This is a genomic window from Pseudomonas sp. LBUM1648 (assembly GCF_059716145.1).
The window spans coordinates 6,106,100-6,162,382 of sequence record NZ_CP166808.1 but is presented as its reverse complement, the minus strand read 5'-3'; the positions used below and the strand labels follow the sequence as shown (position 1 = coordinate 6,162,382).

The following is a 56,283-nucleotide window of genomic DNA, read 5'->3' as shown; positions in this document are numbered from 1 at the left end:
CCAGTTCGCCGCGTGCAAGTCGACGCATGGCTTCCATCTGGAACAGGCGATCCTGGGCATGCACATAGCCGAGGGCGCGATAGAGGTCGGTTTCGTTCTCTGCGCGGATGTGCGGCACGCCGCGCTCGTCATAGCTCACAGTCACCGAACCTTGCAGGTTGCGCAGTTCAATCTGGCCCTGACGCGTCGGTTGCTTGCTGTAGACGTACCAGCCCGTGCCAGCGAGCAGGACAACGATGAGCAGGGCGAGAACGGTGAACACGCGCTTCATGGTGACTCCTTGTGCAGGCGGGATTGCCGCCCCGTCGGGCTGCAAACAATTAGCACAGACCTTCTGTGCCGTGCATCGCTGTCCTCGAAAAGTCCGGAATGCCTTACTGCGGCTCCACCGGCCATGGGCAATAGCAGCCGACCGCCAAGGTGTGTGTGGCGTTGACCGGGCGATCATCCGTCAGCGCATTCAGGATCGGTTCGATAAAACTGTTGCTGGAGTTGCAGGTCAGGCCTTCGCTGTAGGGGCCGAAGTACGCCAGTTTGCCGTTGCGATCCCAGATCGCCACCGCCGGGCTGGCGGGGATCTGCTCGGAGCCGGGCAATACCGTGATGGTTTTCAGCGTGCTTAACGTGGTGGGCAACTGGCCGTGGCTACCGACCTTTTGTACGGCAAAAAACTCCACGCCTTTGGCGCTGAACTGCTCGACCATTTCGGTCAGGTGCTGTTGATTGCCGACATTGCAGGGGCATGCCGGGTCCCAGAAATGCACCAGACGGATATTGCCGGGGCCGGCGAGATCATCGGGCAGGCGCAGCGGGTCGCCGGAGAACACCGCGGTGTGTTCACTGAACGCCCGCAAATAGCGGCCCTGAAACCAGTCGTACGCCGCCCACAGCACCCCTGCACACACGAGCGCGAGCAGGCTGGCAAACAGTGCGGTGCGGTAGGGCGAGCGCATGGATTTGTGTCCTCAGAGGCCGGCTAGCTTGCCATGCTTGTCGCGACAGATGAATATCGCAGGCCGATAAAGTCTGTTCACCGTTCTGGAATTGCCCCATGCCTGCCATTTTCGATCCCGATCATTTACGCGCCAGCCTCAAGCCTTTGGCCGAGTGGCAGCCGTTGTCGGAGGAGGCCAAGGCCTATCAGCAGTTCTACAAAACCGACTTTTCCGAGCGCGATGTCTGGCGCGGCATGGGACGGTTTTCAGTGGACGGTTACGAACTGGTCAGCCATTGCTGGTGGCCGGAGAAGGTCAAGGGCACGCTGTTTCTGTTGCACGGTTTCTACGATCACACCGGGCTGTATCGGCATGTGATCGAGTGGGCGCTGGATCAGGATTTTGCCGTGATCGCCTGTGATTTGCCGGGGCATGGTCTGTCCAGCGGCGAGCGGGCGAGTATTCGTGATTTCTCCGAATATCAGGACGCTCTGCAAGCCTTGTTCGCCGAGGCCCATTCGATTGCGCTGCCGCAGCCGTGGCACCTGTGCGGGCAAAGTACCGGCGGGGCGATCGTGGTCGATCATGTGCTCAATCATGGCGAGAACAGTCCGGCGCAGGGTCAGTTGATTCTGCTGTCGCCGCTGGTACGGCCGCGAGCGTGGGGCTGGTCGCAACTCAGTTATTACCTGCTGCGGCCTTTCGTGCGGGGCATTGCGCGGCGCTTCAGCGAGAACTCCAATGATCCGGATTTCCTGCCGTTTCTGCTGGCCGATCCGCTGCAGCCCAAGCGCCTGCCCACCGCATGGGTCGGCGCCTTGTCACGTTGGATCAACCGAGTGGAATACGCGAAGAAAAGCCCGCGGCGACCGCTGATCATTCAGGGGCAGGCGGACATGACCGTGGACTGGCAGCACAATCTGCAGGTGTTGAAGTGGAAGTTTGATCGGCCGCAGATCTTGCTGCTGCCCCAGGCGCGGCATCATCTGGCCAATGAGACGGCTGACATGCGCGAGGAGTATTTCGAGTTCTTGAGCAAGCGGATCAGGGGCCGGAACCTCTAGCGTCTGTCAGGGCCTCTTCGCGAGCAGGCTCGCTCCCACAGGGGCACGCGTTCCCAAATGTGGGAGCGAGCCTGCTCGCGAAGACGGCGGTCAGACAGCGCAGATCATTGGTTGAGGTTCGAAGTATTCTGCCCCACCGCCAACCCGGCCCGAATGGCCGCCAACGCCGCTTGATAGTAAGCCTTGCCCTCGGTCGACTCGGCAAACGTCGCAAACTCTTCCAGCTCTTCATCCGACAAGTCGCGATACACGTAGAGCAGCGTGTTGTTCATGTCCGCGCCGATCTGATCCATCAGGCGTTGGCGCTGACCGTTCAACATGCCTTGCGCTTGTCCACCACCGAGCAGTCCCGGAATCATCGAACTCAAACTGTCCGCCGCCACGCCGGCAATCGCCAGACTGACTTCTGCGCCGGCTTCACGGGCGGGCAGGGCTTGAGCCAGATGGCCGATGATCAGCAAGCGGCTGTCACTGGCCGGCATCTTCGGCAGGCCTTTGGCATTCTTTGCCAGTTGATCGCGGCGGGTCGCGAGCAATTCGGCGGCGACGATTTTCTTGCCCAGCGGCGACTGGAAAAAGGACAGGGCCGGTTTGGGATCGGCGAGGTTCTGCCGCAGTTGGGCTTCGGCGCGTTGATCCATGGCCTGTGGGGCGAAGCGCTGATTGCTGTTGTTGACCAGCGCTTGAAAGACGGCGGGTGGCAGGCTGTTTTGATAGCGCTGCTGCGCGGCACTCAAGGCGTCATTGAAATGCGCACGTTGATCTGGCCAGCCGGCGACCTTGTACAACTGATCGTAGCCGTCCGCCCAGGCGGGCAAAACGCAGAACATCAACAGTGAAAAAAGCAAACGGCGCATAGGGACTCCTGTCAGCAGCGCACTATTCTCCGTGCGGTGCCGGTACTTGTCGAGAATTCGTATCAAGCCGCCGCGTGGCTCTGTCGGATTTTTTGCCGCCGACATACTATGCGCGCCATGCAAATATCCTCTGAACACCCGCTGCTTTTACGTATCGTCGACGACTTGGCCGAGCACGGCTGGTCGCAGCAGAACATTTTCCTGCCCGCGGGTTTGACCCGCGAGCTGGCGGACGAGTGCCGTAAACGTGAGGCCGAGGGTGAACTGGCGCCGGCGGCGGTCGGCCGTGGGCCGTTTTCAGAGATTCGCGAGGGGATTCGCGGCGATCATATTCAGTGGATCGATCCCGGTCAGGCCGAGGCCAGCGACCGATACCTGAGCCTGATGGACAGTCTGCGCGAGTCGCTCAACCGGGGTTTGTTCCTCGGTCTTGAAGACTTCGAATGCCATTTCGCGCTGTATCCGCCGGGGGCTTTTTATCGCAAACACGTCGACCGCTTCCGTGACGACGACCGGCGCATGGTTTCGGTGGTGGTTTACCTCAACGAAGCATGGTTGCCGGAGGATGGCGGTCAGTTGCGCATGTACCTGGGTGATGATCGCGTTCACGACGTGCAGCCTACTGGCGGCTGCCTCGTGGTGTTTCTTTCCGGCGAAGTCCCCCATGAAGTGCTGCCGGCCAATCGCGAGCGCTTGTCGCTGACGGGGTGGTTCCGTCGCCGTGGCAACGAGCCGTTCTGATCATGGAAAAGATTCTGGTCAGCCGCTGCCTGTTGGGCCACCGCGTGCGTTATGACGGTGGGGCCAGCGGGCCGTTTGATGTGCTGGAACAGTGGATTGCTGAAGGTCGGGTGGTGCCGTTGTGTCCGGAGGTGGCCGGTGGTTTGCCGACCCCGCGTGCGGCGGCGGAGATTCCGGGCGGGCAGGGGGCTGAAGTGCTGGATGGCACGGCTGCGGTGATCACCACCGACGGCGAGGATGTCAGTGCGCAGTTTCTCGATGGGGCGCGGCAGGCGCTGGCGTTGGTGCAAAGGCACGGCATTCGCGTCGCGGTGCTCAAGGCCAACAGTCCTTCTTGCGGGAATCTGCTGACCTATGACGGGACGTTCAGTGGGGTCAAAGTCAGTGGCGAAGGCGTGACGGCTGCACTGCTCAAGCGCCACGGCGTGCAAGTCTTCAGCGAGCTTGAATTGCCGCAAGCCGTACAGGCCTTGATCCAGCTCGATTAAAACCCAGGTTTCATTGCTGCTTGGGTTCGGTGAACCACTTCTCGGACAACGCCGCCAACCGCCCATCCGCCTTGATCCGCTGCAACGCACCTTCAAGGCTGGCGCGAAACGCCGGATTACCCTTCTGAAACGGAATCGCCAAATCCACTGGCGCACCCACTGCTGGCTTCTCCTCAGTCAACGATTGCACCAATACCATCGGCCGCGGCTGCTCATCTTTCTTCGCCAGCAACTGCGAATCGATCTGGCTGTAAGGCTCGCTGAAGTCGAAACGATCCTTGAGTTCGGCTGTCAGTGCTATGTGGTTGAGCGCGACGTCGTACTTGCCGCTTTCAACGCCCTGGAGTAGATCGCCCTCGTCGGTGACGATGAAGTCGGCGCGAACATCCAGCTCCTTGGCCAGCAGTTGCCCAAGCTCGACCTCGAACCCCGTGAGTGTGTCGCCGTCCTTGTAATTAAAGGGCGGTGTATTAGCCTCAAGAGCAATACGCAACTCGCCACGGTCGTTGACGTCATCAATCAGTTCGGCGTGAGCCAGCGGGCTCAGAAGGGGTAGCAGGCAGATCAGGCCAGGCAGAAAACGCATGGTCACTCCTTTGAAATCATTATCGCGGCCAGGTTTTCTGGCTCGCTTTGCTATGGTTGTCGAGTGCCTTCGACAACGAATGGTCATGAAGTTGTCATGACCACGCGGATTTTACGGAAAAACTGGAGAAGAAAATGAAAAGCTTTATGTCACGTGCAGCGTTGGCGGGTGTGCTGATGGGCGTTTCGGTGCTGGCCAGTGCGGCCACCCCGGCTCCAAAGGGTGCCGAAGTGTTCATCGTTTCTCCCGAAGACGGGGCGACTGTATCGCAAACCTTTACCGTCAAATTTGGCGTCAAGGACGTCTCGCTGGCACCGGCGGGCGATGTCACCAAACATTCCGGTCACCATCATCTTTTGATTGATGTCGACAAGTTGCCGGCGGCCGGTGCGCCGATTCCCAACGATGCCAACCATATGCACTTCGGCAAGGCGCAGACTCAGGCCGACATCAAGCTGGCCCCGGGCAAACACACCTTGCAACTTGAACTGGGTGACAGCGGCCACATGCCGTTCGATCCACCCATCGTGTCGAAGAAGATCACCGTCAACGTCGAGTAACTTTGCGGCGTGCATGAAAAAGGGAGCCCGAGGGCTCCCTTTTTTGTCGCTCAGCGTTCGATCAGAACAACACGCGGCTACGGATGGTGCCGTTGATGTGCTGCAGCTTCTCTTGCGCCAGATCCGAATACTCGGCGTCGACGTCGATCACCACGTAACCAACCTTCTCGTTGGTCTGCAGGAACTGACCGGAGATGTTGATGCCGTTTTCGGCGAAGACCTTGTTGATCTCGCTCATCACACCCGGGATGTTCTCGTGGATGTGCAGCAGGCGGTGCTTGCCCGGGTGAGCCGGCAGGGCCACTTCCGGGAAGTTCACCGACGAAACGGAAGTACCGTTGTCGCTGTACTTGACCAGTTTTTCCGCCACTTCCAGACCGATGTTGGCTTGCGCTTCAGCGGTCGAACCACCGATGTGCGGGGTCAGGATCACGTTGTCGAGGCCACGCAGCGGGCTTTCGAACTCTTCGTCGTTGGAGCGTGGTTCCACCGGGAACACGTCGATGGCCGCGCCGATCAGGTGCTTGTCCTTGATCGCGTCCGCCAGGGCGTCCAGCTCGACCACGGTGCCGCGTGCAGCGTTGATCAGGATGCCGCCCTTCTTGATGGCGCGGATTTCCTTCTCGCCGATCATCCACTGGGTCGCCGCGGTTTCCGGAACGTGCAGGGTGACGATGTCGGACATGCCCAGCAGTTCGTGCAGGTTGCCGACCTGAGTGGCGTTGCCCAGCGGCAGCTTGGTCACGGTGTCATAGAAGAACACCTGCATGCCCAGACCTTCAGCCAGAACCGACAACTGAGTACCGATCGAGCCGTAGCCGACGATGCCGAGTTTTTTGCCGCGGATCTCGAAGGAGTTGGCCGCGCTCTTGATCCAGCCGCCACGGTGGCAGGAAGCGTTTTTCTCCGGAATGCCGCGCAGCAGCAGGATCGCTTCGGCCAGCACCAGCTCGGCTACGGAGCGAGTGTTGGAGTACGGCGCGTTGAACACAGCAATGCCGCGCTCGCGGGCTGCACTGAGGTCAACCTGGTTGGTGCCGATGCAGAAACAGCCTACAGCGACAAGCTTCTTCGCGTGATCGAAGATCTCTTCGGTCAGTTGGGTGCGAGAACGAATGCCGATGAAGTGAGCGTCAGCGATCTTTTCCTTGAGCTGGGCTTCCGGCAGAGAACCTGTGAGGTACTCGATGCTGGTGTAGCCCGCCGCCTTGAGGACGTCGACAGCCGATTGGTGGACGCCTTCGAGAAGAAGGAACTTGATCTTGCTCTTATCGAGAGAAGTCTTGCTCATCTGCGTAAACCTGTATCCCGGAGAAAAATGGCAGGGAGGGGAGCAGCTTGGAGCTGACCCGAACGGCAGGAAAGCCGTCGCCGCAGAACTGGCCTCGGGCACTGTTCTGCGGGGTCGGTATGCTAGCATAGCCACCCCGCTAAACACTCATTCCTGCGACGTGAAGCGTTCTCAGGATGACCATGAATTGTTCGAGAGTTCTGTCGATGACCAATCCTGCCCTGATTGATGAACTGAAGACCCTGGTCGAGCCTGGCAAGGTCCTGACCGACGCCGACTCCCTGAACACGTATGGCAAGGATTGGACCAAGCACTTCGCCCCGGCGCCCAGCGCCATCGTGTTCCCCAAGACCATCGAACAAGTACAGGCCGTTGTGCGCTGGGCCAATACCCACAAAGTCGCGTTGGTGCCATCGGGCGGGCGTACCGGTCTTTCTGCCGCTGCGGTGGCCGCCAATGGCGAAGTGGTCGTGTCGTTCGACTACATGAACCAGATTCTCGACGTGAACCTCACTGATCGCACCGCCGTTTGTCAGCCGGGCGTGGTCACCGAGCATTTGCAGAACGTCGCCGAAGAAAAGGGCCTGTACTACCCGGTGGATTTCGCTTCTGCCGGATCGAGCCAGATTGGCGGCAATATCGGCACCAATGCCGGCGGGATCAAGGTGATTCGCTACGGCATGACCCGCAACTGGGTCGCTGGCATGAAAGTCGTCACCGGCAAGGGCGACGTGCTGGAGCTAAACAAAGACCTGATCAAGAACGCCACCGGTTACGACCTGCGGCAACTGTTCATCGGCGCCGAAGGCACCCTCGGTTTCGTCGTCGAAGCGACCATGCGTCTGGATCGCGCGCCGAAAAACCTTACCGCGATGGTCCTCGGTACCGCCGATTTCGACTCGATCATGCCGGTGCTGCATGCCTTCCAGGGCAAGCTCGACCTGACCGCTTTCGAATTCTTCTCCGATAAAGCCCTGGCCAAAGTGCTGGGCCGCGGTGATGTGCCGGCACCGTTCGAGACCGACTGCCCGTTCTACGCACTGCTGGAATTTGAAGCGACCACTGAAGAAGTGGCCAACAGCGCGCTGGAAACCTTCGAACACTGCGTCGAGCAGGGCTGGGTACTGGACGGCGTGATGAGCCAGAGCGAAACCCAGTTGCAGAACCTGTGGAAGCTGCGCGAGTACATCTCCGAAACCATCTCGCACTGGACGCCCTACAAGAACGACATCTCGGTCACGGTTTCGAAAGTGCCAGCGTTCTTGAAGGAAATCGACGCGATCGTCGGCGAACACTACCCGGACTTCGAAATCGTCTGGTTCGGCCACATCGGCGACGGCAACCTGCACCTGAACATCCTCAAGCCGGAAAACCTGAGCAAGGACGAGTTCTTCGCCAAGTGCGCCACCGTCAACAAGTGGGTGTTCGAAACCGTCGAGAAGTACAACGGTTCGATTTCCGCCGAGCACGGCGTGGGCATGACCAAGCGCGATTACTTGACCTACAGCCGTTCGCCGGTTGAGATCGAATACATGAAAGCGGTCAAAGCGGTGTTCGACCCGAACGGCATTATGAACCCGGGCAAGATCTTCGCGGTTTGATCTGTAATTCTTGATGAATCAATGAAGGCAGGAGTCGGTAAATGAGCTATCAGCACCAGTACGTCGACGGCACGCGTATTCACTTCCCGATCGGGAAAGTGGTATGCATCGGCCGTAATTACGCCGAACACGCCAAGGAACTGGACAACCCGGTGCCTACCGAGCCGCTGCTGTTCATCAAGCCGGGCAGTTGCGTGGTGCCGCTCGAAGGCGGCTTCAGCATTCCGACCGAGCGCGGTTCGGTGCACTACGAAGCGGAAATTGCCGTGTTGATCGGCAAGCCGTTGTCGACCAAGCCAAGCCGTGAAGAAGTGCTGGACGCGATATCCGGTTTCGCCCCGGCGCTGGACCTGACCTTGCGGGACAAGCAGGCCGAGCTCAAATCCAAGGGCCTGCCGTGGGAAATCGCGAAGTCGTTCGACGGCGCGGCAGTGCTAGCGCCTTTCGTGGTCGGTAGCACCTTCGCGGATCTGACCGACATCGGCATTCGTTTGACCATCAACGGCGAAGTCCGCCAGGACGGCAACAGCAGCGCGATGCTCAACCCGATCGTGCCGATGATCCAGCACATGGCCGGCTGTTTCTCGTTGCAGGCCGGTGACGTGATTCTCACCGGTACGCCAGTGGGCGTTGGCCCGCTGAGCGTCGGCGACGACCTCGTGCTGGAACTGGTTGGCGCCAGCAGCTTCAGCAGCAGCGTGCGCTGATTCAACGCATACCCCTGATGAAATGAGCTTTTGTGGTGAGGGGATTTATCTCCGATGGACTGCGCAGCAGTCCCCAGTTTGTTGGGGCCGCTTTGCAGCCCATCGGGGATGAATCCCCTCGCCACAAGAGCCCCATTTGTTTTGTGTCGCGCCACGCAACGCACACGACAATCGCGCCATTTGCCGTTTTTTTCACATCCCGTCCGGATAATTTCCGCAATTCTGGCGTCTTAGCCGGCCTCTTTGTGCTATTACCCATAGCCTGAATTTTCGGAACGCGTCCCTCGATGTCATCTCAAACTCAGCTCAAATCCCCTCGCCGCTCACGTTTTGCCCTGCGCTGGTATGCCTGGCTGCTGTTGGCGATTGCTGCGGCGTATGGGTTGGCGTTCGCCATGCATTGGGATGACCGGGGTGTGCTGTGGGTGCTGGAGCGCTTCGAAAGCACGGCAGAGCAAAAGGAAAGCATCTGGCTGCCGGACTACCGTGCGGTGATCGATGCCAAGCCGCTGGCAGGCATGGAGAAGGACGAAGCTTCGGACCTGGCTTACAACCCGCAAACCAAAACCCTGTTCTCGGTGATGGGCAAAAACCCGTTCCTCGCCGAGCTGACTCTGCAAGGCGACGTGCTGCGCAAGATGCCATTGGTGGGCTGGAGCAATCCGGAAGGCCTGACCGTCATGGAAAACGGCCTGATGGCGATCGTCGACGAGCGTCAGCACACGCTGTCGATTGTCAAAGTCGATGCTGACACCCGTGAGCTCAATATCGCCAATTTTCCCAAATACGACCTCGGGCCATCGAAAGACCAGAACAAGGCTTTCGAAGCCATCACCTGGGATTCGCGCAATCAGCAACTGTGGCTGGGCGAGGAGCGACCGCCGGCGCTGTTCACCTGGAAGAGTGATGGTAGCCAAGCGCTGAAGGGCGACAAGCAGAAGCTGGCCAGTGATGAACTGGATATCCGCAATCTGTCTGCTCTGGCGATTGATCCGCGCACCGGCCATATGCTGGTACTTTCCGCCGATTCGCACCTGCTGCTGGAGCTGGACGAGAAGGGCGAGCAAGTCAGCTTCATGACTTTGCTTGGCGGTTTCAACGGCTTGAAATCGACCATCCCCCGCGCTGAAGGCGTGACCATGGATGAGTCTGGCACGCTGTATATAGTCAGTGAGCCGAACCTGTTCTATCGCTTCGAAAAACAGAAGTAACTTTCCCTACGGCAATTGCAGAATTGTGCAGTTGTCGTCGCAGGCAAGTGGCCATTAAGCTTCAGTTCAGACGGGCGTGATATTTCATCCGCCTGTTTTGATTCCGAGCCCGCCCGAATGCGTCGACTTGCCCGTCCCAAGCCTCTGGTTATCCTCCTGTCGGTGATTGCCCTGATCGCGTTGATTGCGATCGGCCAGTACATGCGCCTGTTCGAGCGCGCCTGGTTCAATCTGCACTTGCTCTGGCAGCCGCTGAGCAGCGAAGCGATCGATCTGGATCAATATCGTGTGGACATCGAAGCGCGCGTCATTGATGGACTGGACGACGATGTGTCGGCGCTGACCTACGATCCGGTGCGCAAAAGTCTGTTTACCGTGACCAACAAGAATTCCGAACTGGTCGAGCTATCGCTGGAGGGCAAGATCCTGCGCCGCATCTCACTGATCGGCTTTGGCGACCCTGAAGCCGTGGAATTCATCAGCGCCGATACTTACGTGATCACCGATGAGCGCCAGCAGCGGCTGATCAAGATCCACCTGGAAACAGACACCACGTACCTCGATGCCGCCGACGCCGAGCAGATGACTCTCGGCGTGCACATGAGCAGCAACAAAGGCTTCGAAGGGCTGGCTTATGACTCGGTGGGCAAGCGCCTGTTTGTTGCGAAAGAGCGAGATCCGATGCTGATCTACGAAGTGCACGGTTTTCCGCACTTCAACCCGGAAAAGTCCTACGCGGTGCATGTGATCAACAACCCCAAGCGTGATGCCGGGATGTTCGTGCGTGACCTGTCTAGCCTGCAGTACGACGAGCGCAGCGGCCATTTGCTGGCGCTGTCGGACGAGTCGCGGCTGATTCTGGAGCTGGATGTGAACGGGCGCCCGTTGAGCACCATGTCCCTGAACAAGGGCCGGCAGGGTTTGCAGAAAACGGTGCCGCAGGCGGAAGGCATTGCGATGGATGACGACGGGACGTTGTATCTGGTGAGTGAGCCGAATCTGTTTTACGTCTTCAAAAAACCAACGCCGAACTAACCAACACCACAAAACACTGTGGGAGCTAGCAGGCTCACTCCCACAGGTTTATTCGTCTGCCCACAAATGTGTGGGTGGCGGGGCTTACTCAGCCTTCAGCGTCTTCACACCTTCACTGGTACCCAACAACAGCAAATCCGCTGGGCGCGCCGCGAACAGACCATTGGTGACGACACCGACAATCGCATTGATCTGCGCTTCCAGCTCCACCGGGTTGGTGATCTGCATATTGAATACGTCGAGGATGATGTTGCCGTTGTCGGTCAGCACGCCTTCGCGGTACACCGGGTCGCCGCCCAGTTTCACCAGTTCGCGAGCGACGTGGCTGCGAGCCATCGGGATCACTTCGACCGGCAGCGGGAACTCGCCCAGCACCGGCACCAGTTTGCTGGCATCGGCGATGCAGATGAAGGTCTTGGCCACGGCCGCGACGATCTTCTCGCGGGTCAGGGCCGCGCCGCCGCCCTTGATCAGGTTCAGATGCGCGTCGCTTTCATCGGCGCCGTCGACGTAGAACTCCAGGTCGCTGACGGTATTCAGCTCATACACCGGAATCCCGTGGCCCTTCAGGCGTGCGGCGGTGGCTTCGGAGCTTGCGACTGCGCCATCGAACGCACCCTTGTGCTGAGCCAGTGCATCGATGAAGCAGTTGGCGGTGGAGCCGGTGCCGACCCCGACGATGCTCTTGTCGTCGAGTTTCGGAAGGATGAAGTCGACGGCGGCCTGAGCCACTGCCTGTTTGAGTTGATCCTGGGTCATGCGGGCTCCGGAAGCGGGCAAGGTAAGAACGGAAAGGCCGGCATTATAGCCGCAAGCCGGGCTAAAACCTCCTGTGGCGAGGGGATTTATCCCCGATGGAGTGCGAAGCGCTCCCCCGGCATTCTTTCAGAAATAACTTGATCTCAGTTTTGCGACGGCTGCTCCGCCGGTCGGGGATAAATCCCCTCACCACAAAGGTTCTCCATCACCAGTGTCCGGGTTATGACCACACTGTTTAGTGTGGTCGCACGGGCAAAAGCCGGGTTAGACTCCATGGCCCTGCACAACCCGCTCAGTGATGCTTTCCGATGCTCGAACAGTACGTCAAAAAGATCCTCACCTCGCGCGTTTATGACGTTGCCGTAGAAACCCCGCTGCAGAACGCTCGCCAGCTCTCCGAGCGGCTGGGCAATGACATCTGGCTCAAGCGCGAAGACTTGCAGCCAGTGTTCTCGTTCAAGATTCGCGGCGCCTACAACAAGTTGACCCAGCTGACCGAAGAAGAGCGCGCCCGTGGCGTGGTCACCGCGTCGGCGGGCAACCATGCGCAGGGTCTGGCCCTGGCGGCGAAAGTGCTGGGCGTCAAAGCGACTATCGTGATGCCCAAGACCACCCCGGAGATCAAGGTCGAAGGCGTGCGTTCGCGCGGCGGCAAAGTGGTGCTGCACGGCGATTCGTTCCCGGAAGCGCTGGCCTACTCGCTGAAACTGGTCGACGAAAAAGGCTACGTCTACATCCACCCCTACGACGATCCGCACACCATTGCCGGGCAGGGCACCGTGGCAATGGAGATTCTGCGCCAGCACCCGCAGCCGCTGGACGCGATTTTCGTTCCGGTTGGTGGTGGCGGTCTGATCGCCGGCATCGCGGCGTATGTGAAATACCTGCGCCCTGACATCAAAGTCATCGGCGTCGAGCCGGACGACTCCAACTGCCTGCAAGCGGCGATGGCTGCCGGTGAGCGCGTGGTGTTGCCGACCGTGGGCATCTTCGCCGACGGCGTCGCCGTGGCACAGATCGGTCAGCACACCTTCGACATCTGCAAAGACTATGTCGATGAAGTGATCACCGTCAGCACCGACGAGATCTGCGCGGCAATCAAGGACATTTACGACGATACCCGCTCCATCACCGAGCCTTCCGGCGCCCTGGGCGTGGCCGGGATCAAAAAGTACGTCGAACTGCGCGGCGTCACCGGTCAGACCTTCGTCGCCATCGATTCTGGGGCCAACGTCAATTTCGACCGTTTGCGTCACGTTGCCGAACGCGCCGAGCTGGGCGAGGGCCGCGAAGCGATCATCGCCGTGACCATCCCCGAGAAGGCCGGCAGCTTCAAGGCGTTCTGCGAGGCCATCGGCAAGCGCCAGATCACCGAATTCAACTACCGCTACAACACCGGCAGCGAAGCGCACATTTTCGTTGGCGTGCAGACCCACCCGGAAAACGACCCGCGCAGCGCATTGCTGGCGAGCCTGACCGAGCAAGGCTTCCCGGTGCTCGACCTGACCGACAACGAACTGGCCAAGCTGCATATTCGCCACATGGTCGGCGGCCACGCGGCGCATGTGATCGATGAAGTGGTGTTCCGCTTCGAGTTCCCGGAGCGTCCGGGTGCGCTGTTCAACTTCCTCAACAAGCTCGGCGGGCGCTGGAACATCTCGATGTTCCACTACCGCAACCACGGTGCGGCGGATGGCCGGGTGGTCGCAGGCCTGCAAGTACCCCATGACGAACGTCATCTGGTGCCGGCGGCGCTCGAGGAAATCGGCTACCCATACTGGGATGAAAGCGAGAACCCGGCCTATCAGCTGTTTCTTGGCTGAACGGCTACGCTGATGGGCATGACCCAAGGAAGAGAAACACATGGAAACCCTGACCACCCTGAAAGTCCTTCACGTCGCGGCTACCGTGGTGATCCTGGTGAGCGGGCTGGGGCTCGCCGCGCTTTCCTGGCGTAATCGCAGCGAAGGGCCGGCGAGCACGATGCAGCGTCCGTGGTTGTTCGTCTGGTGTTTGATGCTGCTCGGCATGTTCAGCATGCCGTTCACCGGCTGGTGGTTGGTACACCTGGTGGGCTGGCCGTTAGGGCAGTTTTGGATTCTGGGTTCCAGCGTGATCTATGCCGTGGCCACGTTCAGTGCGGTCTGGCTGCTTGTTCGGCTGAATCGGCTGTGGACAACAGGGGTCGGCAACCGGACATTCAATCTGGCTCTGGCGATTGTCAGCGGCGTCGGGTTTCTCGCCATTGCGGGGTTGATGGGGGCCAAGCCTGTTTAAGGCTTGAGACCGAGTCGGCCCTATTCGCGAGCAGGCTCGCTCCCACAGGGGATTTGTGAATGACACAGATCCAATGTGGGAGCGAGCCTGCTCGCGAAGGCGATATTAGTCGCGCAGTGTGATGACCGGCCAGCCACGCTTCTCGGCTTCAGCGCGCAGATTCGGGTCCGGATCCACCGCCACCGGGTTCGCCACCTGCTCCAGCAACGGCAAATCATTCATCGAATCGCTGTAGAAATAGCTGTCATCCAGCGAAAAACCAGTCTCTGCCAGCCAACGATTCAGGCGCGTCACCTTGCCTTCGCGGAAGCACGGAATGTCGGTGCTGCGTCCGGTGTAACGACCGTCGATCATCTCGCACTCGGTGGCGATCAGGGTTTCAACGCCCAGACGCACGGCAATCGGCGCGGTAACGAAGCGGTTGGTCGCGGTGATGATCACCAGTTTGTCGCCAGCATCGCGGTGCTTTTTCAGCAGTTCCAGCGCCTTGGGCAGCACGATGGGCTCGATGCAATCGTGCATGTAGTCGCTGTGCCATTGATTGAGCACGGCCATTTCGGTGCGGCCGAGGATCTCCAGGCAGAAGTTCAGGTAAGCAGCGTTATCCAGCTTTCCGGCCAGGTAATCCTGATAGAACTCGTCGTTGCGCGCCTTGTATGCGATCGGGTCGAGGAAGCCGCGTTCGCACAGATAGTCGCCCCAAGCGTGATCGCTGTCGCCGCCCAGAAGGGTGTTGTCCAAATCGAAGAGTGCCAGGCGCATTGCAGTTACCCGCTGATAAGTCAGTAAAAAGGCGACAAGAATACGGTCTTTTCACAAGAGTGCACATAAGGTAGGAACCTTCGTTGCCGCCTTATCAAGCTTTGTGGAACAATGCGGCGACATGCGTTTGCGAGGTTGTTGCCGTGATCGACCCCGATGGTTTCCGTCCCAATGTCGGGATCATTCTGACGAATGACGCCGGCCAGGTGCTATGGGCTCGCCGTATCAATCAAGATGCCTGGCAGTTTCCGCAGGGGGGAATCAACCCCGAAGAGACGCCGGAAGACGCCTTGTACCGCGAGCTGAACGAAGAAGTTGGCCTGGAACGTGAAGATGTTGAAATACTCGCCTGTACTCGGGGCTGGTTGCGCTATCGTTTGCCGCAACGTCTGGTGCGTACCCACAGCCAACCGCTGTGCATCGGCCAGAAACAGAAATGGTTTCTCCTGCGCCTGATCTCCAACGAGCAGCGGGTGCGGATGGATTTGACCGGTAAACCGGAATTCGATGGCTGGCGCTGGGTCAGCTATTGGTATCCGTTGGGCCAGGTGGTGACATTCAAGCGCGAGGTGTATCGCCGCGCCCTCAAAGAGCTTGCCCCGCGCCTTTTAGCGCGCGACTGACGACGGAGTTCGACCCCGAGCCATGCTCAATACGCTGCGCAAGATCGTCCAGGAAGTTAACTCCGCCAAGGATCTCAAGGCGGCGTTGGGGATTATTGTGTTGCGCGTCAAAGAGGCCATGGGCAGCCAGGTCTGCTCGGTCTACCTGCTTGATCCCGAGACCAATCGCTTCGTCCTGATGGCCACCGAGGGCTTGAACAAGCGCTCGATCGGCAAGGTCAGCATGGCACCCAACGAAGGTCTGGTCGGTCTGGTCGGCACGCGTGAAGAACCCCTGAACCTCGAAAACGCCGCGGATCACCCGCGCTATCGCTACTTCGCCGAGACGGGCGAGGAGCGCTACGCCTCGTTCCTCGGTGCACCGATCATTCACCACCGCCGCGTTGTCGGCGTGTTGGTCATCCAGCAAAAAGAACGCCGCCAGTTCGATGAAGGTGAAGAAGCCTTCCTCGTGACCATGAGCGCGCAGCTCGCCGGCGTTATCGCCCACGCCGAGGCCACCGGTTCGATCCGTGGCCTGGGCCGTCAGGGCAAAGGCATCCAGGAAGCCAAGTTCGTCGGCGTGCCGGGCTCGCCGGGTGCGGCAGTTGGTACTGCAGTGGTCATGCTGCCGCCAGCCGATCTGGACGTGGTGCCGGACAAGACCATCTCCGACATCGATGCTGAGCTGGGGCTGTTCAAGACCGCCATCGAAGGCGTGCGCGCCGACATGCGCGCGTTGTCCGCCAAACTGGCAACCCAGCTGCGCCCGGAAGAGCGCGCGCTGTTCGACGTCTACCTGATGATGCTCGACGATGCCTCGCTGGGCAGCGAAATCACCACCGTGATCAAGACCGGCCAGTGGGCTCAGGGCGCGCTGCGCCAAGTGGTCACCGAGCACGTCAACCGTTTCGAACTGATGGACGACGCTTACCTGCGTGAACGCGCGTCGGACGTCAAAGACCTCGGCCGCCGCCTGCTCGCCTACTTGCAGGAAGAGCGTCAGCAGAATCTGGTCTATCCGGAAAAAACCATTCTGGTCAGCGAAGAGCTGACGCCGGCCATGCTCGGCGAGGTGCCGGAGGGCACGCTGGTCGGTCTGGTGTCGGTACTCGGCTCGGGTAACTCCCACGTCGCGATTCTGGCCCGGGCCATGGGCATTCCGACGGTGATGGGTCTGGTTGACCTGCCGTACGCCAAGGTCGACGGCATCGAGATGATCGTCGATGGCACGCGCGGCGAGGTCTACACCAACCCCAGCGACGTGCTGCGCAAGCAGTTCTCCGAGGTGGTGGAAGAAGAGAAACAACTGGCGCTGGGGCTCGACACCCTGCGCGACCTGCCGTGCGTAACCCTCGATGGCCACCGCATGCCGCTGTGGGTCAACACCGGCCTGCTGGCGGACGTGGCGCGGGCGCAGAAGCGCGGCGCCGAAGGCGTCGGTCTGTACCGCACCGAAGTGCCGTTCATGATCAACCAGCGCTTCCCGAGCGAGAAGGAACAACTGGCGATCTACCGCGAACAGCTCGCCGCGTTCCATCCGCAACCGGTGACCATGCGCAGCCTCGACATCGGCGGTGACAAGTCACTGTCGTACTTCCCGATCAAGGAAGACAACCCGTTCCTCGGCTGGCGCGGCATTCGCGTCACCCTCGACCACCCGGAAATCTTCCTGGTGCAGACCCGCGCGATGCTCAAGGCCAGCGAAGGCTTGAACAACCTGCGGATTCTGCTGCCGATGATCTCCGGCACCCACGAACTCGAAGAAGCCCTGCACCTGATCCACCGGGCCTGGGGCGAAGTGCGCGACGAAGGCACCGACGTGCCGATGCCGCCGATTGGCGTGATGATCGAGATTCCGGCAGCGGTGTACCAGACCAAGGAACTGGCGCGGCAGGTGGACTTCCTCTCGGTGGGCTCCAACGACCTGACTCAATATCTGCTGGCGGTTGACCGCAACAACCCGCGGGTGGCCGACCTCTACGACTACCTGCACCCGGCCGTGCTGCAAGCCTTGCAGAACGTGGTGCGCGACGCCCATGCCGAAGGCAAACCCGTGAGTATCTGCGGCGAGATGGCCGGTGATCCGGCGGCGGCAGTGCTGTTGATGGCGATGGGCTTCGACAGCCTGTCGATGAACGCCACCAACCTGCCGAAGGTGAAGTGGATGTTGCGCCAGGTGAACCTGAGCAAGGCCAAGGAATTGCTGGCGGAGTTGATGACCATCGATAACCCGCAAGTTATCCACAGCTCGCTGCAATTGGCGCTGAAGAACCTTGGCTTGTCGAAGATCAATCCGCCGGCGGTCAACAAAGCCCTCTAACACCCTTAGGGCCCCTTCGCGAGCAGGCTCGCTCCCACAGGGGATTTGTGTCGATCACAGATCCAGTGTGGGAGCGAGCCTGCTCGCGAAGGCGTAAGTTCGAGCACCACTAAATGATGATCTCCACTTCCCCCAAATGCCCGCCATACGGCCCAAAACTGCGCTCCACCATCCGCCGCGTCCCATCCGCCTGCACAATCAACGCCGTACTCGCCCGCGTCCCGTAACTCTGGCTGGCAATAAACACACTCGACAGCAATGATTCAGTTGCCAGCCCCACGCCGGTATCCGGCAACTCGTTGAATGGCGCCGTCTGCGCATCGCTCAACAATCCCATCAAGCGTTCAGGCTGCGGATCCTCAAGCACTGCGCCCAACGCGGCCTTGGCCTTGAGCAACTTCGGCCACGGCGTATCCAGCCCGGCATTGGATAACCCGTAGACACCCGACGCGAGCATCACCGGCTCCGACATCCGCGCATTGAAATGCCACAGCTCATGGCTGTTGCCGAGCAGCAGATTGAACCCGGCGTATTCCGGCGAGCGACCGACCACATCGATCAAATAATCATCAATCGACAGATCACCGGTGAGAAACCGCGCCACCAACTCACCCCGCGATTTGCGCGCCGGCGGCTGATGCGGATCACGAATATTGGTCAGTGCGGCAAAACGCCCATTGGCGCCAATCCCCAGCCAGGTCCCACCGGCCTCAAGATCACGCCCGGCATGCACCTGCGGCGCTTCCGGCCATTGCGCCAGCGGCAGGCTCGGCCGGGCGTAGAACTCGTCACGGTTGGCTGCGACGATCAGTGGCTGGGCATGGCCCGGGCGCCAGGCAAAAACAATCAGGCACATAAGGTGGTCCTTGTGTGTTTTTTGCCCACTCTACGCATCCGGCGTCCGTGCATCCATCGCAAGTGGAGCAGGAGGCCATGCATCCGTTACCATGCCGCTCCGGTTTTGGGGATGCGTCTGGGAGACGGTCATGGAATTTCTGCTCTATCTGGCGCTGGGCGCCTGTGCGGGTGTGCTGGCCGGGCTGTTCGGGGTCGGTGGCGGGATCATCATTGTCCCGGTGCTGGTGTTCAGTTTTACCTTGCAGGGCTTTGACCAGTCGATTCTCACCCACCTGGCGGTGGGCACGTCGCTGGCGACGATCATCTTCACCTCGGTCAACGCGGTGCGTGAGCACCATCGTCGTGGCGCGGTGCGATGGCCGATCTTCATGTGGATGACCGTGGGCATTTTGCTCGGCGCCGGTTTTGGTGCGCTGACGGCCGAAGCGATTTCCGGGCCCAACCTGCAAAAAATCATCGGTGTTTTCGCCCTGGTGATCGCCGTGCAGTTGGCGCTGGACGTCAAACCCAAGGCCAGCCGAACCGTGCCGGGCAAACTCGGTCTGACCGTGGCCGGCAGTGTGATTGGCTGGGCGTCGGCGATTTTCGGCATTGGCGGCGGCTCGCTGACCGTGCCGTTCCTGACCTGGCGCAGCGTGCCGATGCAGCAGGCCGTGGCGACATCATCGGCCTGCGGTTTGCCGATCGCCCTGGCCAGTGCATTAAGTTTCATGATTCTGGGGTGGCATGATCCGTTGCTGCCGGCCCATAGTCTCGGTTTTGTCTATTTGCCGGCGCTGTTGGGCATCGCTCTGACCAGCATGGTATTCGCCCGTATCGGCGCGCGATTGGCGCACAAATTGTCGCCGCGCTTGCTGAAAAGACTGTTCGCCGCTTTGCTGTTCACCGTGGGTTTAAGCTTTTTGCTTTGATCGCGTCGCAATCCTGACTTAATCCTGAGGTGGCAGCGTCGCCCGGGAATTATGCTTTCAACTCTAACGAGGAGTCGCAATGCTGCCTTACCCGCAGATCGACCCGGTGGCCCTGGCCATCGGTCCGCTGAAAATCCACTGGTACGGCCTGATGTACCTGATCGGCATCGGCGGTGCGTGGCTGCTGGCGTCGCGCCGGCTCAACCGCTTCGACCCGACCTGGTCCAAGGAGAAGCTCTCGGATCTGATCTTCTGGCTGTCGATGGGCGTGATTGTCGGCGGACGTCTGGGCTATGTGCTGTTCTACGACCTGAGCGCTTACCTGGCCAACCCGACACTGATTTTCGAAGTGTGGAAGGGCGGCATGTCGTTCCACGGCGGTTTCATCGGTGTGATGCTGGCGGCCTTGTGGTTCGGCAAGCGCAATGGCAAGTCGTTCTTCCAGCTGATGGACTTCGTCGCGCCGATGGTGCCGATCGGTCTGGGCGCCGGACGTATCGGCAACTTCATCAACGCCGAATTGTGGGGCAAGGCGACTGACGTGCCGTGGGCCATGGTCTTCCCGCCATTCAGCGATCCGGCGCAACTGCCGCGTCACCCGTCGCAGCTGTATCAGTTCGCGCTCGAAGGCGTGGCGCTGTTCCTGATCCTGTGGATCTTCTCGCGCAAACCGCGCCCGACCATGGCGGTTTCCGGCATGTTCGCGCTGTTCTACGGCATCTTCCGTTTCATCGTCGAGTTCGTCCGCGTCCCGGACGCGCAACTGGGCTATCTGGCCTGGAACTGGCTGACCATGGGGCAGGTGCTGTGCGTGCCGATGATTATCGGCGGGCTGTTCCTGATCTGGCTGGCCTATCGTCGCGCGCCGGCGGCACCGCTCGCTCCGACGGCTTAAACTACGAACCCCGGCGCGCGACGCCGGGGCTCAAAGGACACAGGTAACTCATGAAGCAATATCTCGAACTGGTCTCGCACGTCATCCAGAACGGCACCAAGCAGGCCAACCGCACCGGCATCAACACCATCAGTTTTCCGGGGGCGATGCTGCGTTTCGATCTGCAGGAAGGTTTCCCGGCGATCACCACCCGCAAGATGGCCTTCAAATCGGCCATCGGCGAGATGTGCGGCTTTCTGCGTGGCGTGAACAACGCCGCAGAATTCCGTGAGCTGGGCTGCAAGGTCTGGGACCAGAACGCCAACGAAAACGCCCAGTGGCTGGCCAACCCGTTCCGTCAGGGCGACGACGATCTCGGCGAAATCTACGGCGTGCAATGGCGCAAATGGCCGGCGTACAAGCAGATCCCGCTGAGCAACACAGCGGCCATCGAACAAACGTTGAGCAACGGTTACAAGCAGATCGCTCAAGGCGAAGAAGACGGTCAGGCCTACGTGGTGCTGTACAAAGCCATCGATCAGGTTCGCCAGTGCGTCGACACGATCATCAAGGATCCGGGCAGCCGCCGCATCCTGTTCCACGGCTGGAACTGCGCCCAGCTCGATGAAATGGCCCTGCCGCCATGCCATCTGCTGTACCAGTTCCACCCGAATGTCGAGACCAAGGAAATTTCCCTGACCCTCTACATCCGCTCCAACGATCTGGGCCTGGGCACGCCGTTCAACCTCACCGAAGGCGCCGCACTGCTGAGCCTGATCGGTCGCCTGACCGGCTACACGCCGCGCTGGTTCACCTATTTCATTGGTGACGCCCACGTCTACGAAAACCACCTGGACATGCTCAACGAACAGCTCAAGCGCGAGCCGTTCGCCATGCCGAAACTGAAAATCTCCGATCGTGTTCCGGAGTTTGCCAAGACGGGCGTGTATCAGCCGGAATGGCTGGAGCTGGTCAAGCCGAGCGACTTTTCGCTGGAAGGCTACGAGCACCACGCGCCAATGACCGCGCCGATGGCGGTTTAAGCCACCACGCGATACCCATGTGGGAGCGAGCCTGCTCGCGAAGAGGATGTGTCAGTCATAGAGATACTGGCTGACACACCGCATTCGCGAGCAGGCTCGCTCCCACATTTCGATTTGTGAAGGGCTCAATGGCCGTGGCTGCGGCCTACATGGGAATGCTCAACCTCCGTCGCCACCACCCCGCCACTCACTTCCAGCCGCTGCAAAATCCCGCATTGATCGGCCCCCGGCCCTTCGCCACAGCGTTGGCGCAGGTCGAGCAACTGTGTCTGTAACGCCAACAACCCATCAATCCGCGCCTTCACATGCTGGATGTGCTCGTCGATCAGCGTGTTCACGCTTTCACATTGATCCTGCGGGCTGTCACGCATGGCCAGCAGGCTGCGGATTTCTTCGAGGGTCATGTCGAGGGTGCGGCAGTTGCGGATGAAGGTCAGGCGTTCGGCGTGGGCCTGGGTGTAGACGCGGTAGTTGCCGTCGCTGCGGGCCGGTTCCGGCAGCAGGTTTTCGCGCTCGTAGTAGCGGATGGTTTCCACGGCGCAATCGGTCAGTTTGGCCAGTTCTCCGATCTTCATGACGACAATCTCCAAAAGGGTGCTTGACCCTATAGTGGCTACAGGGTCTTTACTTGGCAACAGGCACCTTCATGGACGCGACCAATGAGCGATTCCCAGCACACCCACAAGCCCGGCGACGGGCATGATCATAACCACAGCCCAAAATTGCAGCCTGTGCATAAGCACGACCATGGCGGCGATTCCTGCTGCGGGTCGAAAGCCGCTGCGCCTGCGCCCGTTCAAACGAGCGCAGATTCATGCTGCTCGAAGAAAGCGACCGCGCCTGCGCTGGTGCAACTGAGCGAGGCGAAAAGCGCGGACGCCCGGCTGAGCAGTTTCCGCATCGAGGCGATGGACTGCCCGACCGAACAGACGCTGATCCAGAACAAACTCGGCAAAGTGGCCGGCGTTGAACAGCTGGAATTCAACCTGATCAACCGCGTACTCGGCGTGACCCACACGCTGCCGGGCACCGAGCCGATCACCGAGGCGATCAAATCCCTCGGCATGCACGCCGAGCCGTTGGAGGCTGGCGTCGAAGCTCCGGCCCCCGCGCCGGTGAAAAAACACTGGTGGCCGCTGGCATTGTCCGGCGTCGGTGCTCTGGTGGCGGAAGTCATCCACTTCACCAACGCCGCGCCGACCTGGGTGGTGGCGATCATTGCGCTGGTGTCGATCCTCAGTGGCGGCCTGACCACCTACAAAAAGGGCTGGATCGCCCTGAAGAACCTCAACCTCAACATCAACGCATTGATGAGCATCGCCGTGACCGGTGCGATCCTCATCGGCCAGTGGCCGGAAGCGGCGATGGTGATGTTCCTGTTCACTGTGGCCGAGTTGATCGAGGCGCGCTCGCTGGACCGCGCCCGCAACGCCATCAGCGGGTTGATGCAGATGACCCCGGAACAGGCCACCGTGCAGCAGGCCGACGGCAGTTGGCTCGAGCAGGACGTGAAAGTCGTCGAACTCGGTGCCCGCGTGCGGGTGAAACCCGGCGAGCGCATTGCACTGGACGGCGAAGTCGTCAGCGGCAACTCGACCATCGACCAGGCGCCGATCACCGGTGAAAGCCTGCCGGTTGAGAAAGCCGTGGGCGACAAAGTCTTCGCCGGCACCATCAACCAGGCCGGTTCGCTGGAATACGCGGTCACCGCGGCGGCGAACAACTCGACCCTGGCGCGGATCATCCACGCCGTCGAACAGGCACAAGGCGCACGCGCACCGACCCAGCGCTTCGTCGATCAATTCTCGACCATCTACACCCCAGTGGTGTTCGTGTTGGCCCTGGCCGTGGCGATCATTCCGCCGCTGTTTATGGGCGCCGTGTGGTTCGATTGGATCTACCGCGCGCTGGTGTTGCTGGTGGTCGCGTGCCCATGTGCCTTGGTGATTTCCACTCCGGTGACCATCGTCAGCGGCCTCGCGGCGGCGGCGCGCAAAGGCATTCTGGTCAAGGGCGGCGTGTACCTGGAGGGCGGTTTCAAGCTCGACTATCTGGCGCTGGATAAAACCGGGACGATCACCCACGGCAAACCGGTGCAGACGGACTACCTGTCCCTCGACCCGACCGCCGACGCCACGGCCCCGGCAATTGCTGCCGCACTGGCCGGTCGCTCCGACCACCCGGTGTCGCTGGCCATCGCTAAGAATGCTGTGGATAAAAACTTCGCCGCGCTGATTGTGGATAACTTCGCAGCGCTGGCCGGGCGTGGCGTGAAGGGTGATATCAACGGCCAGACCTATCACTTGGGCAACCATCGCCTGGTTGAAGAGCTGGGCCTGTGCTCGCCGGCACTGGAAGAAAAGCTCTTTGCGCTGGAGAAACAGGGCAAGTCCGTGGTGTTGCTGCTCGACAAGTCCGGCCCGCTGGCGTTGTTTGCTGTGGCCGACACCGTTAAGGAGACCAGCCGCGAGGCGATCCGTCAGTTGCATGCACTGGGCGTGAAAACCCTGATGCTGACCGGTGACAACGTCCACACCGCGCAGGCGATTGCTGCGCAGGTCGGCATCGATCAGGCCAAGGGCGACTTGCTGCCGACCGACAAGCTGCAAGCCATTGAAGAGCTTTACGGTAAAGGTCATCGCGTCGGCATGGTCGGCGACGGCATCAACGACGCCCCGGCGCTGGCCCGCGCCGAGATCGGTTTTGCCATGGCCGCCGCCGGTACCGACACCGCGATTGAAACCGCTGATGTCGCCCTGATGGACGATGATCTGCGCAAGATCCCGGCGTTCATCAGCCTGTCGCGCGACACTGCGAGCATCCTGAAACAAAACATCGCGTTGGCCCTGGTGATCAAAGCGATCTTCCTTGGAGTAACCTTCGCCGGACTCGCCACCATGTGGATGGCGGTGTTTGCCGACATGGGCGTGAGCCTGTTGGTGGTGTTCAATGGTTTGCGTTTGTTGCGCAAGTAATCGAGAGGGACGGTTGTGCTGAGTGCCGAGCTGAAGGCGTTTTACATGGTGGCCCGCTTGGGCAGCATCACCCTGGCGGCGAAGAAACTCGGCCTCAGCCAACCGACCGTGACCACGCAGATCCGCAATCTGGAAAGCCAGTATTCGGTAGAGCTGTTCTACCGGGGCGGCCGCCGCCTCAGCGTCAGCGACGAAGGCGCGCGGTTGCTGCCGATGGTCAAGGCGCTGTTGCAGCAGGAGGCCGATATCGAGTTCTTCCTGCGCAACAGCGGCCAGGTGCAAGGCACGCTGCGCATCGCCGCCACCGCGCCGTATTACATCCTTGATCTGGTGAAGACCTTCCGCGAGCGTCTGCCGCAGGTGGAAGTGTCGGTGGAAATCGGCAACTCGCAGCAGGTGCTGGAAGCGCTTGAGGATTACCGGGTGGACGTCGCCGCGTCATCGCAGTTGCTCGATGACGCGCGGCTGATTCGCCGGGTGCTCGGCACCGATCCGCTGGTGCTGGCGGTGCATCGCAATCATCCGTTGGCGGTGCATGAGCATGTGACGTTGAACGCATTGGCCGGGCATACCTTGCTGATGCGCGAAACCGGTTCGACCACGCGGCGGTTGACCGAAGAGCTACTGGCTGGCGCGGGCGTGAGTTTCGGCCCGTTGCTGGAGATCGGCAGCCGCGAGTCGATTCGTGAGGCGGTGCTGCGCAACATCGGCATCAGCATCATTGCCCGCCAGGAAGTGCCGCATGATCCGCAGTTGCGCGTGCTGAGCATCGAGAACGCGCCGCAGATTCCCGAATATCTGTACTGCCTCAAGGAGCGCAAGAGTGCGCGGTTGCCGGCGGCGTTTTTGGGGTTGGCGCAGGAGATGTCTCCGGCCTGAATGCTGCGGTGAATGGCCGGGCCTCTTCGCGAGCAGGCTCGCTCCCACATAGGGTCTGTGGTGAACACATAATTTGTAAACACCCAAAATCCCCTGTGGGAGCGAGCCTGCTCGCGAAGGCGTCAGTCGCCGCAGCAAAATCCGACAGGCAAATCCACAATCCCTGTAGTGCAATAAACCCTTTCCGGCACAGGTGTTTAAAGACACTCGGTGTTACGCCCGACAGCCTACAAATCCTTGCGCCGCTGCCTACGCATGCACCAGAATCCGCCGGCTTGTGCGCCTTGGGCGGGCTGCGTAACTTGGTTCGCATCACTGATTCCCAGTGATCGGGTTTAGCAGCCCGTGGTTAATCTAAGGGTGCACATACATCATCAGTCAGGCTCCGTGCCTGCACTCGATGGCGGCTGTGCGCAGGGCGCTTCGGCGCGCCGGCTTCCTTAGGTTCCCCGGTCTGCTAACCTGCGTTCAGCTGCCACCCTTTCTTTTAGCAGAGAAGCGGTTCCAGCTTAATTTCGGAACCTGAAGATGATTAAACCAACGCCAAACCCGCCGGTCACCGACCCGGGCTCCCCCTAAGAATCGCCCGATTCAAAGAAATTCCACGAAGCCGCCGAGCGCGCCCTCGACCACTATCTCGGCCCGCCAACTGCAGCCATCATGGCCGCACCTTACAAACCCAACACGCTGTACATGGCGCACCCCGAGGCTGACACCGAATCCCTGATCGCGGACGCCAGTGAAACCCTCGGCTCGGCCATCGTGTTGCTGCACAACCATGTGGCAATGGTTGAAGGCACGCACCGCAAAACCCTGCAAGGCATCGCCCAAGTGGTGATGCTGGCAGAGCTGGCGGTCAATCGGGTGTTGGATAAGTTAGTGCCGACGGAGTGATCAACGCACTCAGCGGCGCCTGTGCAGGTGCCGCTGAGTGCGGTTGGCCGGGCTTACCCGGGCTTCATTCCCACGCAGAGCGTGGGAACGATCTGTTGATCGGGGGTGAACCAAAATCCCCGAATACCACTATCAGCCGTTTTTGCCTCACTGCCACATGACGGACGCATTACAACTCTAGGATTGGCCTCATCTGCTTGATGAGGTCTGTCCCATGAATCCTGCAATCGCAACTGCCCTGAGCAACCCCGGTGCGCCGATGAAAGTGCGCGGCGTGCAGAAGCGCTTTGGCGCGTTCACTGCGCTGGATAACGTCTCCCTCGACGTCGCGGCCGGTGAGCTGGTCTGTCTGCTCGGCCCCTCGGGTTGCGGTAAAACCACGCTGCTGCGCTGCATCGCCGGGCTGGAAAAACAGGACAGCGGCGAGTTGTACCTCGGCGCCCGCGACGTCTCGCACCTCGCCCCGCAAGCCCGGGACTACGGGATTCTGTTCCAGTCCTACGCGCTGTTCCCCAATCTGACCGTCGAAGCGAACATTGCCTACGGCCTCGCCGGCAGCGGTCGCGATGAAGTGCGCCGCCGGGTGGGTGAGATGCTTGAGCTGGTCGGCCTCACCGGCAGTGAGAAAAAGTACCCGGGCCAGTTGTCTGGCGGCCAACAGCAACGGGTTGCACTGGCCCGTGCCTTGGCGCCGGCACCGTCGCTGTTGTTGCTCGATGAACCGATGTCGGCCCTCGACGCCCGGGTGCGCGAGCATCTGTGCACCGAGCTGCGCCAGCTGCAACGTAACCTCGGCATCACCACCCTGATGGTCACCCACAATCAGGACGAAGCCATGCTGATGGCCGACCGCATCGCCGTGATGAACAACGGCCGCGTCGAGCAGTACGCCACCCCGCAGGAAATCTACAACCGCCCGGCCACGCCGTTTGTGGCGGAGTTTGTCGGTCAGGGCAACTGGCTGCCATTCCAGCGCAGCAGCGACAGCCACGCCCGGGTTGGCGGGATGGATGTGCGTCTGGCTGATGGCAGCGTCAGCGGCGCCTCGGGTCGACTGTTCTGCCGCCCGGAAGCGATCAGCGTCAATCCGCTGGTGCATGAGGAAAACCTGTTCCCGGCCAAGGTGCGCGAGATCACCTTCCTCGGCAATCGCTGCCGCATGAGCTTCGAACTCGATCAACTGCCGGGCCACGCGCTACTCGCCGAACTGGCGCCAGAAGCCATGCCGCGCCTCGGCGCCCAGCAGATCATGGTCGCGTTGCCGCCGCGCAGCCTGCAGGTGTTTGCCTGATGAACAGCAACCTCGCGCTGCCGCTACCGCACAAGCAGGTGCGGCAGACTTCCCGTGCCGAAGTCGGCGACCGGATTTTTGTGGTCGGCGGCAAACTCTTGCTGCTGGTGTTGCTCGGCGTTGCGGTGCTGTTGCCGTTGCTGGCGATCTTCTGGCGTGGCTTCAGCAGCGAAGCGGGGCAGGGCGGTGGCTGGGTCGCGGCGAAGGAGCTGGTGAGCAGCGAGAATTTCCACTGGCTGCTCGGCAACAGCCTGAAAGTTTCCCTCAGCGTTGCGGCCATCGTCGTACCGCTGGCCTACCTGTTTGCCTACGCCCTGCAACGCACATTGATTCCGGCCAAGGGCATCTGGCGCGGGATTTCCCTGCTGCCGCTGATGGCGCCATCGATGCTGCCGGGGATTGCGCTGGTTTATCTATTCGGCAATCAGGGCATGTTGCGCGGGTTGCTCTCGGACAACATCTACGGCTTCTGGGGGATTGTGCTGGGTGAGGTGATTTACACCTTTCCCCATGCGCTGATGATTTTGCTCTCGGCGCTGTCGCTGGCCGATGCGCGGCTGTTCGATGCGGCGTCGAGCATGGGCGCCAGCCCGGCCAAGGCGTTTCGCAGCATCACTTGGCCGGCAACCCGGCAGGCTGTGTTCGCCGCGTTCTGTCTGGTGTTCACCCTGACCATCACCGATTTCGGCGTGCCGGTGGTGGTCGGTGGCGACTATCAGGTGCTGGCGCTGGAAGCCTATAAAGCCGTGGTCGGCCAGCAGCAATTCGGTCGCGGCGCGTTGATCGGCATGGTGCTGTTGGTGCCAGCGCTGTTCAGCTTCGGCGTCGATGCGTGGTTGCGCCGACGTCACGGCGATTCCATGAGTGGCCGCGCTCAGGTGTTCAAACCGGCGCCGTCGAAACTGCGCGATGGCTGTTATCTGGTGATCGTCCTGCTGATCTGCGCGGCGCTGCTGCTGGTGTTCGGCATGGCGGTGTTTTCGTCGCTGGTGAAGTTCTGGCCGTACAACCTGTCGCTGTCGCTTAACCACTACCAGTTCAACGAAACCGCCGGCGGTGGATGGTTGGCCTACAGCAACAGTTTGAAGATGGCACTGGGCACGGCGCTGATCGGCAGTGTGCTGATCTTCACTGGCGCGTATCTGATGGAAAAGACCCGCACGCAACGCGGCCTCAACCTGGCCCTGCGTATGCTCAGTTTCATCCCGATGGCGGTGCCGGGGTTGGTGCTGGGTCTGGGTTATGTCTTCTTCTTCAACCTGACCGGCAACCCGCTGCACGTGCTGTACGGGACGATGACGCTGCTGATCGTCTGCACCATTGCGCATTATTTGACCACCGCACAAATGACCGCGACCACCGCGCTGCGTCAGCTCGACGCCGAGTTCGAAGCCGCCGCGCTGTCGCTCAAGGCGCCGCTGTACCGGCATTACCTGCGTGTGACCGTGCCGATCTGCCTGCCGGCGCTGCTCGACATCGTGCGCTACCTGTTCGTCTCGGCGATGACCACCGTGTCGGCGGCGATCTTCCTCTACAGCCCCGACACCATCCTCGCGGCGGTGGCGGTGCTGAACATGGACGACGCCGGCAACGTCGGCGGCGCGGCGGCGATGTCGACCCTGATTCTGTTCACCTCGGCGGGCGTGTCCTTGCTGCTGGCGTGGGCTTCGCGCGGCTTGCTGCGCCGTTCCCAGGCCTGGCGGCAAACCGCGCCCGGTCACTGATTTGCACCTTCAACTGCCCTTCAACTCAAAAGACAGGAAAACGATCATGTTCAAGCCTATGGCCCTGGCCGCTGCTGTGCTCGCTACTTTCAGCCTGAATGCCTTTGCGGCAAAAACCGAGTTGACGGTGTACACCGCCCTCGAAGCCGAACAACTCAAGTCCTACAAAGAAGCCTTCGAAAAGGCCAACCCGGACGTCGAGATCAAGTGGGTGCGCGATTCCACCGGGATCATCACCGCCAAACTGCTGGCCGAGAAGGCCCGGCCGCAAGCTGACGCCGTGTGGGGCCTGGCCGCTTCCAGCCTGGCGATCCTCGATCAGCAAGGCATGCTGCAAAGCTACGCGCCGAAGGATCTGGGCAAAATCGGCGCGAACTACCGCGACGCTGCCAACCCGCCAGCCTGGGTCGGTATGGATGTGTGGGCCGCAACCATTTGCTTCAACACCGTCGAAGCCGAGAAGCAGGGCCTGAGCAAACCGGTGAGCTGGCAGGATCTGACCAAGCCTGAGTACAAAGGCAAGATCGTCATGCCGAACCCGGCGTCCTCCGGCACCGGTTTCCTCGACGTCAGCGCCTGGTTGCAAACCTTCGGCGAGAAGCAGGGTTGGGCTTACATGGACGGCCTGCACCAGAACATCGGCCAGTACGTTCACTCCGGTTCCAAGCCTTGCAAACTGGCGGCGGCGGGGGAGTTCCCGATCGGCATTTCCTTTGAATACCCGGCCGTACAGCTCAAGCGCCAGGGCGCGCCTCTGGACATCATCCTGCCGAAGGAAGGCCTGGGCTGGGAGATCGAAGCGACCGCCGTGATCAAAGGCACGCCGCATGAAGAAGCCGCGAAGAAACTCGCCGACTTCTCCGCCAGCGCCCAAGCGATGGATCTGTACAAAGAGAACTTCGCCGTTCTCGCCCAACCAGGCATCGCCAAACCGCAGACTGAATTGCCGGCGGATTATGAGCAGCGTTTGATCAAGAACGACTTTGCCTGGGCCTCGAAGAACCGCGACGAGATCCTCACCGAGTGGCGCAAGCGCTATGACGGCAAGTCCGAGAAAGTCGTCGCCAAGTAAGATCTTTATCGACTGACAGGGCCCCTTCGCGAGCAGGCTCGCTCCCACAATGGATCGTGTTCACAACACAAATCCCCTGTGGGAGCGAGCCTGCTCGCGAAAGCGGTCTCTCATTCAGAGCACCTCTAAATGACACAACACAAAGACCTGCTCATCATCGGCGCCGGCATTCTCGGCCTCTCCCACGCCTACGCCGCCGCCAAGCGCGGCCTGAAGGTTACGGTTTTCGAACGCACCGCCACGCCCCTCGGCGCTTCGGTGCGCAACTTCGGTCAGGCACTGGTCACTGGCCAGCCACCCGGCCCGATGCTCGAACTGGCCAAGGCCAGCCGCGAGATCTGGGGTGACTGGGCGCAACTCGCCGGCCTGCAAATCAAGCGCAACGGCTCGTACCTGTTCGCCCGAACCGAAGCCGAAGAGCACTTGCTTGAGGCCTTCTGCGCCGGCCGCGCCGTGGAACACGGTTACAACGTGGACTTGCTGCGCGGCGCCGCATTGCGCGATCTGTACCACGGCCAGTTCAGCCATCACCGCGCCGCACTCCACGGCATGGATGATCAACAGTTGTACTCGCGTGAAGCGATTCCGGCGCTGATCGATTACCTGCGCCGCGACCTCGGCGTCGAGTTTCACTTCTCCACGCTGGTGCGCGATGTCCAACCGGGGCGCCTGCACAGCACGGCCGGGATCTTCACCGCCGAGCAAATCATCGTCTGCTCCGGCCACGATTATCAGACGCTGCTGGCCGAGCCGATTGCCGCACTCGACCCACAAATCTGCCGCCTGCAAATGCTCCGCGCCAAACCGCAAGTCGAACTGAATTTGCAACACGCCTTGCTCACCGGCCTGAGCTGCGTGCATTACGGCGCCTTCGCCGATTTGCCAGAGGCGGCGGCAGTGCAGGCGCAGATCCTGCGTGAACAACCGCACCTGCATGAAAACGGCATTCACTTGCTGATCAGCCCGACGCCCTACGGCGAACTGATCATTGGTGACTCGCACCATTACGGTAATGATCCGTCACCGTTCAACGCCGAGCGAGTGGATGACTGGATGATTGAACTGGCCGAGCAGACGCTGGGCTGCAAGGTGCAAGTGGTCGAGCGCTGGCAGGGCGTCTATGGTTCTCGGGGACCGGGGCCGTTTTCATTCTTGCGCCCGGCACCGGGGCTCAGTGTGGCGCTGATGCACACTGGCGTCGGCATGAGCGTCGGCCCGGCGATGGCCGAGCGCAATGTGGCGCAGTTGCTGGAGGAGGTTTGATGGCAGGTCACGAGCATGTCGTTGATCGGGTGTTTACCCTGTATGAACGCTTTGGCAGCAGCGATTACATCGGCGAGCCGGTGTCGCAGATCGAGCACATGTCTCAGGCTGCGCAGTTGGCGATGGCTGAAGGGTTTGATGATGAAGTGGTGCTCGCAGCGTTCTTCCACGACATCGGCCATTTATGTGCCGAGGGCGCGGAGAACATGGGCGGCTATGGTGTGGTCAGCCATGAACGGCTTGGCGCGGATTATTTGCGTGAGGCGGGATTCGGCGAGCGGATGGCGCGGTTGGTGGAGTATCACGTTGAGGCCAAGCGTTATCTGACGCTGCGTGAGCCGGGATATTTCGAGCGGTTGAGTGAGGCGAGTCGCAGGACGCTGGACTATCAGGGCGGGGTGATGACGGAGGCTGAGGCGGATGCTTTCGAGCGTGATCCCTTGTGTGCCGTCAGTCTGCGGATGCGCCAGTGGGATGAGTTGGCGAAGGAGACGGCGGTGCCGGTGATTGATCTTCAGGTGTTGAAGGAGAAAGCGGCGAGGATGTTGGCTGCATAGGCTTTTGAACCGAGGTGCGGCCATCGCTGGCTTGCCAGCGATGGCGTCGGATCAAGCGCTACACATCCTTGGCCAAAGACTCAATCTGCTCCTGCCGCTCCGCCTGATTCAACTTCGCGTGCGGGTTGAGCGACGACCACTGCGGATGTGCCCGCGCCTTGCTCAACGCTTCAGGCAACTTGCCCTCACGCCAGGTCTTGTCCTGCGGTGTCGCCACCTGAACCGCATCCATCGCCGCATGCCCGCGCTGATCGAGCGCCAACAGCAACTGCCGCTGCCGCAACGCCAACAGCCGCAACACCCCATCGTCCACCGTCAATTCCCGCTGCCCCTTGATCTTGCCCAGCAAACGGCTGCCATAACTGCGCGCGGTTTGCAGCGCGCCACCGGCAATCGCACCCGCCAACGCGGCAGCACCGAGGGTGATTCCGCCCACCAGCAAATCGACGCCCGCCCCGGCAGCAGCCCCGGCAGCGATCCCGCCGCCCACCCGCACACCGAGTTGCTTCAAGGTTTCCGGGTTGAACAGGTCATCGCCCCAGCGCCCGTCGAGCAGCGGCAAATCACTGGCCGCTGCATCCTGCGGGCGGAACGCATAGAGCTTGAGCAACGCCTCGACGCACTTCTGCTCACGCTGACGCACAGCCTTGCGCAATTCGCTGATGGCTTGCTGTTCCTGCTCGGCCTCGCTGACCACACTGCGTCGGCACGCGGCGCAGTCGATCAGCAGTTCGGCGATCAACCGTGCTGCACTTTGCTGACGGGCGAGTCGCTGCGCTTGCTGATCAGCAATCAAGCGTTCCAGTTGCGGCCGGGCATTTTCCAGCAGCAGCGCGAGGCTTTCATACAATCGCCGCTCGCCATCCTCCGGCGGTGCGATGCTGTCGAAACGCACCAGCGCATGCAGGCCCAAGCGCGCCAACGCCTCGCGCCAGTCCGGCTCACGGTGGTTGGCGCTGCTGACGAAGTTCAGCACCGGCAGCAGCGGTTTGCCGCAACTGGCCAGCACTTCCAGTTCATCACGATATTTCGCCAGCACCGGTTCGCGGGCGTCGATCACATACAACCCGGCGTCGGAAGCGAGCAGTTGCCGCAGCACTTTGGCCTCCTGCTCGAAACGCTGACGCGCCTCGCTGCCGTCGAGAAACCGCGCCAATCGCGCCGGGCCATCGAGGCGTTCGCCGGGGCGTTCCAGTCGTTCGAGAAAATCCAGCAGGGCGATGGCGTCTTCCAGCCCCGGCGTGTCGTAGAGGTCGAGCAACGGCTCGCCGTCCACCGACAACCGCGCGCCCTCGACATGTCGGGTGGTGCTCGGCCGATGCGAGACTTCGCCGAAGCCAACGTCGCGAGTCAGCGTGCGCAGCAGCGAGGTCTTGCCGACGTTGGTGTGGCCCACCACCGCGAGTTTCAGCGGTGCTTTGAAGGCATCAGTCATGACCGTTCTCCAGCCAGTTCAACGGCGCGCTATCGGCAAAAGGCAGCTCCAGTTGTTGCAGCGCGACGTGCCAGTCACCGAGGCGTTCAGCGTCCAGCGCTTCGCCGGGTGGCGCTTGTAGCAGCCAGACGCGGGTGGCGCTGGCGTTGCGTGCCAGTTCGGCGATCAGCGCGAGGCTGCCGCGATCCGGCGAGCGCCGTGGATCGCAGGCAATCGCCAACCGTGCCGGGGGGAAGCGACTGAGTTGTTCGAGGAGTTTGTTACGCGATTCGCGGCTGTCGAGGACGCCGGCGTTGCTGACGTTCTTTGGCAACGCGGGCGGCCATGGGCGTTGCTCGTCGAGTTCGATCGCCACCAGCAATGCGCCGTCGCTGGCGTGTTCGCTGACGCTGCTTTCGACGCGGTGCAGGTGCTCGGGCGCCGCGTCGGTGACACCGAGGCGCTCGCTGGTCGGCATCAGGCGTTCGCGCAGTTGGGCGTAGCCGGGCAGGTTCAGGTCAAGGCGCAGCGCCGATTTGCCACTGCTCCAGCGCCAGAAGCACAACAGCGCCAGCAGCAGGCGCGGCAGCACGCCGTAAACCACCAGCACGCCCACCAGCCACGTCGCCCAGGCCTGACGCGCGCTTTCGATATCGAGCGCACCGTCACCGCTGGCGCGGATCATTTCCATCGTCGGCACATTGAAACCGAGCAGCGCCGGCAGCGAGCCGAGGGCCTGGGTCATGTTGATGAACGTGTCGGCGCTGAGAATGGTGGTTTCCCAGACGAAGCCGTAGCGCCGGGTCGCCATCAGGGTCAGCAGCAACAATAACGCGCTGAGCATCGCCAGCAGCCACAGGCCGTTGACCATTGCGCCGAGGGCCCAGCGATTGAGTTTCTTGCGTTGCAGCATCAGCAGCAGGGCCGGCGCCAGTTGCGCGGCTTTGGCATCGCGGGCAAGTTTTTCGCTGAGCCATAACCACAGGCGCCCGAGGGTGGCGCCGTGTTCGCCGGCAAAGATCAGCCCTAGCGCCCAACTCAGCAGCAGAATCAGATTCAGCCCGAGCAGGCTGCCCAAGGCCCAGAACACATTGACCGGGGTTTGCCCGAGCGCGGCGAAGGCCAGTCCGGCGCCGCTCAACACGGCGAAAACCATCAGCAGCACCAGCGCCAGACGCGCGCCTTGCAGCCAGTGTTTGAGAGCGTTGGTCAATCCGTCACGCTCGGCCAGCCACAGGGCACGGCGCTGAATCCGGCTCGGCAGATCACCGCCGGCCGCGCGGGCCAGACGATTGGCTTCCAGATCTTCCAGGGGGCCTGCGTGCTCTTCGCGCAGGCGCACGGTTTCGGTTAACCAGAGGTTTTGCAGTGGAGTCAGTTGTGTCACGCGGCATCCCGTCGCTCAATTGAGCCGTGAGCATAACCGCTGTGGCGCTTATCGGGTCAAGCGAGGCTCTGGTATCCTCGCCGGCATGACTAAAACACTCCCCCTCAGCCTGATTGCAGCCCTCGGTGAAAACCGCGTGATCGGCGTCGACAACAGCATGCCCTGGCACCTGCCGGGGGACTTCAAATACTTCAAGGCCACGACCTTGGGCAAGCCGATCATCATGGGTCGCAAGACCTGGGACTCGCTCGGTCGTCCGCTGCCGGGCCGGTTGAACATCGTGGTCAGCCGTCAGCAAGACCTGGTACTGGAAGGTGCGGAGGTTTATCCGTCGCTGGAAGCTGCGGTGGTTCGCGCCGAAGAATGGGCGAAAGAGCAGGGCGTCGATGAGTTGATGCTGATTGGCGGCGCGCAGTTGTATGCGCAGGGGCTGGCGCAGGCGGATCGTCTGTATCTGACCCGTGTAGCGTTGAGCCCGGAAGGCGATGCGTGGTTTCCGGAGTTTGATTTGAACCAGTGGACACTGGTGTCGAATGTGCCGAATCCGGCTGAAGGCGACAAACCGGCGTACAACTTCGAAGTCTGGGAAAAAGCTTAAGAGCTTCGTCGGAACGCCGCCCGGAGCAGGCTCGCTCCCGCAGGGGATTTGTGTCGATCACAGATCCAATGTGGGAGCGAGCCCGCTCGCGAAAGCGGTCTTTCAGGCGCTACTTAAGCCTGCGCCAACTCCGCATGCTCATCAGCATCCAGCAGTTCTTTATCGGTCTGCTGCATCACCTGGCTGGTAATCGCACCGGCAGTAATCGAACCACTCACGTTCAACGCCGTGCGACCCATGTCGATCAGCGGCTCGACCGAAATCAGCAACGCCACCAGTGAAACCGGCAAGCCCATCGCCGGCAGCACGATCAGCGCGGCAAACGTCGCACCGCCACCCACGCCCGCCACACCGGCCGAACTCAGCGTGACAATCGCCACCAGCGTCGCGATCCACAGCGGATCCAGCGGGTTGATGCCCACGGTCGGCGCAACCATCACCGCCAACATCGCCGGGTACAGACCCGCGCAACCGTTCTGGCCGATGGTCGCACCGAACGAAGCTGCGAAACTGGCCACCGATTGCGGAATGCCCAGACGACGCGTCTGCGCTTCAATGCTCAGCGGAATGCTCGCGGCGCTGGAACGGCTGGTGAACGCAAACGTCAGCACCGGCCAGATCTTGCGGAAGAAACGCAGCGGGTTGATCCCTGCGGCCGATACCAGCAAGCCGTGTACAACAAACATCAGGCCCAGACCGAGGTACGAGACCACCACGAAACTGCCGAGCTTGATGATGTCTTGCAGGTTGGAGCCGGCGACCACTTTGGTCATCAGCGCCAGCACGCCGTACGGGGTCAGCTTCATCACCAGACGCACCAGGCGCATCACCCAGGCTTGCAGGGTATCGATGGCGTTGATCACTTTCTGACCTTTCTCGACGTCATCCTTGAGCAGTTGCAGCGCGGCAACCCCCAGGAATGCAGCGAAAATTACCACGCTGATGATTGAGGTCGGCTTGGCCCGCGCCAGATCGGCGAACGGGTTTTGCGGGATGAACGACAGCAGCAGTTGCGGCACATTCAGGTCGGCGACCTTGCCGGCGTAGTCGTTCTGAATGGTTTGCAGACGGGCCATTTCCTGCGTGCCGGCGACCAGACCTTCGGCGGTGAGGCCGAACAGGTTGGTCAGGCCGATACCGATCAGCGCCGCAATCGCCGTGGTGAACAGCAGCGTGCCGATGGTCAGGAAGCTGATCTTGCCCAGCGACGAAGCGTTGTGCAGACGCGCCACGGCGCTGAGGATCGAGGCGAACACCAACGGGATGACGATCATTTGCAGCAACTGCACGTAACCGTTGCCGACCAGATCGAACCAGCCGATCGAGGCTTTCAGCACCGGGTTGCCGGCACCGTAAATGGTGTGCAGAGCCACGCCGAACGCTACGCCTAACACCAGCGCGAGCAGGACTTTTTTCGCCAGGCTCCACGAGGTGTGGCGGGTTTGCGCCAGACCGAAGAGCAGGGCGAGGAACACCAGCAGGTTGAGAATCAGCGGTAGATTCATGAGATCTCCAGGAAAGACTTTGCCAGCAGCCTTCCGGGGCTGCTGCGAACCGGCAAGCCTAACAGTTTGATTTCCAATGAATTAATACCAAAAACGTATGGTGATAGTCGCTTTTGGAATAAGCGAATGTCGCTCTCGGCAATGCATCTGGCGCGATGGAGACGTGGACGGTCGCTGACAGACGAGGGCTGTCGCACTTATTTGTTAGCGTCGATGTCTTTAGCTCAGGGAGAAAGCATTGATGAAATTCGCACCGAAATTTCTGGCTGTCGCACTGACGGTAGGTTTGGGCCTGGCCGGTCAGGCTTTCGCCACTGACCTCAAACACTGGCCGGCCGATCAGGCCAAGGCACTGGATGCGATGATCGCCGCCAACGCCAACAAGGGTAACTACGCGGTGTTCGACATGGACAACACCAGTTACCGCTACGACCTTGAAGAATCCTTGCTGCCGTTCATGGAAAACAAGGGCCTGATCACCCGCGAAAAACTCGATCCTTCCCTGAAGCTGATGCCGTTCAAGGACACCGCCGACCACAAGGAAAGCCTGTTCAGTTACTACTATCGTCTGTGCGAAGTCGACGATATGGTCTGCTACCCGTGGGTGGCGCAGGTGTTCTCCGGCTTCACCCTCAAGGAACTCAAAGGCTATGTCGATGAGCTGATGGCCTCGGGCAAGCCGGTGCCGGCGACGTATTACGAAGGCGATGTGGTCAAGAAGCTCGACGTCAATCCGCCGAAGATCTTCACCGGTCAGCAAGAGCTCTACAACAAGTTGATGGAGAACGGCATCGAGGTCTACGTGATGACCGCCGCCTCGGAAGAACTGGTGCGCATGGTCGCGGCGGATCCGAAGTACGGCTACAACGTCAAACCGCAGAACGTCATTGGTGTGTCGCTGCTGCTCAAGGATCCGAAGACTGGCGAACTGACCACCGCGCGCAAGCAGATCACCGCCGGCAAGTATGACGAGAAGGCCAACCTCGGCCTCGAATTGACCCCGTATCTGTGGACCCCGGCGACCTGGATGGCCGGCAAGCACGCGGCGATTCTGACCTACATCGATGAGTGGAAAAAACCGGTTCTGGTGGGCGGCGATACGCCAACCAGTGACGGCTACATGCTGTTCCACGATGTCGATGTGGCCAAGGGCGGTATTCACTTGTGGATCAACCGCAAGGACAAATACATGACCCAGCTAAACGGCATGATGGCCAAGCACGCGGCAGCGCAGGCCAAGGAAGGTTTGCCGGTGACGGCGGACAAGAACTGGGTGATCGTCAAGCCGGAAGAAATCCAGTAATCGCGAACACGCATGATCGTTCCCACGCTCTGCGTGGGAATGCATTCCGTGACGCTCCGCGTCACTGGACGCAGAGCGTCCCTTGAGGCATTCCCACGCGGGAGCGTGGGAACGATCAAAGTTGCTGCCAGGCAAAAAAAATACCCCGCACTTGGCGGGGCATTTTTTTTCGGCAGCTAAGACTTACAACCCGTCGAGCATCGCCTTGTTACGCACAGCACCCTTGTCGGCACTGGTCGCCAGCAGGGCGTATGCCTTCAGCGCGGTGGTCACTTTACGTGGACGCACTTCAACAGGTTTCCAGCCCTTCTTGTCCTGTTCGGCGCGGCGTGCAGCCAGTTCTTCGTCGCTGACCAACAGGTTGATCGAGCGGTTCGGAATGTCGATCAGCACTTTGTCGCCGTCCTGCACCAGACCGATTGCGCCGCCGGCCGCAGCCTCTGGCGAAGCGTGGCCGATGGACAGGCCCGAGGTGCCGCCGGAGAAGCGACCATCGGTGAGCAGGGCGCAATCTTTGCCCAGGCCTTTGGATTTCAGGTACGAGGTCGGGTAAAGCATTTCCTGCATGCCCGGGCCGCCTTTCGGGCCTTCGTAGCGAATGATGACGATGTCACCCGCCTTCACTTCGTCGGCGAGGATGCCGCGTACGGCGCTGTCCTGGCTTTCGAAGATCTTCGCGTTGCCTTCGAAGACGTGGATCGACTCGTCGACGCCGGCGGTTTTCACCACACAGCCGTCCAGGGCTATGTTGCCGTACAGCACGGCCAAGCCACCTTCTTGCGAGTAAGCGTGTTCGAAACTGCGGATGCAGCCGTTTTCACGGTCATCGTCCAGAGTTTCCCAGCGAGTCGACTGGCTGAACGCGGTCTGGGTCGGAATGCCCCCCGGGCCGGCCTTGAAGAAGTGATGCACCGCTTCATCGGTGGTCTGGGTGATGTCCCACTTGGCGATGGCTTCTTCCATGCTGCGGCTGTGCACGGTCGGCAGATCGGTGTGCAGCAAGCCGCCACGGGCCAGCGAACCGAGGATGCTGAAGATACCCCCAGCGCGGTGCACGTCTTCCATGTGGTACTTCTGGATGTTCGGCGCAACCTTGCACAACTGTGGAACGCTGCGCGAGAGACGGTCGATATCGCGCAGGTCGAAATCGATCTCGGCTTCCTGGGCAGCCGCCAGCAAGTGCAGGATGGTGTTGGTCGAGCCGCCCATGGCGATGTCGAGCATCATTGCGTTCTCGAACGCCTTGAAGTTGGCGATGTTGCGCGGCAGAACCGATTCATCGTTCTCGCCGTAGTAACGCTTGCACAGCTCGACGATGGTGCGGCCGGCCTGCAGGAACAGTTGTTCGCGGTCGCTGTGGGTGGCGAGGGTCGAACCGTTGCCCGGCAGTGCGAGGCCCAGGGCTTCGGTCAGGCAGTTCATCGAGTTGGCGGTGAACATGCCGGAGCACGAACCGCAGGTCGGGCAGGCGCTACGCTCGTATTCAGCGACTTTCTCGTCAGAAGCGCTGGAGTCGGCGGCGATCACCATGGCGTCGACGAGGTCGAGGCCGTGAGAAGCGAGTTTGGTCTTGCCGGCTTCCATCGGACCGCCGGAAACGAAGATCACCGGAATGTTCAGGCGCAAGGCAGCCATCAACATGCCGGGGGTGATCTTGTCGCAGTTGGAGATGCAGACGATGGCGTCGGCGCAGTGGGCGTTGACCATGTATTCGACGGAGTCGGCAATGATCTCGCGGCTCGGCAGCGAATAAAGCATGCCGTCGTGACCCATGGCGATGCCGTCATCCACGGCGATGGTGTTGAATTCTTTTGCAACGCCACCGGCGCGCTCGATTTCGCGAGCAACCAGCTGGCCCAGGTCTTTCAGGTGGACGTGGCCCGGCACGAACTGGGTGAAGGAGTTGGCAATGGCGATGATCGGCTTTTTGAAGTCGTCATCTTTCATCCCGGTGGCACGCCATAGTGCGCGGGCGCCGGCCATGTTGCGGCCGTGGGTGGATGTTTTCGAGCGGTAATCTGGCATGGAGCACTCCGGGCGGCTAATCAGGTATCAAAGGGGAGTGAGCTTCTATTGACGTCTGGAACACTCAGAAATGGCCGTGTGTCCTGAAGTTGCCGATGACTTTGCGGGATCGCCGCTTGCCTCAGCCTGAGCTCATAAACCCGCCGGGGGATGAATGGCGATGAATCAGGCGATTCTACACCGCTGGCGTCTGGAGGGAATGGCGCAAAGCGTTGTTCCAGTGCCGACGGTGCGTGTGGCATGACGACCGGCAGGTTTAATCGCTACCGGTCTGCGCGATCGCAATGGCCTGCAGGTTCTTGGCGCGCTGGCTGATCCGACTGTTGAGCATCAGCGCGATGCTGCTGAGCAACACGAAGCTGTAGCCCAGCGTCGATTGCAGATTGGTCGGGCTGAGGCTGATCAACGCACTGATCAGTCCGCCGCAGATGAAGATGATCGTGCTGCCGGCCGAGGCTGAAGTGCCGGCGTTTTCGGGAAACAGGCCCATGGCCCGTGAGGTGGCCGCCGGGCGCGCAATGGTGGTGCCGGCGGTGCAGATCAGCATCGGAATCAGCACCGTCGCGGGGGCCAGCCCATGGTTGGCCGCCAGATACAGCATCGCCAGTCCCGACAGCAGGATCAGGCTTAGCCCGGTGATGATTTGTCGGCCCGGCGTGATACGTCGATTCAGTAAGGTGGCGATGATGCCCCCCACGACATACGCGGCGCCATACGCCAGCAGGATCAGCGAAAAGTCATAGGCCGACAATTGCAGCTGGTCCATGAATATCAGCGGTGAAATGACGATAAACGAGAAATGGCAGGCGAACGCAAAGGCTGAAATCAGCCAGTAGCCGACGAAGTCGAAATCTCCCAACACCCGTCGATAGGCCCTGAGGAAACTCAGGGGAGGGCCACTGGCCGCGGGACGGGTGTTCTCCAGGAAAACCCAGGCCTTGAGCAACACCGCGGCAGCCAGCGCAGTGAACACCCAGAAGCTGCCGCGCCAGCCGAGGGTGGCTTGCAGAAAAGTGCCGGCCAGCGGCGATACCGAGATGAAAATCCCGGTAGCCGTGACCATCAGGATACGCAGGCGATCACGCTCCTCACCTTCGAACAGATCCTGCACCAGTGCCTGGGACAGCACGAAGCAGCCGCACCCCACGGCCTGTACCACCCGGAACATCAGGAACAGCGTGTAATCACTGGTTATCACGCAACCGACGGCACCGAGCATCGATACGCTCATGCCGGCGAGTAACAAGCCCTTGCGCCCGATCACGTCGGACAGCGGGCCGATTAACACCTGGGCAAACGCGATACCTACGGCGAACAGACTGATCGACAGCGCGATGTCCGCCGGTGTGCTGCGAAAGTGCGCCGCCAGTGCCGGAAACGAAGGCAGCAGGACATCCAGTGGAAACACGCCGAGCAGCACCATTGCGAGCAACAGGCTGACAGCCCCGCGACGTTGACGGGCGGTTGCCACGGATTTTCCTTTATCCATCGATCAGTCCTGCCTTGGCAAAAAGTGTCTGGTTATGGGGCGTGGCGAAAAATCCCGCCTTGCGCAATGCATCCAGCGTAGCGACGCAACCTGATCGTGCACGCGCGCGGTTGGCCTGCACCGTCGCCATGCTGCCGACAATCTCCATCACGTCACTGTCCGCGATGCCCGCGCCACGCAGGCTCTGTTGCAGCCAGCGTTCGTCGACCTCGAAGAAAATCCCGATGATCTCCAGCAGTGTTCTGCTCACGAACGTGCGCTGGCGGCTGTTCATGGACAGCCAGCAGTAGTGGAACACTTCGGCAAAGTAGCGACTGTGGCGGGCTTCGTCGGCCAGATGGTCGCGCAGCATGTCGTTCACGCTGGACACCAGAGTGTCGCGGCAGATGTCCAGCAGCTCTCGGGCAATGATGGTCTCCGAGACGAAGCCGAGCAGAAACCATGCCAGTGCACGGTTCTTCTCCGGGGTACGGGCGATCAGTGCGTTCATGCGGGTGATCCGCTTGGGGATCGTCGGCCGTCCGGTGATTCCGTAAAGCCCGGCGATCTGCTCCGCGAGACGATTGGAGAACAGCGCGTGGTAACCCTCGTCGGTGTAGAGCTGCAGCGCTGCGTGTTTCATTGGCAGCGGCACGTAAATGGGCAGCTCCCGATGCGCGATGACTTCAACCGCACGATTGACGATGCGGTGTTCGAGCAGCGTGGTGTAGTCGAGAAAATTCACCAGGTGATTGGCCGTCAGCCGATGCAATACCTCGCGCCCCGCGGCCTGAATCGCTGGGTGAGCCAGATAGGGCAGGAAGGCGGGTGGGAACCAGTAGCGGCTTTGCAGTTGTTGCTGCACGTCGTCCGGCAATTGATAGTCGTGGGTGCTGCTGCGTACCGAGGCTCGACTGTCCCAGTCCCCCAAGGTGAACTTGAGCGCCCATGACACCGGTACTTCGTGCGGATCCGGGATCAGCAGGGTCATGTCTGGACCTCACGCAACAGATCGCGCATTTCCTGGCACATTGCCTGTCCATCGCTTTTCCCGCAGCCGACAAAGAACAGTGGCTGTTCCGCGCTCTCCTCAAGTTTGAGCAGTGTTTCGACCTGCCTGTCGGCAAACGCGCCGGTCAACCAGGTATTGAAGCCAAGCGCCGTAGCAACCAGTTGAAAGGTTTGTGACAGATGGCCGGCCTCGACGAATGCCATGCGGTAGGCCCGTGAGTGCTCGTACTTCCACCAGAGCCGGTCAAATCGGGCCGTGATGAACAACCCCAGCGGCAGGTTGTTGATGAAATGCTGGCCGCCGAGCAAATCGCCCGGTGCCGCTTGTGGCAATGGATTAACCCGGCTCAGGGTGTGTTCCGCCGGGTGATAGGCGTAGATGCCGGGCTCCAGATCCTCGACATTCTGCACCAGCAGAAAGCCTTCGCATGCGTTCAGACCGCCACCGGAGGGACTGCTGCGACGTGCGCCGAGGTCTTGGGCGATGGTGTCGTCGCGATCAATGTCGCGCTCATGGAGATAACCGAGTGAAAGATAAAGCAGGGTGCCGACGTCGCTGAGCGTCATTGCTGCATCGGTAAAGGAACGACAGGTCTTTCGCTGGAGCAGCGCGTTATTCAGGCTATCGTTGCTCAGTGCGCAGGGAACGGGCAGGGCGATGCGCGGTGCAGATTCATGCTGCGAGCGTTCTGTCGCGGGAGCCGGGCTAGCCAATACTTCGTTGCAGTGCGCCAGATATTGTCTGGACCACTCATGAATATTCTGAGGGGCGTGTTCGCAGGGAATGTTTTGGGTGCCGATATGATAGATCTTTGATAATTCATCCCAGCCCCATTGCGGGGTGTCGATTTTTGAAATGGTTAGAATGCCCGCGCTGAGTAATTGTGTGTCTATTATGTTGTGTGTGTCGAACAAGTCTGGATTGTTTATTAGTTGGGCAAGGCGCGATGAATAGTTAATATCCAGTTCATATTGAGTATGTTCTTTGTAATTCCATACTATTTGATTTGGCGAGCGCGGCAATATAAACAGGTAAGGATTGATGTGCATGGGGTTATTCACTCTGGCTGAAGTCGGAAGGACGCTGAGTTGCCGGCACTCCCCAGCGTCCTGACTTACTTAACGGGTTTTAGCAGCAACCAGAAAAGCCAGGTTTGCGATTTTGTTGGTTTCCAGAGAAATTTTTTTCATGATGTGAACTCCTTGTTCGTTGAAAGTTTAAGTCGCCTCGTGGCGACAACTTCATAATAGTTTGTAATGGATTATTGGCAAGTGGATATTAAGTAGGAATGCTCCAGTAATTTTGTCGGAATAATCTTTAGCTGGAGATGGACTTTGTAGGGCAAGTTTCAATAATTAAAAGACGTAAGGAAATATCCTGCACGTCCATGGGAAGGCAAGTGTAGGAAGTCGTAAGCGTCGGAAGGAGTAAAAGGCGCCGAATGAATGCCAGGGCCAGGCGCAAACGGGGAGCCTGCAGGCTCCCCGTTGTCCGCATTGATCAGCTGTTAGGCAGCAGGCGGCAGGTGATGCTCTTGATGTAGCGAGTTTCGGCAATGGCCGGGTGGACAGGGTGATCCGGGCCCTGACCGCCGCGCTCCAGCAACTGGATGTTGCGATCCAGGTGACGGGCACTGGTCAGCAGGATGTTCTGCAGATCGTCTTCCGGCAGGTGCATCGAGCACGAAGCGCTGACCAGGATGCCGTCCTTGTTGAGCAGGCGCATGGCTTGCTCGTTCAGACGACGGTAGGCGCCTTCACCGTTTTTCATGTCTTTCTTGCGTTTGATGAACGCTGGCGGGTCGGCCACGATCACGTCGAAGCGCTCTTCGCTGGCTTTCAGCTCTTTCAAGGCTTCAAAGACGTCGCCTTCGATGCAGGTCATCTTGTCGGCAAAACCGTTCAGCGCGGCGTTGCGCTCGACACCGTCAAGGGCGAAGGCCGAGGCATCGACGCAGAACACTTCGCTGGCGCCGAACGCGGCCGCCTGTACGCCCCAGCCACCGATGTAGCTATAGAGGTCGAGTACGCGTTTGCCTTTGGCGTAAGGGGCCAGGCGCGCGCGGTTCATGCGGTGATCGTAGAACCAGCCGGTTTTCTGACCCTGAATGACCGGGGCTTCGAATTTCACGCCGTTCTCTTCCAGTGCGACCCACTCCGGCACCAGACCGAACACGGTTTCGACGTAGCGGTTGAGGCCTTCGGCGTCACGCGCGGCGGAGTCGTTCTTGAACAGAATGCCGCTTGGCTTGAGCACTTGGGTCAACGCGGCGATCACGTCGTCTTTGTGCGCTTCCATGGTTGCCGAGGCAATCTGCACCACGAGGATGTCGCCGAAACGGTCGACCACCAGACCTGGCAGCAGATCGGAATCGCCGTAGACCAGGCGATAGAAAGGCTTGTCGAACAGACGCTCGCGCAGCGACAGGGCGACGTTCAGGCGATGCACCAGCAGCGATTTGTCCAGCGCAACTTTAGTGTCGCGCGACAGCAGGCGGGCGCAGATCAGATTGTTCGGGCTCATGGCCACGATGCCCAGCGGTTTGCCGCCGGCAGCTTCGAGGATCGCCTGATCGCCAGCATTAAAGCCGTGCAGTGGCGTGGCGGCCACGTCGATTTCGTTGCTGTAGACCCACAGGTGACCGGCGCGCAGGCGACGGTCGGCGTTGGCTTTGAGGCGCAAGCTAGGCAGGGACATGACGTCGCTCCGGAAAAAAGAGCGGGAGTATACCGTGTTGGGCCCGGTGATTGGCCCGCGAATGGACATATGGCTGAAGGAGAGAAGTCCTGTGGCGAGGGGATTTATCCCCGTTGGACGGCGTAGCCGTCCCAAATCAGTCAGCAGGGGTGTTCAGGGAGACCGTGCTGTCTGGTTTGCGACTGCTGCGCAGCCGAACGTGGATGAATCCCCTCGCCACAATGGTTCATGGTGGATTTGGATCAGGCCGACAAGGCGTCGATCAATTCACGACTGAACGCCGGAATATCATCCGGCTCACGGCTGCTGATCAAGTGACCGTCTCTGACCACTTCCTGATCGACCCAGTGGGCGCCCGCATTCACCAGATCATCCTTGACCGTTTTGTAACTGGTCATGGTCTTGCCATTGACCAGCCCCGCCGAAATCAGCAGCCAACTGCCATGGCAGATCACCGCAATCGGCTTGCCGGCGGAGGTGCCGGTCTTGACCAGGTGCTGGGCGTCCTGGTCGATGCGGATGGTGTCGGAATTCTGCACGCCGCCGGGCAGGACGATCGCGTCGTATTGCTCGCTGCTGGCAGCCTGGAAAGTCTGGTCGACCGTGAAGTCATCCGCCGGTTTGTCGTGGTTCCAGCCTTTGACCTTGCCTGCCTCCGCCGAAAGGATATCGACCTGGGCACCGGCCTCTTCCAGGGCCTGTTTGGGGCCGGTCAATTCAACCTGTTCGAAACCATCGGTTACCAAAAAAGCGACGCGCTTGCCGTTGAGGGAAGTGGCCATCAATAAGCTCCTGAGTCTGTGGGAATTTGCTGCCCCGTGGGACCGAAATCATCCGTTGGGTATTACAGAGTCCGAAGCCTTGGCTTGAATGAAAGTTCCTGACAATTGCCCACTGGTGTGTCGTCCTGCGGTTTTTAGGGGTTAGAATCGCCGCCTGTCCCAGAGTGTGTACTTATGTCCCAAGAGCTGACCACCGAACAGATTCAACAATCCCTGCAAGGCATCAGCGTGCCCGCGCAGCCGCAGATCATGGTGGATCTGCAAATGGAGCAGTACATGCCCGACCCGGACCTGGAGGTGATCGCCAAGCTGATCGCTCAGGATCCCGGCCTGTCCGGCGCGTTGCTGAAAATCGTCAACTCGCCGTATTACGGCTTGAGCAACAAGATCACTTCGATCCAGCGTGCGGTGAATCTGCTGGGCAGCCGTTCGATCATCAACCTGATCAACGCGCAATCGATCAAGGGCGAGATGAACGACGACACCATCGTCACCCTCAATCGTTTCTGGGACACCGCCCAGGACGTGGCGATGACTTGCCTGACCCTGGCCAAACGCATCGGCACTCAGGCAGGCGATGAAGCCTATGCGTTGGGGCTGTTTCACGATTGCGGCGTGCCGTTGATGTTGCAGCGTTTCCCCAATTACATGTCGGTGCTGGAAACGGCCTACGCCAATGCCAGCGCTGAATGTCGAGTGGTCGACACCGAAAACGCTGAGTTCAACACCAACCACGCGGTGGTCGGTTATTACACCGCCAAGTCCTGGCGTCTGCCGGAGCATGTCAGCACGGCCATTGCCAATCACCACAATGCCCTGGCGATTTTCAGCGACGAGTCGTCGCGCAACAGTCAAATGAAAAACCTGTTGGCGATCCTCAAGATGGCCGAGCACATTTGCGCCTCGTATCGCGTGCTGGGCAATCAGACCGAAGACTACGAATGGAGCAGCATCGGCCCGTTGATTCTCGATTACGTGGGGTTGTCGGACTACGACTTCGAAACCCTCAAACAAACGATCCGCGACCTCGGCGCGCATTGATTCGAGGACGCCATGCCTGAACTGCCGGAAGTCGAAACCACTCGCCGGGGCATCGCCCCGCACCTGGAAGGCCAGCGCGTCAGCCGGGTAATCGTGCGTGACCGTCGGCTGCGCTGGCCGATCCCCGAAGACCTTGATGTGCGCCTGTCCGGGCAGCGCATCGTGTTGGTCGAGCGACGGGCCAAGTATCTGTTGATCAACGCCGAGGTCGGTACGTTGATCAGTCATTTGGGTATGTCGGGCAATCTGCGTCTGGTTGAGGCCGGTCTGCCGGCGCTCAAGCATGAGCATGTCGATATCGAACTGGAGTCGGGCCTGGCCCTGCGTTACACCGATCCACGGCGGTTCGGCGCGATGTTGTGGAGCACCGATCCGCTCAATCACGAATTGCTGATTCGTCTCGGGCCGGAACCGTTGACCGATCTGTTCGACGGCGAGCGCTTGTTTCAACTGTCGCGCGGACGTTCGATGGCGGTCAAGCCGTTCATCATGGACAACGCGGTGGTGGTCGGGGTCGGCAATATCTATGCGACCGAGGCGCTGTTCGCTGCCGGCATCGATCCGCGTCGTGAGGCCGGGGGCATTTCCCGGGGGCGTTATCTGAAGCTGGCGATCGAGATCAAACGCATCCTCGCCGCTGCCATCGAGCGTGGCGGCACTACGTTGCGTGATTTCATTGGCGGCGACGGGCAGCCGGGGTATTTCCAGCAGGAACTGTTTGTTTATGGCCGAGGCGGTGAACACTGCAAGGTCTGCGGCACCGGTCTGCGCGAAGTGAAGCTCGGCCAGCGTGCCAGTGTGTTCTGCCCGCGCTGTCAGACCTGAGGCAAAGCGCCGAAAAAGTCCTACGGTCTATAGTGAGTTGTCTCACTGTTCAGCCCGAAGGATCGTGCCATGAAATCCTTGCAAATCCTCTTCTTCACCCTGCTGCTGTGTTCCAGCCTGGCTGTTCAAGCCACGGAAAGCGGCAGCGGTGATCCGCGCTACACCATCCAGAACCCACCGGCCTACGCGATGATAGGCGACTTGCTGATTGCCCGACCTTTGCTGGTTGTGGCGACAGTGATCGGTGCAGGGGCGTTTGTTGTGTCGCTGCCGTTTACCGCGCTAGGTGGAGGGATTGGTGATGCGGGGCAGGCGTTGGTGGTCGATCCGGCGAAAGCGGCGTTTGTGCGGTGTCTGGGATGTATCGGGGAAGGGTTTGAGCAGCGGGAGTGAGCTGATCCGGATATTGCAGTATTGCTGATGGCCTTATCGCCAGCAGGCTGGCTGGCTCCCACAGGGGATTTGTGATTGGCACAGATCCAATGCAGGAGCCAGCCTGCTGGCGATAGGGCCCGAACAGGCGCTGAAGGACTCAGGCCTTGCCGGTGATTTTGCGGTACTTCTCCATCAACTGTTCTTCAGTCTCCGGATGGGCTTCGTCCAGCGGGATGCAATCCACCGGGCACACCTGCTGGCACTGCGGTTCGTCGTAGTGGCCAACGCATTGGGTGCACAGGTTCGGGTCGATCACATAGATCTCTTCGCCCTGGGAGATGGCGGCGTTCGGGCACTCGGGTTCGCAGACGTCGCAGTTGATGCAATCGTCGGTGATGATCAGGGACATGCTAACTCCAGCCGGGGCGGCAGGCCCGGGCGCTATAAATCAATGCGCGCAATTGTGCCGCATTGGCGCCCGCAGTGCACGCGGGCGCCGTTTGAACGGTCGTTACTTCTTGAAGCGCAAGGTCAACGCATCGGCCACGGCCGGGTGGACGAACTTGCTGATATCGCCGCCCAGTGCGGCGATTTCGCGGACCAACGTCGACGAAATGAACGAATAACGCTCCGAAGGGGTGAGAAACAGACTCTCCACATCCGGGGCCAACTGGCGGTTCATGTTGGCCAACTGGAATTCGTATTCGAAGTCCGACACCGCACGCAAACCACGCAGGAACACATTGGCGTTCTGCTCTTTGGCGAAATGCGCCAGCAGCGTCGAGAAGCCGACCACTTCCACGTTCGGCAGGTGTTTGGTGACCTCGCGAGCCAGTTCAACCCGTTGTTCCAGCGGGAACAGCGGATTTTTCTTCGGGCTGGCGGCGACCGCAATGATCACGTGATCGAACAGGCGCGAGGCGCGTTCGACCAGATCGCCATGGCCCTTGGTAATAGGGTCGAAGGTACCTGGGTACAACACTCGGTTCATCGCGTCGTCCTGGCGGGAGTCCGTTGGGGAGTCGGATGGTATCGCAGCCGTCCCGGTCGGCCAAGTCGCCTTTTGGGTAAGAAAGCACTATAGACGATAGGAATAATCCGCTTTTTCATCGGTTTTTCAGCCGATCGGCGAGGGACGTCGCCAATTGTGCAGTGAGACCATACACCGACAACTGCGGGTTGGCGCCGATGCTGGTGGGGAACAGCGAGCCATCGTGAATCGACAGATTGCTCAGTTGATGATGGCGGCCGAGGCTGTCGGTGACGGCGGTTTTCGGTTCTTCACCCATCGCACAGCCGCCCATGACATGGGCGCTGCCCAGTCGTGTGCGATACAGCTCCAGGCTCAAGCCATCGATCAGCGTGCGCGCCTCGGCCAGGGTTTTCACGTAGCGGGCGTCGGCATGCATTGGCATCACCGCTTTGGCGCCGCCGGCGAACTGGATCTCGGCCATGCTGTGGAAGGCGCGGCGCAGGCCTTCCCAAGCGTAAGGCGAAACCTGGTAATCGAGCACCGGCGAGCCGTCACCGCGCAATTCGACGCTGCCGCCCTGGCTGTCGGGGTGAAAGCCGTCGCGCAGCAACGCCAGCATCGCGTGGGTGTGCGGCAGATCGGCCATGTGCTCGGCGTTCTGCTGGCCAAAACCACCGAGTAAAGTCGCCGCCAGCGCCGGGTGCAGCGGTGGCACTTCGAGCTTGTAGCCCATCGGCCCGGTCGCCCCGTCTTTCCACTGGAAATAGTCCGAGTAGATCGACTGTGGTGCGCCGTAAAACGGGTTGATCACCTCGTCGAAGCGTCCGGCGGACATGTTCACCAGATGCAGAAACGTGCGTTTGCCGAGGGTTTTATGCGGATCCGGCGCATCCGAACGCAGCAATAATGCCGGGCTGTTGATGCCGCCGCCGGCCAGCACGTAATGCCGCGCCTTGATGGTGATTTTGCGGCCGGTCGGTTCGACGCAGCGCTCGTCCATGGCCACGCATTGCAGGCCGGTGATTCTATCGCCGCTGATCAGCAGCTTTTCCGCTCGGGCCAGATAGAGCAACTCGCCACCCTTTTCCAGCGTCGCCGGAATGGTCGTGACCAGCATCGATTGCTTGGCGTTGGTCGGGCAGCCCATGCCGCAGTAGCCGAGGTTCCAGCAACCGCGCACGTTGCGGGGGATCACGTGCCAGCTATAACCGAGTTGCTCGCAGCCTTTGCGGATCACGTCGTTGTTGGCGTTGGGCGGAACCATCCACGGCGCGACGCCGAGGCTCTGCTCCATCTTTTCGAACCACGGGGCCATATCTTCGGCGCTGTGGCCTTTGACGTTGTGCTCTTTGGCCCAGTGTTCCAGGGTCGGTTGCGGCGTGCGGAAGCTCGAGGTCCAGTTGATCAGCGTGGTGCCGCCGACGGCGCGGCCCTGCAGGATGGTGATCGCGCCATCCTTGCTCATGCGGCCGATGCCTTCCTGATAGAGGCTGCTGTAGGCCTGTTCTTCGAGCATTTTGAAGTCGGAGCTGGTTTTCAGCGGGCCTTCTTCGACCAGCAGCACTTTATAGCCGGCGGCGCTGAGGATTTCTGCCGTAGTGCCGCCGCCGGCGCCGCTGCCGATGATGGCGACGTCGGCTTCGAGGGTCAGGTCGTCGTTCAACTGGGCGCCGTTGTAGGTTTTCCAGCCTCGGGCGAGGCCTTCGCGGAACGGGTCGGGTACGGGCATCGATCGGGTTCTCTTTATTATTCTGGATGCGGTGGTGGAGCGACTTATGCCATCGCGGGCACGCCCGCTCCCACAGGGTTCGTGTGATGTTTAGACTGTGGGCGGGCCGGGATAGCCGCAGTGCGCCCAGGACTCGGCGCGGGTGTACCAGGCCATCATCACCATTTGCTGCAAGGAGCTATGGCCCATGCGCAGCAGGTTCAACGAACTGTTTTGCCAACGGTCTAGGAAGTGACGCATCGCTTCGGGACTGGCGTTTTCCCAACTGCCCCAGATCCCGGTGAGCGGGCCACGGGTCACGGCCATGCCCAGCACGTCGAACAGTTGTCGGGTGAGTTTGAGCATTTCCGGCGACAGGTGATCGAGGCTGTAGTCCAGCGACTTGAGGGTGCCACCCACCGCGTCCGGCATCTTCTCGGCGACCACGGCGCCATCAAGCATCACCGGAATCAGCGCGCGCAGAAACAGCAAATCGCCGTCGCGCAAAGTCACGAAACCATTGGCCGTGACGCTCGACGAACAGCCGCTGAGGCTGGCGCCGAGACCAGCGGTGGCGAGGAAAGCCGTGGCGCCGAGGCTGAATTTCAGCAGGCCACGACGTGACAGTGCAGGTGTATCGGTCAGGCTTGGGTGCATTGTTTTTATTACCCGGCGGCGATGACGAATATTTAGCGGATGAACAGCTTCTGGATCAGTTTCTGAATCGATTTTCCGTACGGCGGGTAAATCAATCTGGCCGCGTTGAAGCGCTGTTTAACCAGCACGCCTTTGGCTTTGCTGAACGTCAGAAAGCCTTCGTGACCGTGGTAATGACCCATGCCCGAAGCGCCGATGCCGCCGAAGGGCATGTCGTCTTGCGCCACATGCAGCAGCGTGTCGTTCAGGCACACGCCGCCGGAATGGGTTTCGTGCAGCACGCGGTTCTGTTCGCGTTTGTCGTAGCCAAAGTAGTAAAGAGCCAGAGGACGTGGCCGCTGATTGATGTAAGCAAATGCTTGCTCCAGATCCTGGTACGGCACGATCGGCAGCAGCGGGCCGAAGATTTCGTCCTGCATGACGGTCATGTCGTCGCTGACATTCAGCAGCACGCTGTGAGGCATGCGTCGGCCCTGACCCTGATCGAACAGCGGAATCAACAGCGCGCCTTTGCTGGTGGCATCGCTGACGTAGCCGTTGAGCCGCGCCAACTGGCGTTCGTTGATGATTGCGGTGTAGTCGGGGTTGTCGGTGAGGGTCGGATAGAAGCCCTGCACGGCCTGGCGATAGGCTTCGACGAAACCACCGATGCGGTCTTCCGGGACCAGCACGTAATCGGGGGCAACGCAGGTCTGCCCGGCATTGAGTGTTTTGCCGAAGGCGATGCGTTCGGCGGCATCTTTCAATGGCACGTCGCGGGAGACGATGGCCGGGGACTTGCCGCCCAGCTCAAGAGTGACCGGGGTCAGGTTCTCCGCCGCTGCGCGCATTACGTGTTTGCCGATGCTGGTGGCGCCGGTGAACAACAGATGATCGAAGCGCAAACGGGAAAACGCGACTCCGATATCGGCTTCGCCGAGCACCACGCAAACCAGATCTTCGGGGAAGATTCGCGCCAGCAACTCCTTGAGCAACAGGCCGGTGGCCGGGGTCGATTCGCTGAGTTTGAGCATCACCCGATTGCCCGCCGCCAAGGCGCCGACCAGCGGGCCGATGGCCAGATAAAGCGGGTAATTCCACGGCACGATGACGCCGACCACACCCAATGGCTGATAAACCACTTTCGCTGAAGCCGGCTGGAATGCCATGCCGACCTTGCGCCGCGAAGCTTTCATCCAGCCCTTGAGATGACGGCTGGCGTAGTGAATGCCGTGCAGGCTTGGCATCAGTTCGGCGAGCAGGGTTTCGTCGGCGCTGCGATGGCTGAAGTCGGCGCTGATCGCCTCGATCAAAGCCTGACGCTCGTTGCTCAGCAAGTCGCGCAGTGCCTTGAGCCATTGCTGGCGCTGGGCGGCGGGTGGCATCGGGTTGGCGGCATACGCAGCCCGTTGCGCCGCGAACTGCCGATCAAGCGCTTCCAGGGGCAATTGCAGCGTCTGCAGGTAGGCAATGTCGGCAGTCATGGTCGGCTCCGTATTTATTGTAGTGAGGAACTTTTTAGAGTCTATGCTCTAGAAAGTCAATCAACATCCATGCACAGCAGTGTTTTATCCATTTCCGGTTAGGTCGTAAGATGCCCGTCAACGCACTCTGAATTAAAGCCCAAGCCATGGCCCCACGAATAAAAACCAGCGAGCGTATCGTGCTGAACAGCCTCGAGCTGTTCAATCAGCAGGGCGAGCGCAGCATCAGTACCAATCACATTGCTGCCCACATGGAGATTTCTCCGGGCAACCTGTACTACCACTTCCCCAACAAGCAGGCGATCATCGCCGTGTTGTTCAGTGAGTACGAAAGCCTTGTCGACAGCTTCCTGCGCCCGCCGCAGGGGCGCGCCGCGACCGTTGAAGACAAGCGCTTCTACCTCAAGGAGCTGCTTTCGGCGATGTGGCGCTACCGCTTCCTGCACCGCGATCTCGAGCATTTGCTCGACAGCGATCCGGAACTGGCCGCGCGTTATCGGCGCTTTTCCCAGCGTTGTGTGATCCAGGGCGCGGCGATCTACGAAGGTTTCGTGGCGGCCGGGATCCTGGACATGGATCGCGTGCAGATCGAATCGCTGACCCTCAACGCCTGGATCATCCTGACCTCCTGGGTGCGCTTTCTGTGCACCACCCGGGAAAACTCCAACCACCTCAGCGAGCAAGCCATTAAACGTGGCGTGTATCAGGTGCTGGTGCTGGAAGCCGGATTTGTCACCGAGCAGGCGCGCGAGCAGGTCAATGCGCTGTTCGAGGAGTTCTACGTGCCACTGGCCCAGGCCCTCGAAGATGTGAAGTAAACCGTTCCGTTGAAATCCCACAGGAGCCCGTTATGCCGATTGCGCAACTGATCAGCCCCAACGCACTGGATGCCCGCAAGGAGCAGCCCGGGCTGGTGATTCTGGATTGTCGTTTTGCCCTCGAAGACCCCGACTACGGTCAGCGCAGCTATGCCGAAGGGCACATTGCCGGGGCGAGTTTTGCCGATCTTGAGCGTGACCTCAGTGGCAAAGTGGTCAAGGGCGTGACCGGGCGTCATCCGTTGCCTGAGCCGGCAGAGCTGATCGAGCGTCTGCAAGCCTGGGGCATCAATGCCGACAGCGACGTGGTTATGTACGACGACGGCCCTGGAGCCTATGCGGCCCGAGCATGGTGGCTGCTGGCGTGGCTGGGCAAGCGCGACGGTGTGTTCATTCTCGACGGCGGACTCAAGGCGTGGCATGCAGCTGGCCTGCCGCTGAGCCTGGATGCGCCGACCGTCACTCGTGGCCATTTCAGCGGCCATTCAGACATGAGCCTGTTGCTCAGCGCCGAACAATTGCAGCAACGTCTCGGCCAACCCGAACTGACCCTGATCGACGCCCGGGCCTTGCCGCGCTTCAAAGGGGAAGTGGAGCCGATCGACCCGATTGCCGGGCACATTCCCGGCGCGCAATGTGCGGCGTTTACCGACAACCTTGGCAGTGACGGGCGATTCTTGCCGGCCGATCAGCTCAAACAGCGCTTTGCCGCGAAGCTGGGCGAGCGCTCGCCGTCAGAACTGGTCGCGTATTGCGGCTCGGGCGTGACGGCGTGCCACAACCTGTTTGCACTATGCCTGGCGGGGTATCCGTTGGGTTCGCTGTATGCGGGGTCGTGGAGTGAGTGGATCAACGAGCCGTCGCGCGGAGTCGCTACCGGCGAGTAATCACTACACCCTTGTGGGAGCGAGCCTGATCAATCATGACGTCAGGCCTGCCAGCCACTGCGGGATGCGCCGTTCCAGGTAATAACCCGGCTGGCGCAACGAGCCATCGACGAAGCCGACGTGGCCGCCGCGAGCCTGTAATTCGAATTCGGTGAGGTCTGACAGCTCGCTGGCCTGGGGCAGGCTGTGCGGAAACACGAAAGGATCGTCCGCCGCTTGAATGATCAGGGTCGGCGTGCGGATCTCACCGAGAAAATACCGGCTCGAGGCGCGACGATAGTAATCCTCGGCATCGGTAAAGCCGTGCAGTGGCGCGGTGACCCGGCCATCGAAATCCCAGAACGTTCGCATGTTCTCCAATGAGCCGAGCGCTGCCAGTGCGGCTACACCATCATCGCGGCCGTCGTGCTGGAACTGGCGTTGCTTGTTCTTGATGTAAGCGACCATCTCGCGCATGAAATGCGCTTGATAGACCCTGGAAAATCCCTGACCAATCCGATCCGCGCACTGGTCGAGGCGAAACGGCACCGACACTGCCACCGCACCGCGCACGCCGCTGGCACTCCCGGTCTCGCCCAGATGCTTGAGCAACACATTGCCACCAAGGGAATAGCCGACCGCATACAGCGGTGCCAACGGACGCTTCGCACGCAGGTGGCGGATGGCTTCGGCGAGGTCTTCGCTGGCGCCGGAGTGATAACTGCGCGGCAGCAGGTTCGGTTCGCCCGAGCAGCCGCGCCAGTTCAATGCAACACTGGCCCAGCCTTGCGCGGCGAGCGCGGATTGGATGCCGGCAACGTAAGGTGAGTTAGAAGAACCGGTCAGTCCATGCAGCACCAACACCAGCGGAGTCTGGGCGCTGTGCGGGCCATGCCAGTCGAGGTCGAGGAAATCGCCATCATCAAGCCACAGACGTTCGCGCTGACGATCAAGGTGAACGGTTTTGCGCCACAGCGGCCCCCACAAGGTTTGCAGGTGTGGGTTACCCAGGCCGAAGGCCGGTGCAAAGCGGGGGCTGGGAACAGGGTTCAGTGACTGCACGGCAAATCTCGACAGGTCTTGCGCAAAGCGGCAGGTGCTTCAGGCATCTGCCGCTTTTGTGTGAAAGAACCTAACTTGCCACAAAGCCTGCTTCGGCGCGACACATGCTCTCGGATGACGTGCCAGGCGGTGTCGGCGCGGGGGCGGGTAGCGCCTGCTGCTCG

54 protein-coding genes and 1 pseudogene (2 of these 55 only partly in view) are annotated in these 56,283 nt (G+C 60.6%); 30 read left to right on the top strand and 25 right to left on the bottom strand.

Features of this window, described 5'->3' with window-relative positions:
- Positions 1-271 carry the 5' portion of a penicillin acylase family protein gene (locus ACA043_RS28030; RefSeq protein WP_497658284.1) on the bottom strand. The gene continues 2,138 nt to the left of window position 1, outside the view, so the window shows 271 of its 2,409 coding nt (coding positions 1-271); its start codon is at positions 269-271; its stop codon lies beyond the left edge, outside the window.
- 103 nt (positions 272-374) lie between these two features.
- Positions 375-953 carry a DUF6436 domain-containing protein gene (locus ACA043_RS28025; RefSeq protein WP_497658283.1) on the bottom strand — a complete coding sequence of 193 codons (579 nt, stop codon included), beginning with the start codon at positions 951-953 and terminating at the stop codon, positions 375-377.
- 98 nt (positions 954-1,051) lie between these two features.
- Here ACA043_RS28025 and bipL point away from each other — a divergent pair, with 98 nt between their 5' ends.
- Positions 1,052-1,999 carry a phospholipase BipL gene (gene bipL, locus ACA043_RS28020; RefSeq protein WP_401271603.1) on the top strand — a complete coding sequence of 316 codons (948 nt, stop codon included), beginning with the start codon at positions 1,052-1,054 and terminating at the stop codon, positions 1,997-1,999.
- 104 nt (positions 2,000-2,103) lie between these two features.
- Here bipL and ACA043_RS28015 read toward each other — a convergent pair whose 3' ends face one another.
- Positions 2,104-2,856, bottom strand: coding sequence for a DUF2059 domain-containing protein (locus tag ACA043_RS28015; RefSeq protein WP_401271600.1), 753 nt, complete (start codon positions 2,854-2,856; stop codon positions 2,104-2,106).
- Positions 2,857-2,964: 108 nt separating this feature from the next.
- Here ACA043_RS28015 and ACA043_RS28010 point away from each other — a divergent pair, with 108 nt between their 5' ends.
- Both ACA043_RS28010 and ACA043_RS28005 read left to right on the top strand, forming a co-directional pair.
- The gene (locus ACA043_RS28010) at positions 2,965-3,597 is read left to right on the top strand and encodes a 2OG-Fe(II) oxygenase (protein WP_187681039.1); all 633 of its coding nucleotides are present in this window, start codon (positions 2,965-2,967) and stop codon (positions 3,595-3,597) included.
- A 2-nt stretch (positions 3,598-3,599) separates the two neighbouring features.
- Positions 3,600-4,085 carry a 2-thiouracil desulfurase family protein gene (locus ACA043_RS28005; RefSeq protein ID WP_497658282.1) on the top strand — a complete coding sequence of 162 codons (486 nt, stop codon included), beginning with the start codon at positions 3,600-3,602 and terminating at the stop codon, positions 4,083-4,085.
- A gap of 10 nt (positions 4,086-4,095) precedes the next feature.
- Here ACA043_RS28005 and ACA043_RS28000 read toward each other — a convergent pair whose 3' ends face one another.
- The gene (locus ACA043_RS28000; protein ID WP_497658281.1) at positions 4,096-4,671 is read right to left on the bottom strand and encodes a transporter substrate-binding domain-containing protein; all 576 of its coding nucleotides are present in this window, start codon (positions 4,669-4,671) and stop codon (positions 4,096-4,098) included.
- 134 nt (positions 4,672-4,805) lie between these two features.
- Between ACA043_RS28000 and ACA043_RS27995 the strand changes: the two genes are divergently transcribed.
- Positions 4,806-5,231 (top strand): DUF4399 domain-containing protein, encoded by a 426-nt coding sequence (locus tag ACA043_RS27995; protein WP_187681036.1) that lies wholly within the window; start codon positions 4,806-4,808, stop codon positions 5,229-5,231.
- A gap of 61 nt (positions 5,232-5,292) precedes the next feature.
- On the opposite strand, the gene serA is transcribed toward ACA043_RS27995, so the two are convergent.
- Positions 5,293-6,522, bottom strand: a complete 1,230-nt coding sequence (serA, locus tag ACA043_RS27990; protein ID WP_064116317.1) for a phosphoglycerate dehydrogenase — start codon at positions 6,520-6,522, stop codon at positions 5,293-5,295.
- Between the two features lie 206 nt (positions 6,523-6,728).
- Between serA and ACA043_RS27985 the strand changes: the two genes are divergently transcribed.
- The 4 genes from ACA043_RS27985 (at position 6,729) to ACA043_RS27970 (ending at position 11,076) form a co-directional block, all read left to right on the top strand.
- Positions 6,729-8,123 (top strand): D-2-hydroxyglutarate dehydrogenase, encoded by a 1,395-nt coding sequence (locus tag ACA043_RS27985; RefSeq protein ID WP_305440361.1) that lies wholly within the window; start codon positions 6,729-6,731, stop codon positions 8,121-8,123.
- Between the two features lie 41 nt (positions 8,124-8,164).
- A complete protein-coding gene (locus tag ACA043_RS27980; RefSeq protein ID WP_497658280.1) occupies positions 8,165-8,830 on the top strand; it encodes a fumarylacetoacetate hydrolase family protein in 666 nt (221 codons plus the stop codon).
- A gap of 287 nt (positions 8,831-9,117) precedes the next feature.
- Positions 9,118-10,041 (top strand): SdiA-regulated domain-containing protein, encoded by a 924-nt coding sequence (locus tag ACA043_RS27975; protein WP_187679086.1) that lies wholly within the window; start codon positions 9,118-9,120, stop codon positions 10,039-10,041.
- 117 nt (positions 10,042-10,158) lie between these two features.
- Positions 10,159-11,076 carry an SdiA-regulated domain-containing protein gene (locus tag ACA043_RS27970; protein ID WP_497658279.1) on the top strand — a complete coding sequence of 306 codons (918 nt, stop codon included), beginning with the start codon at positions 10,159-10,161 and terminating at the stop codon, positions 11,074-11,076.
- Positions 11,077-11,160: 84 nt separating this feature from the next.
- Here ACA043_RS27970 and rpiA read toward each other — a convergent pair whose 3' ends face one another.
- Positions 11,161-11,835: a ribose-5-phosphate isomerase RpiA gene (gene rpiA / locus ACA043_RS27965; RefSeq protein WP_100846912.1), complete on the bottom strand. Its 675-nt coding sequence runs from the start codon at positions 11,833-11,835 to the stop codon at positions 11,161-11,163.
- 308 nt (positions 11,836-12,143) lie between these two features.
- On the opposite strand from rpiA, the gene ilvA reads away from it, so the two are divergent.
- Together ilvA and ACA043_RS27955 are read left to right on the top strand one after the other, a co-directional pair.
- Entirely contained in the window at positions 12,144-13,658 is a 1,515-nt protein-coding gene (gene ilvA, locus ACA043_RS27960) for a threonine ammonia-lyase, biosynthetic (RefSeq protein ID WP_497615552.1), read from the top strand.
- A gap of 40 nt (positions 13,659-13,698) precedes the next feature.
- The gene (locus ACA043_RS27955) at positions 13,699-14,112 is read left to right on the top strand and encodes a DUF2269 family protein (RefSeq protein WP_497658278.1); all 414 of its coding nucleotides are present in this window, start codon (positions 13,699-13,701) and stop codon (positions 14,110-14,112) included.
- A 105-nt stretch (positions 14,113-14,217) separates the two neighbouring features.
- On the opposite strand, the gene ACA043_RS27950 is transcribed toward ACA043_RS27955, so the two are convergent.
- Positions 14,218-14,874, bottom strand: coding sequence for a histidinol-phosphatase (locus ACA043_RS27950; RefSeq protein WP_497658277.1), 657 nt, complete (start codon positions 14,872-14,874; stop codon positions 14,218-14,220).
- Between the two features lie 143 nt (positions 14,875-15,017).
- Between ACA043_RS27950 and ACA043_RS27945 the strand changes: the two genes are divergently transcribed.
- Together ACA043_RS27945 and ptsP are read left to right on the top strand one after the other, a co-directional pair.
- A complete protein-coding gene (locus tag ACA043_RS27945) occupies positions 15,018-15,497 on the top strand; it encodes an RNA pyrophosphohydrolase (protein ID WP_003229203.1) in 480 nt (159 codons plus the stop codon).
- 22 nt (positions 15,498-15,519) lie between these two features.
- Positions 15,520-17,799, top strand: coding sequence for a phosphoenolpyruvate--protein phosphotransferase (ptsP, locus tag ACA043_RS27940; protein WP_497658276.1), 2,280 nt, complete (start codon positions 15,520-15,522; stop codon positions 17,797-17,799).
- Positions 17,800-17,908: 109 nt separating this feature from the next.
- On the opposite strand, the gene ACA043_RS27935 is transcribed toward ptsP, so the two are convergent.
- The gene (locus tag ACA043_RS27935; protein ID WP_489879289.1) at positions 17,909-18,655 is read right to left on the bottom strand and encodes an NRDE family protein; all 747 of its coding nucleotides are present in this window, start codon (positions 18,653-18,655) and stop codon (positions 17,909-17,911) included.
- A 130-nt stretch (positions 18,656-18,785) separates the two neighbouring features.
- Here ACA043_RS27935 and ACA043_RS27930 point away from each other — a divergent pair, with 130 nt between their 5' ends.
- The 3 genes from ACA043_RS27930 to ACA043_RS27920 all read left to right on the top strand — a co-directional run bounded on the left by ACA043_RS27930 (position 18,786) and on the right by ACA043_RS27920 (position 21,485).
- Positions 18,786-19,568: a sulfite exporter TauE/SafE family protein gene (locus ACA043_RS27930; protein WP_187679079.1), complete on the top strand. Its 783-nt coding sequence runs from the start codon at positions 18,786-18,788 to the stop codon at positions 19,566-19,568.
- Between the two features lie 79 nt (positions 19,569-19,647).
- Positions 19,648-20,463, top strand: a complete 816-nt coding sequence (gene lgt, locus ACA043_RS27925) for a prolipoprotein diacylglyceryl transferase (protein ID WP_103304351.1) — start codon at positions 19,648-19,650, stop codon at positions 20,461-20,463.
- Between the two features lie 50 nt (positions 20,464-20,513).
- Positions 20,514-21,485: a thymidylate synthase gene (locus ACA043_RS27920; protein WP_497658275.1), complete on the top strand. Its 972-nt coding sequence runs from the start codon at positions 20,514-20,516 to the stop codon at positions 21,483-21,485.
- Positions 21,486-21,610: 125 nt separating this feature from the next.
- Here the strand turns inward: ACA043_RS27920 and cadR are convergent, their stop codons facing one another.
- Complete coding sequence (gene cadR, locus ACA043_RS27915) at positions 21,611-22,060, bottom strand: Cd(II)/Pb(II)-responsive transcriptional regulator (RefSeq protein WP_008088440.1); 450 nt, start codon at positions 22,058-22,060, stop codon at positions 21,611-21,613.
- Between the two features lie 84 nt (positions 22,061-22,144).
- On the opposite strand from cadR, the gene ACA043_RS27910 reads away from it, so the two are divergent.
- From ACA043_RS27910 to ACA043_RS27875, 8 genes and pseudogenes are all read left to right on the top strand, one after another.
- Positions 22,145-24,460 carry a heavy metal translocating P-type ATPase gene (locus ACA043_RS27910; RefSeq protein WP_497658274.1) on the top strand — a complete coding sequence of 772 codons (2,316 nt, stop codon included), beginning with the start codon at positions 22,145-22,147 and terminating at the stop codon, positions 24,458-24,460.
- Positions 24,461-24,475: 15 nt separating this feature from the next.
- Positions 24,476-25,339 carry a LysR family transcriptional regulator gene (locus tag ACA043_RS27905; RefSeq protein WP_497658273.1) on the top strand — a complete coding sequence of 288 codons (864 nt, stop codon included), beginning with the start codon at positions 24,476-24,478 and terminating at the stop codon, positions 25,337-25,339.
- 528 nt (positions 25,340-25,867) lie between these two features.
- A pseudogene (locus ACA043_RS27900) lies at positions 25,868-26,233 on the top strand (DUF6124 family protein).
- Between the two features lie 214 nt (positions 26,234-26,447).
- On the top strand, positions 26,448-27,524 hold the full coding sequence (locus ACA043_RS27895; protein ID WP_497658272.1) for a putative 2-aminoethylphosphonate ABC transporter ATP-binding protein: 1,077 nt from the start codon (positions 26,448-26,450) through the stop codon (positions 27,522-27,524).
- Positions 27,524-29,248, top strand: coding sequence for a putative 2-aminoethylphosphonate ABC transporter permease subunit (locus tag ACA043_RS27890; protein WP_497658271.1), 1,725 nt, complete (start codon positions 27,524-27,526; stop codon positions 29,246-29,248). Before ACA043_RS27895 ends, ACA043_RS27890 begins: the two co-directional genes overlap by 1 nt.
- A 46-nt stretch (positions 29,249-29,294) precedes the next feature.
- Positions 29,295-30,320: a putative 2-aminoethylphosphonate ABC transporter substrate-binding protein gene (locus tag ACA043_RS27885; protein WP_187679072.1), complete on the top strand. Its 1,026-nt coding sequence runs from the start codon at positions 29,295-29,297 to the stop codon at positions 30,318-30,320.
- A gap of 129 nt (positions 30,321-30,449) precedes the next feature.
- On the top strand, positions 30,450-31,583 hold the full coding sequence (locus tag ACA043_RS27880; RefSeq protein ID WP_497658270.1) for a TIGR03364 family FAD-dependent oxidoreductase: 1,134 nt from the start codon (positions 30,450-30,452) through the stop codon (positions 31,581-31,583).
- Complete coding sequence (locus ACA043_RS27875; RefSeq protein ID WP_497658269.1) at positions 31,583-32,140, top strand: phosphonate degradation HD-domain oxygenase; 558 nt, start codon at positions 31,583-31,585, stop codon at positions 32,138-32,140. The genes ACA043_RS27880 and ACA043_RS27875 overlap by 1 nt, the downstream gene beginning before the upstream one ends.
- Positions 32,141-32,198: 58 nt before the next feature.
- Here the strand turns inward: ACA043_RS27875 and ACA043_RS27870 are convergent, their stop codons facing one another.
- Both ACA043_RS27870 and ACA043_RS27865 read right to left on the bottom strand, forming a co-directional pair.
- Positions 32,199-33,575: a GTPase/DUF3482 domain-containing protein gene (locus tag ACA043_RS27870; protein ID WP_497658268.1), complete on the bottom strand. Its 1,377-nt coding sequence runs from the start codon at positions 33,573-33,575 to the stop codon at positions 32,199-32,201.
- Positions 33,568-34,941 (bottom strand): DUF2868 domain-containing protein, encoded by a 1,374-nt coding sequence (locus ACA043_RS27865; RefSeq protein WP_497658267.1) that lies wholly within the window; start codon positions 34,939-34,941, stop codon positions 33,568-33,570. The genes ACA043_RS27870 and ACA043_RS27865 overlap by 8 nt, the downstream gene beginning before the upstream one ends.
- 85 nt (positions 34,942-35,026) lie before the next feature.
- Here ACA043_RS27865 and ACA043_RS27860 point away from each other — a divergent pair, with 85 nt between their 5' ends.
- Positions 35,027-35,539, top strand: coding sequence for a dihydrofolate reductase (locus ACA043_RS27860; RefSeq protein WP_497658266.1), 513 nt, complete (start codon positions 35,027-35,029; stop codon positions 35,537-35,539).
- Positions 35,540-35,652: 113 nt separating this feature from the next.
- Here ACA043_RS27860 and ACA043_RS27855 read toward each other — a convergent pair whose 3' ends face one another.
- Positions 35,653-37,044, bottom strand: coding sequence for an L-cystine transporter (locus ACA043_RS27855; RefSeq protein WP_187679066.1), 1,392 nt, complete (start codon positions 37,042-37,044; stop codon positions 35,653-35,655).
- A gap of 241 nt (positions 37,045-37,285) precedes the next feature.
- Here ACA043_RS27855 and ACA043_RS27850 point away from each other — a divergent pair, with 241 nt between their 5' ends.
- Entirely contained in the window at positions 37,286-38,347 is a 1,062-nt protein-coding gene (locus ACA043_RS27850) for an HAD family hydrolase (RefSeq protein WP_489879304.1), read from the top strand.
- Positions 38,348-38,530: 183 nt separating this feature from the next.
- On the opposite strand, the gene ilvD is transcribed toward ACA043_RS27850, so the two are convergent.
- From ilvD to ACA043_RS27820, 6 genes are all read right to left on the bottom strand, one after another.
- Entirely contained in the window at positions 38,531-40,372 is a 1,842-nt protein-coding gene (gene ilvD / locus ACA043_RS27845) for a dihydroxy-acid dehydratase (protein WP_187679064.1), read from the bottom strand.
- 256 nt (positions 40,373-40,628) lie between these two features.
- The gene (locus tag ACA043_RS27840; RefSeq protein ID WP_497658265.1) at positions 40,629-41,861 is read right to left on the bottom strand and encodes an MFS transporter; all 1,233 of its coding nucleotides are present in this window, start codon (positions 41,859-41,861) and stop codon (positions 40,629-40,631) included.
- A complete protein-coding gene (locus ACA043_RS27835; protein ID WP_401270323.1) occupies positions 41,854-42,831 on the bottom strand; it encodes a diiron oxygenase in 978 nt (325 codons plus the stop codon). Before ACA043_RS27835 ends, ACA043_RS27840 begins: the two co-directional genes overlap by 8 nt.
- A complete protein-coding gene (locus ACA043_RS27830; protein ID WP_497658264.1) occupies positions 42,828-43,901 on the bottom strand; it encodes a SagB family peptide dehydrogenase in 1,074 nt (357 codons plus the stop codon). The genes ACA043_RS27835 and ACA043_RS27830 overlap by 4 nt, the downstream gene beginning before the upstream one ends.
- Before the next feature lie 451 nt (positions 43,902-44,352).
- Complete coding sequence (locus ACA043_RS27825; protein WP_007913577.1) at positions 44,353-45,549, bottom strand: class I SAM-dependent rRNA methyltransferase; 1,197 nt, start codon at positions 45,547-45,549, stop codon at positions 44,353-44,355.
- 242 nt (positions 45,550-45,791) lie between these two features.
- Entirely contained in the window at positions 45,792-46,331 is a 540-nt protein-coding gene (locus ACA043_RS27820; RefSeq protein ID WP_187679059.1) for a type 1 glutamine amidotransferase domain-containing protein, read from the bottom strand.
- Positions 46,332-46,559: 228 nt separating this feature from the next.
- On the opposite strand from ACA043_RS27820, the gene ACA043_RS27815 reads away from it, so the two are divergent.
- From ACA043_RS27815 to ACA043_RS27805, 3 genes are all read left to right on the top strand, one after another.
- Positions 46,560-47,372, top strand: coding sequence for an HDOD domain-containing protein (locus ACA043_RS27815; RefSeq protein WP_187679091.1), 813 nt, complete (start codon positions 46,560-46,562; stop codon positions 47,370-47,372).
- Between the two features lie 12 nt (positions 47,373-47,384).
- A complete protein-coding gene (gene mutM / locus ACA043_RS27810; protein ID WP_250605794.1) occupies positions 47,385-48,197 on the top strand; it encodes a bifunctional DNA-formamidopyrimidine glycosylase/DNA-(apurinic or apyrimidinic site) lyase in 813 nt (270 codons plus the stop codon).
- Positions 48,198-48,266: 69 nt separating this feature from the next.
- Positions 48,267-48,590, top strand: coding sequence for a multidrug transporter (locus ACA043_RS27805; protein WP_187679057.1), 324 nt, complete (start codon positions 48,267-48,269; stop codon positions 48,588-48,590).
- Positions 48,591-48,729: 139 nt separating this feature from the next.
- Here the strand turns inward: ACA043_RS27805 and ACA043_RS27800 are convergent, their stop codons facing one another.
- The 5 genes from ACA043_RS27800 to ACA043_RS27780 form a co-directional block, all read right to left on the bottom strand.
- Positions 48,730-48,981, bottom strand: coding sequence for a YfhL family 4Fe-4S dicluster ferredoxin (locus ACA043_RS27800; RefSeq protein WP_003195146.1), 252 nt, complete (start codon positions 48,979-48,981; stop codon positions 48,730-48,732).
- Positions 48,982-49,083: 102 nt separating this feature from the next.
- Complete coding sequence (gene coaD / locus ACA043_RS27795) at positions 49,084-49,563, bottom strand: pantetheine-phosphate adenylyltransferase (protein ID WP_003229157.1); 480 nt, start codon at positions 49,561-49,563, stop codon at positions 49,084-49,086.
- Between the two features lie 115 nt (positions 49,564-49,678).
- Positions 49,679-51,274 carry a GMC family oxidoreductase gene (locus tag ACA043_RS27790; protein ID WP_497658263.1) on the bottom strand — a complete coding sequence of 532 codons (1,596 nt, stop codon included), beginning with the start codon at positions 51,272-51,274 and terminating at the stop codon, positions 49,679-49,681.
- Positions 51,275-51,364: 90 nt separating this feature from the next.
- The gene (locus tag ACA043_RS27785) at positions 51,365-51,910 is read right to left on the bottom strand and encodes a twin-arginine translocation pathway signal protein (protein ID WP_489879311.1); all 546 of its coding nucleotides are present in this window, start codon (positions 51,908-51,910) and stop codon (positions 51,365-51,367) included.
- 32 nt (positions 51,911-51,942) lie between these two features.
- Complete coding sequence (locus ACA043_RS27780) at positions 51,943-53,373, bottom strand: coniferyl aldehyde dehydrogenase (RefSeq protein WP_187679054.1); 1,431 nt, start codon at positions 53,371-53,373, stop codon at positions 51,943-51,945.
- Between the two features lie 146 nt (positions 53,374-53,519).
- Between ACA043_RS27780 and ACA043_RS27775 the strand changes: the two genes are divergently transcribed.
- Both ACA043_RS27775 and ACA043_RS27770 read left to right on the top strand, forming a co-directional pair.
- Positions 53,520-54,191, top strand: coding sequence for a TetR/AcrR family transcriptional regulator (locus ACA043_RS27775; protein WP_187679053.1), 672 nt, complete (start codon positions 53,520-53,522; stop codon positions 54,189-54,191).
- 32 nt (positions 54,192-54,223) lie between these two features.
- On the top strand, positions 54,224-55,078 hold the full coding sequence (locus ACA043_RS27770; protein ID WP_497658262.1) for a sulfurtransferase: 855 nt from the start codon (positions 54,224-54,226) through the stop codon (positions 55,076-55,078).
- A gap of 33 nt (positions 55,079-55,111) precedes the next feature.
- Here the strand turns inward: ACA043_RS27770 and ACA043_RS27765 are convergent, their stop codons facing one another.
- Both ACA043_RS27765 and ACA043_RS27760 read right to left on the bottom strand, forming a co-directional pair.
- A complete protein-coding gene (locus ACA043_RS27765; protein ID WP_497659683.1) occupies positions 55,112-56,110 on the bottom strand; it encodes a hydrolase in 999 nt (332 codons plus the stop codon).
- A gap of 79 nt (positions 56,111-56,189) precedes the next feature.
- A protein-coding gene (locus tag ACA043_RS27760; protein WP_497658261.1) for a M16 family metallopeptidase crosses the window boundary here: on the bottom strand, positions 56,190-56,283 show its final stretch. The gene runs 1,319 nt beyond the window's last position; the window shows 94 of its 1,413 coding nt (coding positions 1,320-1,413); its start codon lies beyond the right edge, outside the window; its stop codon occupies positions 56,190-56,192.

Bases quoted from the DNA above. Each gene is read 5' to 3' on its own strand.
- ACA043_RS28025 (WP_497658283.1), bottom strand. From the start codon at position 953: ATGCGCTCGCCCTACCGCACCGCACTGTTTGCCAGCCTGCTCGCGCTC.
- bipL (WP_401271603.1), top strand. From the start codon at position 1,052: ATGCCTGCCATTTTCGATCCCGATCATTTACGCGCCAGCCTCAAGCCT.
- ACA043_RS28015 (WP_401271600.1), bottom strand. From the start codon at position 2,856: ATGCGCCGTTTGCTTTTTTCACTGTTGATGTTCTGCGTTTTGCCCGCC.
- ACA043_RS28010 (WP_187681039.1), top strand. From the start codon at position 2,965: ATGCGCGCCATGCAAATATCCTCTGAACACCCGCTGCTTTTACGTATC.
- ACA043_RS28005 (WP_497658282.1), top strand. From the start codon at position 3,600: ATGGAAAAGATTCTGGTCAGCCGCTGCCTGTTGGGCCACCGCGTGCGT.
- ACA043_RS28000 (WP_497658281.1), bottom strand. From the start codon at position 4,671: ATGCGTTTTCTGCCTGGCCTGATCTGCCTGCTACCCCTTCTGAGCCCG.
- ACA043_RS27995 (WP_187681036.1), top strand. From the start codon at position 4,806: ATGAAAAGCTTTATGTCACGTGCAGCGTTGGCGGGTGTGCTGATGGGC.
- serA (WP_064116317.1), bottom strand. From the start codon at position 6,522: ATGAGCAAGACTTCTCTCGATAAGAGCAAGATCAAGTTCCTTCTTCTC.
- ACA043_RS27985 (WP_305440361.1), top strand. From the start codon at position 6,729: ATGACCAATCCTGCCCTGATTGATGAACTGAAGACCCTGGTCGAGCCT.
- ACA043_RS27980 (WP_497658280.1), top strand. From the start codon at position 8,165: ATGAGCTATCAGCACCAGTACGTCGACGGCACGCGTATTCACTTCCCG.
- ACA043_RS27975 (WP_187679086.1), top strand. From the start codon at position 9,118: ATGTCATCTCAAACTCAGCTCAAATCCCCTCGCCGCTCACGTTTTGCC.
- ACA043_RS27970 (WP_497658279.1), top strand. From the start codon at position 10,159: ATGCGTCGACTTGCCCGTCCCAAGCCTCTGGTTATCCTCCTGTCGGTG.
- rpiA (WP_100846912.1), bottom strand. From the start codon at position 11,835: ATGACCCAGGATCAACTCAAACAGGCAGTGGCTCAGGCCGCCGTCGAC.
- ilvA (WP_497615552.1), top strand. From the start codon at position 12,144: ATGCTCGAACAGTACGTCAAAAAGATCCTCACCTCGCGCGTTTATGAC.
- ACA043_RS27955 (WP_497658278.1), top strand. From the start codon at position 13,699: ATGGAAACCCTGACCACCCTGAAAGTCCTTCACGTCGCGGCTACCGTG.
- ACA043_RS27950 (WP_497658277.1), bottom strand. From the start codon at position 14,874: ATGCGCCTGGCACTCTTCGATTTGGACAACACCCTTCTGGGCGGCGAC.
- ptsP (WP_497658276.1), top strand. From the start codon at position 15,520: ATGCTCAATACGCTGCGCAAGATCGTCCAGGAAGTTAACTCCGCCAAG.
- ACA043_RS27935 (WP_489879289.1), bottom strand. From the start codon at position 18,655: ATGTGCCTGATTGTTTTTGCCTGGCGCCCGGGCCATGCCCAGCCACTG.
- ACA043_RS27930 (WP_187679079.1), top strand. From the start codon at position 18,786: ATGGAATTTCTGCTCTATCTGGCGCTGGGCGCCTGTGCGGGTGTGCTG.
- lgt (WP_103304351.1), top strand. From the start codon at position 19,648: ATGCTGCCTTACCCGCAGATCGACCCGGTGGCCCTGGCCATCGGTCCG.
- ACA043_RS27920 (WP_497658275.1), top strand. From the start codon at position 20,514: ATGAAGCAATATCTCGAACTGGTCTCGCACGTCATCCAGAACGGCACC.
- cadR (WP_008088440.1), bottom strand. From the start codon at position 22,060: ATGAAGATCGGAGAACTGGCCAAACTGACCGATTGCGCCGTGGAAACC.
- ACA043_RS27910 (WP_497658274.1), top strand. From the start codon at position 22,145: ATGAGCGATTCCCAGCACACCCACAAGCCCGGCGACGGGCATGATCAT.
- ACA043_RS27895 (WP_497658272.1), top strand. From the start codon at position 26,448: ATGAATCCTGCAATCGCAACTGCCCTGAGCAACCCCGGTGCGCCGATG.
- ACA043_RS27890 (WP_497658271.1), top strand. From the start codon at position 27,524: ATGAACAGCAACCTCGCGCTGCCGCTACCGCACAAGCAGGTGCGGCAG.
- ACA043_RS27885 (WP_187679072.1), top strand. From the start codon at position 29,295: ATGTTCAAGCCTATGGCCCTGGCCGCTGCTGTGCTCGCTACTTTCAGC.
- ACA043_RS27880 (WP_497658270.1), top strand. From the start codon at position 30,450: ATGACACAACACAAAGACCTGCTCATCATCGGCGCCGGCATTCTCGGC.
- ACA043_RS27875 (WP_497658269.1), top strand. From the start codon at position 31,583: ATGGCAGGTCACGAGCATGTCGTTGATCGGGTGTTTACCCTGTATGAA.
- ACA043_RS27870 (WP_497658268.1), bottom strand. From the start codon at position 33,575: ATGACTGATGCCTTCAAAGCACCGCTGAAACTCGCGGTGGTGGGCCAC.
- ACA043_RS27860 (WP_497658266.1), top strand. From the start codon at position 35,027: ATGACTAAAACACTCCCCCTCAGCCTGATTGCAGCCCTCGGTGAAAAC.
- ACA043_RS27855 (WP_187679066.1), bottom strand. From the start codon at position 37,044: ATGAATCTACCGCTGATTCTCAACCTGCTGGTGTTCCTCGCCCTGCTC.
- ACA043_RS27850 (WP_489879304.1), top strand. From the start codon at position 37,286: ATGAAATTCGCACCGAAATTTCTGGCTGTCGCACTGACGGTAGGTTTG.
- ilvD (WP_187679064.1), bottom strand. From the start codon at position 40,372: ATGCCAGATTACCGCTCGAAAACATCCACCCACGGCCGCAACATGGCC.
- ACA043_RS27840 (WP_497658265.1), bottom strand. From the start codon at position 41,861: ATGGATAAAGGAAAATCCGTGGCAACCGCCCGTCAACGTCGCGGGGCT.
- ACA043_RS27835 (WP_401270323.1), bottom strand. From the start codon at position 42,831: ATGACCCTGCTGATCCCGGATCCGCACGAAGTACCGGTGTCATGGGCG.
- ACA043_RS27830 (WP_497658264.1), bottom strand. From the start codon at position 43,901: ATGCACATCAATCCTTACCTGTTTATATTGCCGCGCTCGCCAAATCAA.
- ACA043_RS27825 (WP_007913577.1), bottom strand. From the start codon at position 45,549: ATGTCCCTGCCTAGCTTGCGCCTCAAAGCCAACGCCGACCGTCGCCTG.
- ACA043_RS27820 (WP_187679059.1), bottom strand. From the start codon at position 46,331: ATGGCCACTTCCCTCAACGGCAAGCGCGTCGCTTTTTTGGTAACCGAT.
- mutM (WP_250605794.1), top strand. From the start codon at position 47,385: ATGCCTGAACTGCCGGAAGTCGAAACCACTCGCCGGGGCATCGCCCCG.
- ACA043_RS27805 (WP_187679057.1), top strand. From the start codon at position 48,267: ATGAAATCCTTGCAAATCCTCTTCTTCACCCTGCTGCTGTGTTCCAGC.
- ACA043_RS27800 (WP_003195146.1), bottom strand. From the start codon at position 48,981: ATGTCCCTGATCATCACCGACGATTGCATCAACTGCGACGTCTGCGAA.
- coaD (WP_003229157.1), bottom strand. From the start codon at position 49,563: ATGAACCGAGTGTTGTACCCAGGTACCTTCGACCCTATTACCAAGGGC.
- ACA043_RS27790 (WP_497658263.1), bottom strand. From the start codon at position 51,274: ATGCCCGTACCCGACCCGTTCCGCGAAGGCCTCGCCCGAGGCTGGAAA.
- ACA043_RS27785 (WP_489879311.1), bottom strand. From the start codon at position 51,910: ATGCACCCAAGCCTGACCGATACACCTGCACTGTCACGTCGTGGCCTG.
- ACA043_RS27780 (WP_187679054.1), bottom strand. From the start codon at position 53,373: ATGACTGCCGACATTGCCTACCTGCAGACGCTGCAATTGCCCCTGGAA.
- ACA043_RS27775 (WP_187679053.1), top strand. From the start codon at position 53,520: ATGGCCCCACGAATAAAAACCAGCGAGCGTATCGTGCTGAACAGCCTC.
- ACA043_RS27770 (WP_497658262.1), top strand. From the start codon at position 54,224: ATGCCGATTGCGCAACTGATCAGCCCCAACGCACTGGATGCCCGCAAG.